The organism is Shewanella yunxiaonensis (assembly GCF_018223345.1).
GTDB classification, from domain to species: Bacteria; Pseudomonadota; Gammaproteobacteria; order Enterobacterales; family Shewanellaceae; genus Shewanella; species Shewanella yunxiaonensis.
Window position 1 is genome coordinate 2,399,531 of record NZ_CP073587.1, and the last position, 57,671, is coordinate 2,457,201.

Genomic DNA, 57,671 nt, shown 5'->3' on the forward strand with positions numbered 1-57,671 from the left:
TGTATCTGCTCTAATTTTCCGAGCTCGATATCGATGTTATCGATCGGGGCGGCCGACAGCCTACCGCCCCCCATGAGCAGTAAAAGACAGAAAACTAAACCTAATCGCGGTCTATAGTTTATTACCATGATTCACTAACAGAAACGGGATCGTATCATCACCGACTAAAGCCTTTAATGCTGAACTATCTTGATTCATCACTGCGTCCGCATAGATACCCTGGAGGCCACTTTGAGCCAACACCGCATTGGGGTTCGCATAATACGCTTGACGAAAACACGCGTCTTCACCCATCTTCGTTAAAAAACTCTGTAGCGCTTCCATAACACCTCCTTATGTGTGACTAACCTAAATCTTTCGGCGTTAACCCCAACTGCTTAAGAACCCGGAGATTATACTGCAATGCCCGCGATGGCGGGATAACCAGTGTGGTAATGGCATTGAGTGATGCTTCGGGCAAATCCTTTAAATCAATCCATTCGGCTCGGCAATTTCCAATCGGCAAGTTAGTCGCTTCATATAAACAAACTTGATGGTCATCGGGATACCATTGCCTTAACAAATCGACCAATACCTTAAGCCGCGCTTGGGTTGTCGCAAAACCGGTAAGTGTGTGTTCACCCGCTAGTGCGATTTGCCACAGTAAAACATAACCGGAATTGTCCAGATGATGTTCAAAAAACATAAGCTGACTTGCTTCAAGACTTTGACAGCCATAATTTCCTGGGTCAATGCCTAAATCTGCCCATAAACAATCTTCTGCAGATATACCCGGTTCCATTGAGGCACTATACCCCTCATTTTTTGCCCGACTGATGGCCATATGAGGAACACAAGCAAACACCCCCGGATGCCCATAAAATACTCCCACCACCCTTTCCCCGGCACGAACGGAAGACATTATCGCGTCTGTCATCTGTTCATAGGTGATACGGCGGTTTTTAATTTCACCCTTTTTGGCATAGAACTGCTGTAGATCTGTAATATTGGGGTTTAGACTTTCTAACCAGCGTTGCCCATAGGCATCGGGCATTAATGAAAACACCTGCTGAGCGCCTTCAATATAGCTTTTCCCAATAACGGTCACCTGCCCAGCCAATTGCAGACCAGTGCCCACGCAAACTAGACTTCCCTTTTTCATCAACGTTTTAACATTTCCTTGTCTTTCTGGCATTTTTACAAGATTTTCACCATTCTGGTGACTATTGCAGGCGTTTGCAATAATAGATAGGGATAGCCATAACACTTACAAAGATTTGTAAGAGAATCTTCATTCAACAAGTCACTGACTTGTAAAAAATGATCACAATAGAACTAATACAAAATCCATCTGTCCAACTTGCGACAGAACAACGATAATCCTTGTGTTTAATATTGGGGCTTGGTTATTATGGCCCGCAGTTTTTCAGGAAGCAGCAATCCAGATGTCGATTAAAAACCAAAGTCTTACCCTTTTAGGCGCGGTTGCGCTCTCATTATCACTCAACGCCTGCAGCGTAATGGACTGGTTAGTGTACAAGCCCGATATTCCACAGGGTAACTACATGGAACCACAACAGGTTGAAAAATTGCGTGTCGATATGACCAAAGCTCAGGTTGAGTATGTTCTTGGTCGTCCGGTATTGCGTGACAGCTTTGCTGATAACACTTGGTATTATGTCTACCATTACAAAAGCGGTCGCGACGCCAGCGTGGTACATAAAGAACTCATCGCCCATTTCAACGGTGACAAGCTGGCCTCAGTAACCGGCGATTACGAGATAAGTAAAGACTTCAATACACCTTTGGATGAAACAACGCTGCTCGAAAACCACAGCCCAGATATGCTGCCACAGGTCCCGGCTCAGCGACCAGAAGCGAAGCCATTAGTGGAAGAAAATAATCCTGCTAAAACTAATGAGACAAAAACCGAACAAAGTACGCCGAATAATCGGGAGTAATGTTTGAGTAAAAAAAAGCGCCATTAGGCGCTTTTTTTACACTTAGCTGATTTTCGCACCGGTGGTCTTGTTAATACGACCTTCTTCTTTGGCCTTTTCAGCTCTTTTGCGCCGGACATCTTTTGGATCTGCAATCAGTGGCCGATATATTTCCACTCGCTGCCCTGGCTGCAGCTCATCATCAGGCTTCATCTGATGACTAAAACATCCCAGTTTAATATTTGCCAAATCTATCTCAGGAAAAAACTCGCAAATGCGGCTTTTGTTAACCGCATCTAAAAAGGTTGTACCTGGAAGTACCGACACAGCAATGACTTTCTGCTGATCAGGCAATGCATAAATTACCTCAACGGTAAATGCAGCGTCATTTGCCACCATACACCTCCTTCGCTCTGGAAGTAAAAGCCGTCACCATCGATGCAACCAACTCTCTAAACACCCGGCCAAATGCCATGCCCACGATGCTGTTGGAAAACTCGAACTCCAACTCGAACTCCACTTTACAAGCATCTTCAGCCAGTGCTGTAAATTTCCAGCTACCATACAGGTGCTTAAAAGGGCCATTTTCCAAACGCAATTCAATGCTTTTACCGGCAACCACCTGGTTTCGAGTGGTAAATGTTTTACTGATCCCAGCCTTGCTGATATCCACTGAAGCCACCATAGTTTTGCCATCAAACTCCAGCACCTTACCACCGACACAGCCCGGCAAAAACTCCTTATATGACTCAACATCATTCACCAAATCATACATCTGCTGGGCGCTGTAACGTACCAGAATATTTCGAGAAACGTGCGACATCCGTTTTTTCAGTCTCCGCATAGGCGAGAAAATCAGCCCTGGATTTTAACACGCCAGAGATAAAACGCACCTTTACTAAAAATGATGTGGAGCTTGCCGCATAAAAAATACACATACAGCTAACGGAGTATTTGAATCGCTTTAAAATAATGCGTTTGGCCAATTCCAAATTAGCAGTGGCTGCGTATAATAGCGGGCCTATGGCTAAGAAGAACGCAAAAAGCAAAGGCGCACAGCCGGCGACCATCGCCCGCAACAAACGCGCCACCTTTGAATTCCGTTTCGACGAAAAGATCGAAGCGGGTCTTTCGCTTATGGGGTGGGAAGTAAAAGCAATCCGTGCCGGAAAAATCAATCTGTCAGAAAGCTTTGTGCAGATGAAAAATGGTGAAGCCTTCCTGCACAACTGTACGATCACCCCGCTGAATACTGCATCTACTCACGTTATCTGTGACCCAACACGCCCACGTAAGCTGTTACTTAATCGTCGAGAACTCGACAGACTGGCAGGGCAAGTAGAACGGCAAGGTTACGCTATCGTGCCCATCTCCATGTATTGGCGCAAAGGTGCCTGGGTAAAAGTGGAAATCGGTCTGGGTAAAGGTAAGAAAGCCCATGACAAACGCGAAGACATTAAACAGCGTGACTGGGCTATTGAAAAAGCCCGAATGATGAAAAAATAATGTATGGTTTATCCGTAAGTTGCTCGAATAACCAGCAAACAGTTGTAGCCTTATCCTTGAAAACTTGGTGAACAATCCCAATAAAGGTTACAATTGATAATATCTTGGGGGCGATTCTGGATTCGACGGGATTCGCGAAACTCCGGGAGCATGCCGAGGGGCGGTTGGCCTCGTTAAAAGCCGCAAAGTTATAGTTGCAAACGACGATAACTACGCTCTAGCCGCTTAATGCCGCTAGCCATCTACCACAGGTCTCGCACATGGGCAGTGGATTTGATGGTCACCTTACATCGTGCTAGCGAGGGAACCTTGTTTGGGGGTGAACCGCGAAACAGTACCAAACTCACCGTTTGAAATCCTGTCTTTCGGAGTTTAACCGGTTAAATAAAAGAGAGACTAAGCATGTAGGGCCCTGAATGTAGGTGTTCCGGACGCGGGTTCAAGTCCCGCCGCCTCCACCACTTGAAAGAACGAAGACGTCCACGGACGTCTTTTTTCTTGCCTAAAATAAGCTAAAATCAATAAGTTATACGACTTTACTCATTTTTTAACGTTCATTGTTATCCGAAAACATCCGCTTGCGATAGATACAATACAAGTTACACTGATCGAAATTCACTCAGATTGGTGTACCAAATATGGCAAGAAGTACTAAACAACTCAGTGATACGGAGATCCGAGCAGCAAAACCTAAAGACAAGGAATATAACTTGTTTGATGGGCTAGGTTTACGCTTGAGGATAAAGCCAAACGGCTCAAAGCTCTGGTTATTGAACTACACGCGACCCACCAATAAAAAGCGCGCTAACCTCAGTCTAGGTAGCTATCCCGCAATCTCTTTAGCCAAGGCTAGGGCTTTAGTACTTGATGCCCGTGCCTTATTGGCGGAAAACATAGACCCTAAGCTTCACAGAGAACAAGCCGCCGCCGCTGAAGCGGCTCTCAAAGTTAATACCTTTGAAAAGGTGGCCAGTGATTGGTTTGAAATAAAGCGCGACAGCATCACATCTGATCATGCTGCTAAAACCTGGAGTTCTCTCCAACTACACATACTCCCCTATCTAGGCAGCACACCTATTGGTCAAGTGACAGCCCCCATGGTGATCAGTATTTTCCGCCCTATTGAAGCTAAAGGCTCTCTTGAAACAGTTAAACGGCTATCGCAACGGATCAACGAAATTATGGTCTATGCAGTCAACACTGGTTTGATCCACGCGAACCCACTTTCTGGCATTAAAGCAGCCTTCAAGAAGCCCAAGAAGCAACACATGGCCGCTATGGTTCCATCGGAATTACCAGAGCTAATGCAATCACTTGCATATGCCAGCATTCGAAGAACCACCCGTTTTTTAATCGAATGGCAACTACACACAATGACCAGGCCAAATGAAGCCGCTGCAGCACGCTGGGATGAAATTAATTTTGATGACCGAATTTGGGTTATACCCGCAGAACGTATGAAGATGAAGAAGGAACACATCATCCCTCTTTCAAATGAAAGTCTATCGATTCTCAATAACTTAAAGCAAATCAGTGGTAATCGTGAATATCTATTCCCTGCTGACAGAGATCCTAAGAAGCATTGCAATGAACAAACTGCTAATGCAGCTCTTAAACGAATGGGATTACAAGATCGAACGACAGCCCATGGGTTACGTTCATTAGCCAGTACCACATTAAATGAACAGGGTTTTGATTTTGATGTCGTCGAAGCCGCGTTAGCACACACTGATCGGAATCAGGTGCGCAGTGCATATAACCGCGCGACATATCTCGAACGCCGACGAGAAATGATGAATTGGTGGAGCAAACATATTGTTCAAGCTTCGGTATCTAACGCCAGCTTGGCAACATCGTTGGAGATACTGTAATGAATAGACTATTGCTAAGGAAAACCAACATTCTCCCTGATGATCGACAAACATTGCATAAATACGGCTTTAGCGATCCCGAAATTGACAGACTACGTGCTTGGGTAATGTCTAATCCATGGGAAATAAACGAGGTTAATGAAGCCAGACAAAAAATCGACGAAATTAAAACACATATAGCTGAGATAAAGGAAAAATTGGCAGAGATCACAGCAACTACCCCTTCTCTCACGTTGGAATTGAATCATTTATGTAAACAATTCCACGAATCGCCACGCCCATCGATTACTGAAGGTTTTCCTTTCCTAGAAGCCGAACAGCAACCTAATGCAATAGACGCTCAACATCAGCTAGAGGATGAATTTGCCATGTTAGAGCAATGCATTGACAGTTATCTAACAAATTGTGACAGCGCAACGTTGTTATCATTTCATAACATCACTATGGAAATAAAAGAAACGACAGGGAAAGAACGCTTAATCACTGGCCTACGTAATATTTGGTCCCAAAAACATCCTGAAGACACTGCAATAACAGGAAATAAATTCCTCAATTTTTTAGCGATCTTATTCATGAGTTCTGACAACAAGCACGCTAAAGCAGCAAGTCCAGATGCCGTGAAACAATGGTGTATAAATCTAAGAAAATCAGATTTTAAGTCAGGGAAAAGACTATGTTTTCCTTTGAATATCTATATCGAGGAAGATGGCACAGAAACGTACTTAGACTCCCCGCCCACAATTCCAGAATAGCCGCAAGTATAAAACAGCAAATTTTAACTGTAGTTTTATACCTGACATAGTCTGAGCATTTGGCATGATGACTCCGAAGTAATTCAGAAGTGACTTTTAATGAGTTATTTCGTTTTAAAAAATTCAGTGGAGAATTATATCATGTTAGAAAATAGTATGCGTGTCGTCCGCAAACCTGAGGTTAAAAACTTGCTTGGTATAAGCCACAGCACTCTACACGAACGAATCAACGAAGGCTTATTGCCAAAGCCATTTCGTTTATCAGGCAGAGCTGTAGGCTGGTACGAGTATGAAATCCAATACATTCTGTCAGCACTAGCAGCAGAGGTGTCAGACAGTGCGTTAGCTGATGTTGTAAATACACTAATTAAAAAACGTAAGGAGGCTTGGGCTTCGTTAAGACAATAAAAAAGTATTTCGTCATACAGCAATCTTGGGGCAACAGGGAAACCCCAGGATGCTGTGAAATAAACGCCATCAAATCCTATCGAACATTTACGCACATTAACAACGATTTCAAACGGTTTTTTACCCACTATTTTGAAACTGCAATTAGTCGGAAAGCGGCAAGACGCCTATGGCTGGCAACAACACTAAATAAGATTTAGCGGGGGATATTAATAATATCTCCTTAAGAATAACCAACTCTTTATGGAGGAAGATGCATATGGAATATCAAGAATGGCTGTGTCAAACGCTGATTTCTACTGCTACGAAGGAAAAGAATGGAAGGTGAATAACCTACCATCCGGTTGTGATCTTGACATACTTGATGCGATGTTCAATCTGGTATTTGCCTACCAAAGCTATCATTACCGAATGCTGGCTATTCGCTATGATTTACACCAACCAAAGTACGTAGAAGATAATAAACGAATGACCGTTTTTTTTAGGCGACTGAATAAGCGTCTTAGCTCAAAATACAAAGGCATTGACATGAAATACCTATGGGTTAGAGAGCAAGCGAAAGTTGATGCCCCCCACTACCATATCTTGCTACTGCTCAATGGCCAAAAAGTTAACTACCCTGAAAATATTTCAAAAATTTGCAACGATATCTGGAGCGATATGGGCGGTATGCTCTATTACCCAGAAAACCTTTATTACGACATTAGCAGAGGAAATACTAATCAAGTGGGACGGTTGCTGTATCGAGTAAGCTATTTGGCCAAGGGAAAGGATAAAGATAAACGACCAGTTCAAACAGGGTAAGAGCATGAATGCTTAAATATCACCCAACGTCTTTAAACCTGCTGTTAGTACCTGCTCCAGATAATCAGTGCTACCGTGTGCACGCTTCTGTTTGCGTGGAATACTGATTTTTCGAGTTGTTTCCGCTTGGAGCATATTCAATGCTATCTTCCTTGCTCCGGACAATACCTCCGCCGCATTGCCTCTATATATTTGGCATTGGTCTTCCTTCATCGACGCGTCCAGCACCCAATGCAGGCTATTTTCAACCGCCCAGTGGCTGCGTACCGCATTGGCAAAACGGGCCTTGCTCAGTTTGGCTGAACTGATGTAATAACGGTACTCAAGGGATTCATTACCGCTTTTCGTTCGACGATAGCTCAGCGCAACACCGATACTTTTAAGCCCTTTCCATTCTGGGAAGGCGTCGGCTAAGCTGCCTGCGTCCATAACACAATAGGCTCTGGCTTCGTTACGTCCGTGCTGCTTCTCTAAGCAAAGCACTTCTTCGTTAATCTCGCTGGAAAGAACTTTACGAACGGCATCGTGCAGCGCTTTTTGATTACCTTTTACGGCAAGCAAATAATCACCACCGCGCTCAATAATTTGTTCAGCGATATCTGTCTGACATCCCATAGCATCTATCGATATCAGACAACCTTTAATATCCAACAGCGCCAGTAATGCGGGAATGGCGGTAATTTCATTGGACTTACTTTCGGTTTTAACTTGCCCAAGCACGACATTATTTTCTGTTGCGAAGGCATTTACCATGTGGATGGCTGACAGTCTATTCTGGCGATTATATGAACCACATAGCCGTTTACCATCTATCGCAATAAGCTGACCTTCAGATAACTCCACAACAGACTTCATCCAGTCGATAAAGCAATGCTGAAACTGATCGCTATCTATTCTCGATACGACTCGAGCAATAGTGTCATGAACAGGTAACCCATTCTTAAACAGGCCTTTTTCGATAAACCAGTTAAAGTGCAGATCGCCAAAATCTTCGATATCTTCCCAGCCTTGTGCTCCAGCTATTGAGGCACAAACCACGAGGAATAAAATATCAGTGAATAGGTGCTCGACTTTGGCTGACTGACGAGGGTCTTCTAAGGTACTAAAGAACTGTTGAAATGCACCGGAGTTCATAGGGCTCTCCACAAAAGAGAGTATAAGATCACAGCCAGTATGAACCGTCCAGCCCTTTGGGAGAATGTCAGTCTAATAGCTCAAATTATGTTCGTGATCTTGCCCTGCCAGTTCAAACTAAAAGATTTGGCTGTTCGCGATTAACACCCAAAGTCAAACAAGATGGCTAGCACATGTCAGCCATAGCTGACTATGCATATATAAAATTCAATCACTAAATTCGAAGGCTTTCCAAAAGGCTTTCCAAAAGGCTTTCAGCCCGATGCTAACAACAGAGTGATACAGTGAAATCAATGAACGTTAACTTCTGGAATTCCGCTATGATGAGGCTAAATCATACATGATTGTCTAACTATAATTTGCCCCTTAATGAGTTAACAGCTTAACTCTAGGCTAACTCTAGCATCGCAACGTTGAACAAATTTTAGCAATGACACAGAATGTCTACAGGGCTCAGACTTTGCCATTAAGGATATCATCTTTCCAACTCAACAAGTAGATTATGCGACAAAGGCCAAGGGATCCCGAATTGCTTACAAAGGGGGCGAACCTCTTTTTCAATCCGTTCTAAATTACGTTTTACTTCGGTTATTACCCTAGCGTTTTGATGAGATACTTCAATTAATTTTTCTTGCTCCATTTTTTCTTGTCTTAATTTTAATTTTTCTTCATCTAATCGTTGCTGTTCTTCTTTATAAATACTGATTTTTCCTTCATAGTTACCAAGTTCAGATTTGACCTTAGCAACCTGTTTCTCATACGCGTTTATCACATCTTTCAATGTGTCACGATTTTCTTCTAATAGGCTCAATTCATTTTCATGCTTACTTAATTCCTCTAGAAATATTTGCTTTCGATATTCTTCGTTGCCTAAGAACAGTTCATGTCTACACTCGGCAACTCTTTCATTTACGTAATGTTGGTTCTTTAGAAGAATTTCATCTTTTTCTATTTTTAAAGCTTGTATCTGGCTTGTCAGGTTGAGGATGTTCAGCTGAATCCTCTCGATTTCCTGATTTTTATAGCTGTACTCTCGTTCAAAATTTCTGAGGAATGTTTCCCTGCCAGCAATAGTTTCATTTATCTCTTTTAGAACAGATTTTTTGCGCTTTAATTCTTCGCCGGTTTCTCTGAGAACATTTTTTAATTGCTCGCGTTCGTGAGCATGATATTTCTCAGCGATTTCACCTGAAGGGCCAATTGATAACCACTCAAAAGGCATTGTCATCAAATGATTGGATATCAGTTCATCAGAGATGACGCTTTCTTCGCCTAAATAGCTGTGCACATCATCAAATCTGATTTCTATAGATGTAACGTTCATGCGACGATAGTCGTATCTTTTTTGAGCATCAACTTCATGTGTGACTCTGACTTCAAAAATGATTCGTTCACCGCTTTGAGTTATTCCAATAACGTCTGGTATGCGTTTGGTTTGCCTTAATGGTTCTTCCAACATAACTTCTTCAAAATACAGCTGTATTTCTTGAGGTTCGTGATACCCAATAGGTAGCTTTATGGCTTTTGTTTTAAAAAGATATTCTTTAACTCGAAAATGAAGTTCTGTTTCACCGGTCCAGCTACAATTTAGAGCATTTTGGTCATTTGGATGATGGGCAAAATGGTATGCTCGAACCCCATTAATCTTCTTTTTAGCAATGAGCTGACTACCGCAATCTAAACATATGCAATCACAAGCTTTGCCACTCGCAACAAAATCATCGTTAATCGATACGATCTTATTAGAGATGTGCCTAGCATATGTCATTTTGACTTGTGGCGATGTTTTCATTTGCACTCCGTTTGCATTTCAACAAAATCCTTAAAGTTGAGCCCCTTTTCCAAGGTGTATAAGACACATATACTCCTTCGCTGTCATAGACCTAATTCCTGGTCAAGTAGTTACAATTTTATCTAAACAAATAAATTGGATAGAAGTAACGTATGCTTATAAGAATGGTGATTCATCAATATCATGTTGGGTATTTACAAGATATACCGCAAAATTCATAAGTGAATCTAACAAAGTATTACCGAAAGTAGCACATTAATGCCCCATTCCTTGTTGCTGAGGCTTTCGCTGACAGCTTTCGAGTAATGATCCTTGACCAAATTTTTGTAATGCTACAGAGCAGCTACTCTGACGGTGACAATTCAACTATTTGAGTACATTTTCCATGCAAGCATAATCTTCTATAGAGCTACGATTAATTAGTATAAAGTTAAAATTTTCGTTAGATCGTCTTTCGTGATTAATATCTTTAAGTTGACGAGTATCGATTTTCCATTGCTCTACTAAATAGTAAAACAAGACTGCCTTAACGCTGATTGTAAGTTGTTCCGAATCTGTATCCATATCAAACTCATAAATTAAAGTCTCTTTCTGATTTTGTTCTAGTGACGGGTGCACTTTCAGCACAATAGGTATCGACAAGTGCCACTCTCTATCACTTTCGATTCTCTGTGTTTGAGATGCTATCTTATCGGCATTTTCATTTGCAGTTTTCAATCTAGAGAAATTGAAAGACTTAAATCCATCCTCATTGAATTTGCTTCCAGAGCTAAATGCTCTAAACATCCAAGATATACCATCATAGAAAATAGCTGTTGGAAACAGGCACCTTTTTATCTGAACACCTTTTGACTTAGAAAAGTACTCGCACTCAATAGCTGTTCTGTTACTGATTGCTCTTGTTACTTTAGAAACCATATCAACATCTAGTTTCTTCGGCAGTAGCGCCACCCTTTCGTAGGGTATAAATGTTTTGTTGTCCACTTTCCCTTTGTTAAATCCGTTAGCCAACATGCTCAATGCGCTTTCAGAACTGAACTTGAGCAACGGCCTAAACGTGCTGAGATTTATTACGTTTTTCCCTTCTTTATGTACATAAGAAACATTGTCTTTTCTATATTTCTTATATTCGGCTATCGCCGCAGAGGCTGAAGCTGATTTTATGCCGAAAAATTCTGTCAAATCACTTCGGTTCAGACTTCCCTTAAAGGTTAATAAAAAATCTATGTAAGCCAAGCGATCCGCTGTGGATGTACTCTCAGTTTGTTCTAATAGTTCTAAGTAACTGTATTGATTACCCATATCTGTCTCCGTCACGCATCTATACAGAATAGTTACTTCATATCTCAATCATGTACCAAAAAAAGATCATGCACAAGCACTTGATCAAAGTACCAGATCTAATTATTATACGTGCAAGCGGTCACAAAACAACCAAACGCAAGATATTGTGTTTTACCATTTGATTTATGTTGTATATGGTGTGTTGCGCGCGATTCGCTAAGTATCCCTTGCGTTTGTAAGGGGGACGCCGCCACTTATTTAGAGGTCGAATATGCCTAACGCACAAACTCACATAATGATAGGTTCTGCAATGAGTACTGTTATCACATTAGTTGATAAAGAGCAGTACTCCCTTGGTCATTCATTATTCATAGCTCCTGTTTTAGGGGGCGTTGTCAGTAAACTGCCAGATATCATTGAACCTGCTTTTCATCCCAATCATAGACAGTTTTTCCATAGCGTAACGATGCTTACATTGCTTTCTGCTGGATTGCTAAAAGCTTATCGGTGGTCGCCTGAAGAACCGTTAGAAAAATTTATTAGGGGGGCAATTTTGATATGTGGGGCGGCCTATCTTAGTCACTTGATATGTGATGCGTCTACACCAAAAGGTCTTCCCTTGGTCGGAAAATTTTGATTGAGGATAGAGGTAAACCATGACCACATTATTCAATAATGCACGTGCTCTAAGTGAAGACAAGAAATCCATGTTGGTGGATATTTTGGACTCAGTATTTGACAATCTCGATCTGACTAAAGGGCAGCGAGAGCGTATTGAGACAGCTTATCATGCTGTCGGTGACTATCTGGCGAATTGTGAGCATCCTTTGCTAGAAGATGCTCAAATATATCCTCAGGGTTCTATGCGTCTTCGAACAACAAATAAGCCACTTTTTCAGGAAGAGTTTGACGTAGATCTTGTTCTATTTTTGCCACATGCAAGCTATGCGACTCGAGAGGAAATTGTCGACGTTGTTAAACGGCATCTACTGGACAACGATGTATATAAGGATTTGGTAGAAGATCTGCCAAGAGGTTTTCGAATTAATTACAAGGGGGATTATCACCTAGATATCACACCAGCCAAGGCACACGACTTTCAGGAGTTGCAAGGCCATCCTTTGTGGGTTGTCGATAAACGCATAGGCTTTAAGGAATCTAACCCAGAAGGAATGGCTCAGGGTTTTGATAGAGCCTGTTCCATGATGCCTATAATTCGTAGAACGCAAGTAGCTCTAGAAGCTTTGACTAACAAATCTGTTACTGAATTACCTGATCAGTCAAAGAAAAAACTACTTAATCGGATCGTCCAAATTTTGAAACGTCATAGAGATGTTTGGTCCCAGCTGGATGGTAATTTACATGCTGATTTCAGACCAATTTCAGTGATAATAACAATGCTGGCCAGTCTAGCTTATGTTGAGATTGTAAGATCTGGGAAAAAATACGATAACGAGTTTGATTTGATCCTAGATGTTATTGAGCTTATGCCGCTGCACATTGAAGGAGATGTTGAAGAGGTTCTTGTCACAAATCCAACTATGAGAGCGGAAAACTACGCTGAGAAGTGGAATCGTGTCGAAAGACAAGAAGGGCAAAAATACCGAAATGCATTTAGAGCTTGGCACTTAGCAGCAGTAGACACGTTCGAATGTCTGGCCGATGCAAATAAACAAGGAATGGATAATGTTTTTGCTGCACTGTCTACTGCATTTGGCGAACGGCCGGTAAATGCCGCTAGAGCCCGAATTATAGAAGCAGTTAATACGCACAGAAGTAATGGAACTCTTGGCATTGCACTGGGGACGGGAGCAATAACAGCTGTCACTTCCGAAAGTGCACATTCGGCAACGCGGACAGTTAACTCGGTAGTACCAGTTATAAGGAATCAGTTCTATGGGGACTGATCCTTCTTTTTTAAGGCGATTGGAACTGCCAGAAATTAGCATAGGTGAACAATATCTAGCTTTGAAGCAGTTATGTCCAGGAACAACCGTAATTTCTGATAATGACAAAACTGTCCAGTGGGAGGGAACGCTCCAACCGACTCTATTTTCTAGGAAATACAGTGTAGTTATTAGGTATACCCTAAGTCATTCCCCAGTCTGTGTCGTTAAAGATCCTGATTTATCAACCTTGGCCCAGGGCCGAAAAATACCACATATCTATCAGAATCAAACTGGAATAATGGGGACTCAACTCTGTCTTTACTTACCTTCGGTCAAAAAAATAAACAAAGTCAGCGAATGGCAACCAACCATGTTCTTGGCAAACACGATTCTGCCGTGGGCTGCAATGTGGCTAATGTACTTTGAGTTTTGGTTATCCAGTGGTGAATGGGACGGCGGTGGTGTTGAACATGATGTGATTGAAGAGAGCGGAAGATGAACAAAGCTATCAGTTATTTTATTGAAAAAGCGGCAGATTGGTTGTTTAGAAAACGTTCACCAGCATTGATGGTTTTCAGGGCTGGGGTTTACTTTTTACCTCTGACATTGGCTGGGAGTTGGGCTGTATCGATCATGTACAAAGATGCAGAGAGCACCTTCTCATTGGGGTATCAATCTTCAAGTACTGCGCAGTTTATTGTAGTTAGCTGTTTAATAGTTGAAATCGGGTTGATTGTGTTTGGGGCTGTCTGGGAATACCAGCGTTACCGTGACGAAAAAAAGCGTAACGACAAAAAGAAAACCATAGTCATCGAGCAACGAGGCTTGGTCGATACATCGGATTCACCATTGAGTGAGTATATAAAAATCAAGTGCTCATGGCAGGTAGAATCAATAGTTAATGACATCCGGGAAAAAATTACTGACAACGTAATCACTAGACCTGATGTGGCGTTAGCCAGGGTTAATAACTTGAAAATGAGCCTTGATGAGAGAACCGCTCAGTCAGCGGCGTCTGATATTTCAATCGTCTATGGTGGAGTTTCGCCAGTTCCATTTACGTTTTATACCGGCTACCTGCTGGATGATGAGAGCCAAATCTATGTTTATGACTGGGATAGAGATGTAGGGGACTGGCGAGGACTGGATGGCGTTGACGACGGGGAACAGTTCAGCATTGAACCTTCATTGATCAAAGGTAATTCCGTTGTACTCGCAGTCTCGGTTTCTTACCCCGTTGATAGGCACGCAATTGCTTCGGTTTTCACTGGTTTGCCAGTTCACTACTTATCACTGCCGTTGCTTGACAGAAACAATCACTGGTCGAAAGAAAAGCAAGATCGGCTGAGTGGGGAATTCCTTGAATATTGCAAGAAGTTGCTAGGTCAAGGGGTGGAGCACATACACCTCGTCCTTGCATGCCAGAACAGTGTTGCCTTCAGATTTGGGCAAGCATATGACAAACGTAATCTTCCGAGCGTTTCAGTCTATCAATACGAACGTCAACAAAAGTTGAGATATCCATGGTGTTTAAAAATACCTCATGAAGAAGGTGAAATACCATTAATAGTGTAATCAGAATTCAAGCCTGTCACTTGATGTTTAACCATGAAAGATAGCGTCACTATTTTAGGGGAGGTTTACACGCAAACCTAATATGGATGTTTATTAATAGCCTTGGCTTCTAACACCAAATTGTCTCTGAATTGATCCACTTAGCATGACCACCCATTTGTTATAATTTCGGTGAATGGTTAATTCATCAGGATCATAGTCCAATCCTTCAGAGCGGATGTATTTTATGGAGTATGAGTTGCTGCTGAATGGAATACTTATCTCTGCAAAATGTTTGGATCGAACAAGGATTGAGGCTTTTATCGCATTCTGGCCATTAAGCACTGGTGTCCACCCTCTCGCTTTGCATCCTGTTAAAATAGCTCTTTGGACTTCCTCCAAAGTGAATTGAGTACCATCAACATTTACAGGTACAGCGACATCTATAAGATCTTTAATTGGCTGATCTGCGAACGCTGAGAATGTGGTGATTGATAAGCTTAGATAAGTGAGCAGGAGTAATTTTTTCATCTATAGAAGTTCCATTTCTATTATTAAGTAATTCGAAGTTAACTCGTTTTATACATGCGTAGCCGTAGCTTGTATGATAACACTTTATAGTTAATATGGCATGACCAAATAATGACCATTAACAACATTATCGGCGGTTTACAGTCAGAAACAAATCTGCCTCTTTGTTTCTTCGGCTTAATTTTGATGCATCTACATCCGCGCTATCGACTCACAGTTTTCTCATTGATAGTTCACTAAGTACTCAGTGATTCATCACTACATAAGTACTGTTCAGTGCCTGAGTGATCACTGATTTTCAAAACAAATACCTTCACACTTTTCAAACACTGCGCGCACTTGCGCGGATTAAACTCCCGATAGACTTCAATAGACCATTTGCCCTAACTCCTAATGTACAAATGCGCATAAACACTGCCATCAGTAATTGGTCTTGTTATACTTGCCATAATGGTAACGGCATCGAGGTACGGCTCTATGATGACGTTGTGATGCGTAGCACCCCGTCACGGTGCTGTGTCTCTTATCAATATGCCCTCTGTGCAGTTTATTGATGTAGTACAAGTCACTTGGTGTTATCTATAAAACACCCAATATATTCACAACAGAAGTACATTATACAGTTGAGTTATCACTGACTTTCTAAGCAAACACCCTCGCACCTTTCAAACTCTGCGCGCACAAGCGCGGATTCCGCGCCAGGTAGACTTGATTAGACCATTTTGCCTAACTTCTACAACAAGCGGGTACACGTATTTTCATAATCAAGTGATGAATTGCTCAGTTTTGTATCAGTTTTTATGTATATTAGATCCACACTGTTTCAATTTACCTCAGTGGCATGGAAGCAAAAATCGACAAGAGCAAGCTGTCAGAGACAGACATCATTAGCAAATTCATCCTTCCGGCAGTCAAAAAGGTCGGCTGGGATGATATGACGCAAATTCGCCAAGAGGTGAAACTGCGTGATGGCAAAGTGATTGTGCGCGGTAATGCTGCGGCTAGGCGCACAGTTAAATCTGCCGACATCGTGCTTTACCACAAACCCAGCATGCCCTTAGCTGTAATAGAAGCCAAAGCCAATAAACACGAAATAGGTAAAGGCATGCAGCAAGGGTTAGATTATGCCAACCTGCTCGATGTACCGTTTATCTTTGCCTCTAATGGTGACGGTTTTATCTTTCATGACAAAACCAATGCTACAACGTTAGAAACTGAAATTGCCCTTGCAGACTTCCCTACTCCACAACAACTTTGGGACAAATTCTGTAACTGGAAAGGCTATAAAACCGAAAACCTGCCCATCATCACCCAGGATTACTATGACGATGGCAGTGGTAAGTCACCCCGCTACTATCAACTACAAGCCATCAACAAAACCGTAGAAGCAGTCGCAGCAGGCCAAGACCGTGTATTACTGGTCATGGCGACCGGCACCGGTAAAACCTACACTGCCTTTCAAATTATTTGGCGCTTATGGAAGGCTAAAGCGAAGAAGCGCATCCTATTTTTAGCCGATCGCAACATTCTGGTAGACCAGACCAAAAACAACGATTTTCAACCGTTCGGTACAGCGATGACCAAAGTCACTGGCCGCACTGTTGACCCTGCCTTTGAAGTACACCTGGCACTCTATCAAGCCCTCACCGGTCCCGAAGAACAGCAAAAAGCTTACAAGCAGGTTGACCCAAACTTCTTTGATTTAATCGTCGTAGACGAATGCCACCGCGGTAGCGCAGCCGAAGATAGCGCATGGCGCGAAATTCTCGATTACTTCAGTTCCGCCACCCAAATTGGTCTTACGGCTACACCCAAAGAAACCGAAGAAGTATCTAATATCGAGTACTTTGGCGAGCCTATTTACACCTATTCACTCAAACAAGGGATTGAAGACGGCTTCCTCGCGCCTTACAAAGTCATTCGCGTGGATATTGATGTCGATGTCCAAGGTTGGCGCCCTACCAAAGACCAGGTCGATAAGCATGGTGAGTTGATTGAAGACCGCATCTACAACCAAAAAGATTTCGACCGTACTTTGGTAATTGATGAACGTACCGAGCTCGTCGCTAAGACCATTACCAGCTATTTGCAGAAAACCGATCCTATGGCCAAAACCATAGTTTTCTGTGACGATATTGATCACGCCGAACGTATGCGCCGCGCACTGGTTAATCTCAATCCCGAGCAAGTCGCCAAAAACGAAAAGTACGTGATGAAGATTACCGGCGATGATGAAATCGGCAAAGCCCAGTTAGACAACTTCATTAACCCCAAGAAAAAGTATCCGGTCATTACCACCACTTCAGAGCTAATGACTACTGGCGTTGATGCCAAAACTTGCAAACTGGTAGTGCTCGATCAATCCATTCAGTCGATGACCAAATTCAAGCAAATTGTCGGGCGCGGTACACGTATCGATGATAAATACGGCAAACTCTGGTTTACTATTCTCGACTTCAAAAAAGCTACCGAGCTATTCGCCGACGAACACTTTGACGGCATACCTGAGCGCGTCAAAGTCACAAAGCCAGAAGATTTCGACAACGAAGACGAGCTGACCGATATCATCGATGGAACGGGAGAGGATGAAACAGCAAATCCATTCGGCGATGAAGAAATGGACGACACTATTCAAGAGCCTGATGCGCCTTATGAACCAAACGCCAACTCCGCAGACAATGCCAACCTAGGCGGCGACGACTGGACTGAAGAATCCGACAAAGTCCGTAAATTTTATGTAAATGGTGTAGCAGTCAAAGCCCTGGCTGAACGTATTCAATACTACGACAGCGATGGCAAGCTCGTTACTGAGTCTTTCAAAGATTACACCCGCAAAACCATCATCAAAGAATTTGCTTCGCTCGATGAATTTGCCAAAAAGTGGCAAGCATCAGACCGTAAGCAAGCCATTATCGATGAATTGGCCGACATGGGCGTGATTTGGGAAGTGCTTGAACAAGAAGTCGGCAAAGAACTCGATCCATTCGATATGATCTGCCATGTCGTCTATGATATGCCGCCATTAACCCGTAAAGAACGTGCTGACCAGGTTAAAAAGCGCAACTACTTCACCAAGTACGGCGATGTTGCTCAACAAGTGCTACAAAGTTTGCTCGATAAATACGCCGATGCAGGTGTTAGCGAAGTCGAAAACATCACCGTCCTCAAAGTTGCCCCGTTCACCGAATTAGGCAGCATGACAGAAATTATCAAACAAGGTTTTGGTGGTAAGCCGCAGTACTTAGCGGCGATTCAAGAGCTAGAAGCGCAGCTTTACAGTATTGATTCCCAAACAGCGTAATAGCCATACACCAGTAACAGCATAAACAAAACAAACAACGAGAAACTAATGTCCATCAGTTCAGTAATTAAATCCCTTCAAGACATTATGCGTAAAGATGCCGGTGTCGATGGCGATGCGCAGCGTCTAGGCCAAATGTCTTGGTTACTATTCCTCAAAATTTTTGATGCCCGTGAAGAAGAACTCGAATTAGAACTGGATGACTACAAAACACCAATTCCAGAAAAATACCTGTGGCGCAATTGGGCGCAAAACCCTGAAGGGATCACCGGCGATGAACTGCTCGATTTCATCAATGACGAACTGTTTTTTGATTTAAAAACCCTGACGGCACCAAAAGACTTAAACCCACGCGGCCACGTGGTACGTGAAGCCTTTAGCGATGCTTTCAACTACATGAAGAACGGCACGCTACTGCGCCAAGTCATCAATAAACTCAATGAGATTGACTTCACCAACTCCAACGAGCGCCATCTGTTTGGTGATATCTACGAGCAAATATTAAAAGACTTACAAAGTGCCGGTAATGCAGGCGAATTCTACACGCCGCGCGCCGTCACTCAGTTTATTGTGAATCGTTTAGATCCTAAACTTGGCGAAAGCATCATGGATCCAGCCTGTGGTACGGGGGGCTTTCTAGCCTGTAGTTTTGACCATGTAAAAACCAACTACGTCAAAACCAGTGCCGACCATCAAACCTTGCAGCAACAAATTCACGGCGTTGAGAAAAAGCAACTCCCTCACCTGTTGTGTGTCACCAACATGATGCTGCACGGCGTTGAAGTACCTGTGCAAATCAAGCACGGCAACACACTCAACAAACCGCTGTCCAGTTGGGATAGTGATATCGATGTGATTGCGACTAACCCGCCATTCGGTGGCACCGAAGAAGACGGTATTGAGAAAAACTTCCCAGCAGAGATGCAAACCCGTGAAACGGCAGATTTGTTCCTGCAATTGATTATTGAAGTACTTGCCGAACCTACAGCCAATAAAGCCGGTGGCCGTGCAGGTGTGGTTCTGCCAGACGGCACTCTGTTTGGTGAAGGCGTTAAAACCAAGATTAAAAAGTTACTGACCGAAGAATGTAACTTGCACACCATCGTGCGTCTGCCAAATGGCGTGTTTAACCCTTACACCGGCATCAAAACCAACATCCTGTTTTTCAATAAAGGCCAACCAACCAAAGATGTGTGGTTCTATGAACATCCCTACCCTGACGGCGTAAAAAATTACAACAAAACCAAACCGATGAAGTTTGAAGAGTTCCAAACCGAGATTGATTGGTGGGGTTCAGAAGAAGATGGTTTTGCCAGCCGTGTTGAAACCAAGCAGGCGTGGAAAGTCTCAATCGATGACATTATCGAGCGCAACTTCAACTTGGATATCAAAAATCCATATCAAGAAGAAGTTGAAAGCTACGACCCTGAAGAACTGCTTGCCAGCTATGAACAGCAGCAGCAAGAGATCACCGCGCTGCGTAACCAGCTAAAAGACATTCTAGGTAATGCGTTGCAATCAACTGTGAATGGTGAGGCGTAAGCATGTCGGTAGAAAGCTTAATCACCCAACATATAGATATCTGGACCTCTGCGGTACAAACCAAATCAACCGCAGGTCGTGGTACCAGCAGCAAACTTGATTTATACGGCATTAAAAAACTGCGTGAGCTGATTTTAGAATTGGCAGTGCGTGGTAAGTTAGTGCCGCAAGATCCAAATGATGAGCCAGCGTCGGTGTTGCTTGAGAGAATTGCGGAAGAAAAAAAGCAACTGATTAAAGATAAGAAGATAAAAAAAACAAAAAAATTGCCAGATATTGTAACTGAAGAGCAGCTTTTTCAGTTACCTTTGGGATGGCAATATATTCGTTTGGGAGAATGTGTATCAATCATCAGAGGAATTACATTTCCTGCGAGCGCTAAAAACTTAGAGCCTTCCGATGGTTTAATTGCTTGCTTGCGCACAGCAAATGTACAACAAGAAATTGATTGGGATGATTTAATATATGTCGATTCGTCATATGTAAAAAGAAATGACCAATTTTTATCGATTGGTGACATAGTTATGTCTATGGCTAACAGTCGAGAGCTTGTTGGTAAAGTATCTTATACATATTCAATCCCCGCTGATAATGGCGCAACATTTGGTGGTTTTTTGAGTGTTATAAGACCATATAAACTCAATTCAGCATTTTTGATGTTAATTTTCCGAACTCCTCATGTTAGGGAACAACTAATTGGAAGTGCGAGTCAAACGACAAATATCGCAAATATTTCACTAGAAAAACTTAATCCTTTAGTGATATCAATACCTCCTCTTGAAGAACAACACCGCATCGTCGCCAAAGTCGATGAACTAATGAAGCTCTGCGACCAACTGGAACAGCAAACCGAAGCCAGTATTACAGCGCATCAGGTGTTGTTTGAAACCCTGTTGGCAACCTTAACCAACAGTGCCGATGCTGAAGAGTTAATTGAAAACTGGCAGCGCATCAGCGCCCATTTCGATACCCTATTCACCACCGAAGAGAGCATCGACCAGCTTAAACAAACTATTCTGCAATTGGCGGTAATGGGTAAACTGGTACCGCAAAATCCTGCCGATGAACCTGCATCAGAGCTGCTTAAGCGTATCGCCAAAGAAAAAGCCCAGTTGGTGAAAGACGGGAAAATCAAAAAACAAAAAGCGTTGCCGCCGATTAATGATGATGAAAAGCCGTTTGAACTGCCGAATGGGTGGGAGTGGTGTAGTCTCGGTCAACTGGTAAATATAAGGGGAGGAAAGCGACTACCAAAAGGGCAAGCTTTAACCACTACACCTACGCCGTTTGTTTATATTCGAGTTTCGGATATGAAGGATGGAACTATTAGTACAGCGGATTTACATTACCTATCTAAGGATACCCAAGAACAAATTAAAAACTACATCATTACTTCAGATGATATTTATATGACTATCGTGGGGGCAACCATCGGAAAGTGTGGCTTAGTTCCTGTAGAGTTAAGTGGGATGAATCTGACCGAAAATGCTGCGAGATTGTCGCCATTCCTAAACCTTGATAAAAGTTATTTATACCAGTTTCTGAGTAGTAAATTTGCACAAGAGCAGTTTATTGATAAAACTAAGCAGGTTGGTGTTCAGAAAATGGCATTGAATCGACTGTCTAGTACTAAAGTGCCTTTACCACCGCTCAACCAGCATAAATTAATAGTGGCAAAACTATCTGATTTATTGGCTTTTTGTGAGCAATTACAACAACGATTAATTGAATCTAAAAAAACTCAATTAAGCCTGACTGATGCAATCATCGAACAGGTTATATAACCGTGGCTATCCGTTCAAACCAAGTCCAAACCATTTCGGAACTGTTGGGACGCAAGCTCAAAATTCCGACCTACCAACGCCCCTATAAATGGTTACCCAAACACGTTAACCAACTGATTGACGATATTCTGAATCACCGTACCAAGTCGTGTTACCGCCTTGGTACGGTGGTGTTACATCAGGAAAAGGGTGACAACAGTCATTTCGATATAGTGGATGGTCAGCAGCGCTTGCTGACCTTAACCCTGATTTGCGCGGTGTTAGATCCAAATCGAAAGCGTATCTCACCAACCTTACTCGAACGTGAATTCACCTCTTCCATCAGTATTCAAAACCTCAAACACAATGCTCAGATCATTCATGAGCGTTTTGTGGGTTTATCGGAAAGCGATAAATCGTCACTGCTTGAGTTTGTCCTGAAAAAATGTGAACTCATTGAAGTGACACTGGATAACCTTAGTGAAGCCTTTCAGTTTTTTGATTCTCAAAATGCGCGTGGTAAAGCGTTGGCACCTTATGATTTGCTTAAAGCCTACCACCTGCGGGAAATGATGGATTCTTCGCAGCAGAGTGAGCGCCTGCATCATGTCAAGCTGTGGGAACAAGGCGTGAACCCTGATGACGAGTCAGTGAACTTGCATACAATTATGGGTGAGTTCTTATTCCGGATGCGCCGTTGGGTTGATGGTGATTATGGTATTCAATTTAGTCGTCACAACATTGACGTGTTTAAAGGCATTAACTTAGAGACGACGCATTACGCCTATGCTGAATCGATGCTAGCCCTTGATTATGCCGTAAATAGTTACAATGCAGATCCGGTCCGAAGATGGGATAAACAGCTTAAGAATTATCCTTTTCAAGTTGATCAAACCATGATTAACGGACAACGCTTTTTTGAGTACATTCAACACTATATCGTTATCCATAAGCGGTTGTTTAACGATCAAAATGGTCTGCTGCACAAGTTTATCGAAGATTATGCGGTTAATGAAATGACGTGGAGAAAAGGCGACCGATACGTTAGAAACCTATTTATGTGTGCAGTGATGTACTATTTCGATAAATTTGGTGCTATCGAACTCGATAGCGCAGCGAAAATCGGTTATCGCTGGGCGTATTATTTGCGCCTTAACTTGCAGCGCATAGGGATGGAATCTATCGACAATTATGCGCGAGGTTTTGAAGGTACCAGTCTATTTCGCGTGATCCGTAAAGCGATTCATCCTCAGCAGGTTCTATCATTCCAGCCACCCGTTGTTGAGCAAGTCCGATTCAATAACGCAAAGCATGTAGAGGACTCAATTCACTCAATGATTTATGGCAAACCCAATGAAAAATAACGATAAAGATCTTCAGTCATTGCCGATTAAAAAGCTCTTTGAGCCATTGAGTCGATATGTCATTCCTATTTATCAACGCAATTACGCATGGGGTGCGCCAGAAATCGAACAGCTTATTCGAGATATTTATGATGCGGCTGATAAGGATGTTACTGGTGAACAAGCGAAGGATTATTTTCTCGGTAGCCTAGTGGTTTATGAGCGTGAACGTCAGCCGAGTCTGCAAGTTCAAGTCTATGAAACCATTGATGGGCAGCAGCGTCATACCACGTTGTCAATTTTGTTGGCTTACCTAAAGAACCAGCAATGGTTAACTCAATCAGGTTTAGAGGGGCTGGAACTTAATTTAACCTTCGATAGTCGTCCGAAATCTGAGCGAGCATTGAATGATCTGTATGAGAACGCCGGTAACGGTGAATCGGAAGAGCCGAGTATTCATGCTGCCTACGATATTATTGACCGCTACTTTAAAACGAAAAAGTTAGACATTGCTGTATTCTGCCAATACCTACTTGAGCACGTGGTGATTTTGCGAGTATCTGTCCCCAAAGATACTGACCTAAATCATTACTTCGAAATCATGAATAATCGCGGTGAACAACTGGAAAAGCATGAAGTGCTTAAAGCGAATTTGATGTCGGTTTACGCTGATAATCAGCCCGCGCGAGATTGTTTTTCGGCTATATGGGACGCCTGCGCCAATATGAAGCGATATGTTCAATTAGGTTTTGAACCTTCTATCCGAACTGCGGTATTTGGTGATAAATGGCAAGCATTTCCGAGTGATTTTTCAGAGATTCAACAGCACTTCAGTGAAGCAAAGCAATCCGAACAAGATATTACGCTGTTAAATATTATTCGAGACAAAAAGCGTTTTGATAAAACGGATGATCTTGAAAATGAAAAAGAAGAACGCTTTGAATCGATTATCGATTTCTCTAATTTCTTACTGCATGTTCTTAAGATTACCGTCGATGACAACGTTTCTTTAGACGATAAAAAGCTGCTTGAAGCATTTTATGACGATGCTCATCAGCTTGAGGTCGAACCGAGTGAATTTGTGTTTAATTTGTTGAAATACAGGATCTTGTTCGACAGATATATCGTCAAACGAGACTTTGACGAGAAGTGGAGTTTGTTAACGCTTGAAAAATACTCGGAAAGCTTTAGCTATGTAAACTCATTTGGTAAGGATGAGAGTAACGAGGTCAACCAACAACTGGCGATGATACTGTCTATGTTCCATGTATCGAATCCAGCATTGATTTATAAGCGTTGGTTAAATGACGCACTGGCTATTTTAGGTCGATTGACAGGTAGAGATACCTTAGACGTGGGTGGTGAAGATTATCTGAGTGCGTTAGAGCGACTAAGTGATCGGTACTTTGAAGAAATTTGTTGTCCTGACGGAACATTCAATAAGTCGGTGCTTGATGCAGGAACCGGCGTTCAAAACTTTATTTTTAACCGTTTGGACTATTTACTTTGGAAGCGTTTAGTTAAAGGGGAAACCTTTGACGGCATTGGTCGAGCTGCGTTAGGGAAACAGCTTGATGATTTTCAATTCTCGTTCAGAACGTCTGTTGAACACTATTTCCCACAGAAAGATCCATCAGGGCATGAAGCTATGAGTGATGTCGATCGTTTTGGCAATCTTTGTTTAATTTCACCGAGCAACAATTCTAAATTGAGTAACTACTCTCCAGCGGATAAGAAGAAATTCTATCGAGAGAACAAGCGCGCCGAGAGTTTGAAGCAAGCCATCATGATGAGTTATGAAGATTGGGGACCTGACGGAGCGGGATATGACAATATCAAAAATCATGAAAAAGAGATGATAAACGTACTCCGTAGACAAGCGACAACGATTTGCGGTCGTGTGTAGCTTAAGCATCTTCGACACCAGCACGAATCGTACTAATGTTAGAAGATTTTTAGCTCTCAAAAGTCACAGCAACACTTTGTTTTATAATACACTTTTCATCTTTATGTAAAATTTAAAATTTTTCCGCCAACCGCCTAGCTGAAGAATTGAGGGCATCTTCATATCCTGCACTCACCCAATATCGGGTGAATAAATCTGAGGAAATGAACATGGCTAACTCTAACAGCAATTCAGGTGCCAAATCCGGCGGACGTGGTCCTTCAAGCCACCCTGGCAACGGTGGTAACTGGCCGAGTACAACAGGTAAGGTTTCTGGTGACGGTCGTGGTAACGCACCAGCGAAAGGCAAGTAACTCTAGCTCTTTAACCGGCTTCATACAGAAGCCGGTTCTTTGGCTGGAGGGCCACAATGAAGCGATACAGCAAAGATAAAAATATCAATCAAAAAGTATATGACCTGCTTAAACTAGGTTGGATTGTAAAAAAAGGCAGTAAGCATCCTTCGATAATATCACCAGAAGGAAGCAGACTAACGGTTCCTTCGACACCGAGTGACTACCGCGCTTGGAGGAATTTTTATCGGAACGTTCGACAACTAACGACAGGGAATGTTAGATGACCAATCAAGCTATCTATCCAAACTCATTCGAAATCATTCGTTTTGTACTGCGATGTTTTGACCTCAAGCAATCAAACAAACGCCTTGATGATTTAGCTAAGCAAAAAATCTATGACCCACGTGAAGTAGAGGTTTTTATTGATGACGTCTTTTCAGAGAACCTTAACAAATACATAGGGGAAAAAACATCGGCACTGATGACGGACGTCCTACGTTCATTTCTCAAACAGTACACGACTCAAATCACAGCAAACATAGCTGTTGATGGACTAAACCGACACTTTGTTCTCAATTTTTTATCAAAAACCATCGTTAAAGAATATGTTATACACATAGCGACAATACTTCACAGCCAAATTGGTGGACCACAAGCTGATTTTTGGTTTGCCAGTGAAGCGAGTTCAGTGGGTGGAATTTTTAACTGGATTGGAGAACATGATGCTGATTGGAACTCGTTCATAGCGAGCCTAGAAAAAGATCAGAAAGATATGCTTGGCTCATGGTCTAGAGGCAAGGAATTACCTTCAGCCACGTCCATAACTCTGATTGAAAAAAGCAGTTCTACTGTTAGTTTGGATTGGAAACGAATTAAACCACTCATTTTCTTTGCTAGAGCAATTGACTACATCAAAGCATTTGAACTTGGGAAAACACTGATTGAGGAAGCCCGCCTCACCATGTGGGGAGCAGAGCAACATTTGTCAATTCCAGATGAAGTTCGTTTGGCGCAGTGGGAATACCATAAAAACTCAACTCAAGAGCAACGACAACTAGTCGCTGAACTTCAAAATGGGCTTATGAGAACAAAGGAAAAATCAAATCCAACGTTTTTCAAAGAAACCATTGATAAGCTTAGAGCACAAATTATTAGTTCAGAACGGCTGAAATCAGCTCTATATTGGATAGACTGGCATGAAGCTCGTTGGCTAATCTTTTCTGGTAAGTTAGTTGATGCAAATTCTTTTTATAAATCCGCTGTTGAAAATTCCCTATTTATTGCAGGTGATGGGCAAAAACATATAATTGAGGAGGCGCTAGTTGTTGCTGCGAGCCAAAGTAATCCGGACCGAGTATTTCTAAAACAGCTAAAATGGGCACTAATCTTATTCGGTTACGATATACCATCTGTCACTACAGCAGCCCCTTCTCAAAAATTCTCTGACAATATTGAAGATTGGGAATTAAAAAACTGGAGAACGCATTTCGATCGAGTATTCCCTTCCAAAGGGCTATTTAAAGGCGTTAGTTATGAGCATATCAAAGGTGAATTTGGACCGTTGATATTTACAGATATCTCAAAAATCGTACCAGACTATAGAAATCCCAACAGGAACATTAAAGTGGGAGAAACATGGCAGCGAACAATGCCACAACTTGTTTGGTTTGCACTGTTAGAAAAACATGAAATTTGCCAAAGATTATTAGATGAGGGTGCTAATGTTAATGTATTCTCAGAAGTCGGAGACACGCCGTTATTGATGGCTTTAGAAGCACTAAATGTAACAGAGTTTCAACCAGAAGCTTTGATCACAAGAAGTCCATTATATCGCTCTTTAGATGAAACGACTTATAACATAATAAAAAGCAAGCCACATGATATAAAGACTATCAATACTAGAACACAAAAAAAGAGACTCTTACCAATTATTTCAGCTGTAGAATCAGGCAAATTACATATTGTTAATGAGATACTAAGCATGGGGGCAGACCCTAACGGTAGAGGGAAAACTGATGAACAAACAGCTTTAAATATCTGTTTAAAGCTCATCGAAACATTAAAAAATCCAATTAGAAGTAAAGAGCTTCTACTTTCTATGCCAATCACTCCTGAAGCATTAGATGCCATACGTAGACAAAGCCAAGGGATGACAGGGTTCACACTTCAAGATCAATACAGCTCTTATGAAAAAATGAAGAAAGATCCTCGTTTTAAATTTGTGAGGGAGTTAACGATTGATATCAGTTTCTCAAACATAAAAAACATATGAATATTATAGAGCTAAGAAAAATAGCTCGAACATTGATTAAGGCAGGTGCAGATGTCAATGCTGAGCACAAAAGCCCAATAAACGGCTATACGCCACTAATGCTTGCCGCAGAAAACGATGAAAAAGAGCTTTTTGAATCAATGCTCATAGCTGGAGGGGATCTGCGTAAAACGTATAAAAATACTGAGAACGGAAATGATGTTTCACTCTTTGAGATAGCAACATATTTCAAATCACAGGGCGTGCTACGAGTTCTACGAGATATAGCTCCTAATGCCGGTTTTTGTTAGTTCTTTCAGTTCCTTTCATTTTAACGTTAGCGATTGACAGCTTTTAGAACAATCGTTAACTTATGTTTGAACGTGATTCACCGGTGTGATACCAGAATTGGCATTTATGGAGAGTATAGGTTTCACCTGAAATCCAAGCTTGGCCGCTTTGCCATGGACTACCATCTAAGATGTAGTTGTGAATCCTAACTGAAAGTGTCTTTTAGATGCTTTTGTTACTCTATCAGCAGCCACTGAGCTGGTATGGGTATAAGTTTAGGGTTGAAACAACATGCCTATCAAACAAACTCCGACTAAACCTGAAACAGCTAAATTCTTTAAAAGTATCTCTTACGAAACGTTAGCAGCGTCCTGGTTCCAAATGGACGGTTGGGAAGTGTTCTTACCCATGACGGATCATGGAAGCAAGACAGACTTAGTTATTTCTGACGGGACTCACTTCTATCGTATTCAAGTAAAATCACTCGATACCCACGATGATAATATCGTCGTTGAATCCCAGTGGGAAGGCGTTGATATTGATTATGTTTTGTTCTTCTCAAGATTAGATAATTGGGGATACATCACGCCTCCATTTCGAGGCAAGACTAGGTTGAATAGTGATGGACACATTCGGTTCCATCAGCACCATAAGAACTTCAATATGATGTTTGCCCGTGTGTAGATTATTTTTTAATCAATCAAACATTTAGGTACATTAATAGGTACATCTTAAAATTATGAATTAAGTATTTTTTATATAAATCATATTGATATAACACAAATTCAGATGACGCCGCCCCACCACACACCTAAAGGACTGATTTCGTTAAGATTTCAGTCCTTTTTCTTTATCTGGAGCTGACACTTTTTTGCTACCTAAATGTGTTACATATTATTAGTTGTATTAGTTAATATCACTATTAGCCTTGGTAAACTTGTTCTCGATGATAATGCATATAGTCAAGATTGAATCCACTATTCCGCAATTTCATATCTGCCTTGATACCAAGCATCTCCGGTCTTTCTAACTGTGATGAAATGATGATTTCGCCACTATTTTCAAAGGTTATCAGCCCCTTGTCAAAAGCTTTATCCAAATTAGCCACAAGAAGCAAACCGTTAAAAGGATCTAGTCGTTCATTATTATTGGATGAACGCCAAGGTTTAATATGGCTAGCGACAAGTAGTGCAGGCATTCGGTAATTGGTAACTGCACATCCGTGCCAAAGATTAAATAAGCGCTCTCTAAACTTCCCTTGGCCCATTCTGGCGCTAACTAATGTCGTTTTTTCTGTAGGTTTCAATGTAGGGTCATGCCAAATCTGCTCAACGTCATCGGTGACGTCCACTTGACTTAAATCGGATAAAAAACTGGCATAGGATTTTAACGCATTGCTATACATAGCATTGCCTTTCTTATCTAACTGTTTAAATTCCGCAAGCTCTCTCAAAGGTGTCACAATGTGTTGGTATTGATATAGGGAAGAAATTTCAGTTAACGGTTGACTACTTAGTCCGGCATTATTAGCAATCTTTGAAAGTGTATTTTTAACTGCCCCCCAATAATTTTTTATGGTTTTCTGACTTTTACCAAGGGATTCAAACCACCGTGTATAAAGTTCATATAACTGCGTAAGATTTTGCGAAAGTGCCAAACGCAGATCGATGCAACTTACTGAAGATCTAAAATAGTCGAACAACTCTTCGTCCAATGTTGCATAAGCAATTTTATTTTTACTGTAACGGCTCAGATCGTCTAATTGGTAACCATCATGGGTTCGAAGATGCCAAAAGCCCTCAGTTCGTAAATGAAAGAATGGATTTTCAGGGCTATCAACATCACCGGTTATCTTCAATCGATCAAAATAAACACTGAAGCGCTTTTTAAGTAACTCATTAAGCTCAATTCTGTTTTCAGTAATGAGTTCTTCTTCAATTAACGACATTACTGCCAAAAGCATACATACCTTGTGCGGTTTGTTATGTCCGTTAATACGCATCGTATTTAGCTGTTGGAATTTATTAAGATAATATTCAAACGACATAGTCTCGCTATCCCTATTCCTTGGTAAGTACAATAGTCTGCCAAGTCACGTTACTACGACCAAGTTGATCTGTAACTAATTGTGATTTAGTAAGAAGTTTTAAGTGCTGCATCTCTGCATGTGCAATTAATTTCTCAACGTCAATGGGATAAGCAATACGACCGTCGCTAAATTCTCCCACACGCAATGTCATGACGAGTATTCCACCAATATTCAGCAGGTAGCTCAAATTATTTAATGCTTGCTGTTGTTCATGTTGATTCAAATGCATCAACACAGCAGAAAGTAAAATTAAATCATACCTTAAGTTCAATACTTTTATTAATGATAAGTTTGGTAATGTATCCGCAATCCAATCTATTGGAAGATAAGTCTGGCTTTTATATATCTCAGACAAATGTTCGGATTTTATTGCTAGCTCTCGCAAAGAATTCGCCGGTTCAACAGCAATGACTCTCCATCCTTTTGCAGCTAAGAATTTTGCATCTCGCCCTGAACCTGCACCAACATCCAAAGCAGTACCAATTGCGCGTTTATCAAGTTCTGGTAGCCAAAAGGCATGAACTTGCTCAGAAGTTACAGACTCATACTGCTTAAAAAATGAGTCTGCATTGTGCTGATAAATATCATTACTCATTTCAATCTCATTTTTTGAATTAGTGACCGCCAATTAATCTCACAATTACGTTCAGTTTAACGGTTACAAATAAATGCCAGTCTAACTTACTACAACGTTTTTAGGACGAGACGCCAACCAACGACGCCATTGCTGTTCAAGTGCCGCAAGCCCTCCTGGATAACTCGCGTTCAAGGTCTGCACCATATCAATTGGCTTACATCGAAAATGTACAACCGCAGAGAAAAGATCTTTTAGCGCATTTTTGCCTTCTGATTGCGACATCAAAAAATACATTAGTGCGTGACTGTACTGATAGAACAAGGTCTGATTTTGCGCCCAATCCCCATCTGTAGCATTAAACAAATTAATAAGTTGCATTGGTGAATGACGAACTAACGACCAGTCTCCTGGTTGAATTGTTACGTTAAAACCGTCTAAATCCATATTCTCAAAATATTCAGCCATTCCTTCATTAAACCAACGAGGCGTAATGCCAAATTGTGCGGCATTCATGACATGTACCGATTCATGAACTGCAGTGGCAAACCCTTGAGTATCGGTGCGATACCAAACGACTGCGAGGTTATCTCGATGGCTGTAAAAGCCTTGAGAATTAACGTTAAGCGTATAATAACGCATAAAAATGTCATCATAGACAGCCTTACTTTGTATAAGCGTAACGTCCACTCGTACCGGAAGTAGTTCTTCTGGAGGTAAAAGCGTTCGGTAAATGCCATCGACCTGACGTAAATACGCTGATAAACGGTCTTTGAAAAAAGGCTTTATACCGCTAGATAATGCATGAATGCTGAGATCAAAGTTATAGGTCGGTGATTGATAATTAGTCTGCGCCGCAGACATTGCATCACGACGATCGGAGAAATGTTCAGTACCGACATTATCGGTCCAATGATAAATATTTTGCTGCTTTGGTCGCTTGACCTTATTCGCATTGCCGGAACATATGCCGCTATGAAATTCAATGAGGCGATTTGACAGAGTATGACCTGATGACAACAAGGTTGAGCTATCCAAATCATACGGCTCAGCCTTCTTTAAAATTAATGAACAACTCGACCATTTCTGCCGGAAACACACATAGTGTAGTTCTACTTCTAGTCTTGTTATATAACCGGCCAACGAACGGTTAAGCCATCGGTTATCTATTTGAAAAACTAAAACGGTAATAGCGATACAAGCGACTATAAATAGTAACCAACGCGATATGCGACGTTCCATGCCCTATGTCCTTTTTTCATCCTTTTAAACGCGCCACTCTGACTATAGCGCGCGGGTTCTGCTTTCTCACTACAAAAAAGCCCGGCGAGTGGCCGGGCAATTACTGCTTTAGCTAACAAAGTTTAAGAGGATGGAATATCTAAGAGTTGCGTTTGTACTTGGGCAAGCGTACCGCTGATATTGATTGCCAACTTTAATTGGCCGATGGTGTCGCCAAGCTTTTCCAGACTGCCGGGGGTAAATATATATTCCCCTGGAGTTTCTAGCGCGGTAATGGTGCCGGAACAAGCATCTACACTAGCGTTACACTCAAAACGTACCGCCTTATGCCAAGGAAACGCAAACGCAGACACCTGCTCTCCCGGAATATTCAGGTACATCACCACATAGTTAGCACCCGCATCAGTCACTGGCTCTGCGGAATCAGTACTGAGAGAAAAAGTCACGGCTTTGGTAGCTGCATCAATACTCTCAACATTGATATTAAGGCTGGTCGCATCGTTCACTGACACGTAACTGGGTTCTGGTGTTGTCGGTGTTGTTGGTGTGGTAGCAGTGTTGTCATCAGAGCCACCACAACCACCAAATGTCAGGGCTGCAGAGATTAATAACAGGTTATGGTATTTCATCACCGCCTCCTAATGACAATCACTACAGGTATAATCTGCATGAGCACTGGTCAGCCCGGCGGAGACATCATGTTCGCTATGACAGCTCTGGCATTCCATTTGAGAGTTAACATCGGTGGCGAAATAAGTGTCTGGCTCTCTCTTGGTACTACTGTGACATGCGCCACAATCACTATTGCTATCGGCAACGGTAGCAACATCCAAGGTGCCATCTAATGCTTTATTGAGGTAATCCGCGGTGATATAGGCAACCTCAGCTGTTACCTGTGCACAACGTTCAAGTTTAGCCGCATGACTCGTACCAAATTTGCTTTGCTTTGACCATAAAGTGACTGATGTATGGCACAAAATGGATTTAGCTACTGATTGACCAATAAGCTCGGCAGTCAAAGGTTCGCCAGCGTTAGTTGTACGCGTGGGCGCGCCGATAGCGGTTAGAAATTCACTGTCGCCCCAAGGCATCGAAGTGCTTTCATAATAGTGGTAGACCGAGCGGATCACTTTAGTCCGGTCAACACCGGCAAGCATGTTTACCGCCATGGCTGCCGCGTTAACACACCCACACAGTGATCCCCAGCCACTGACACCACCACCGCCATAAACGGTAATATTGGTAGGTATTGCCGCAAATTTGCAGGCATCTTCATGACCTTGAGCGGCGAGCTCCTTCACTATGGCGTCAAAAACACCATACATGCAGCCGCCTTTGCCATAATCTTCGTACGCACGTTTTGCTACTGCGAGTGGATCAACCTTAACGTAGGTCAGTAAATTTGCAGCCAAATCGCTACTGCCATCACTACCTATGCCAATCGCGCTATCACCCGCACAAGTGTCTGCCGCCATAGCATTTGCCATGATCCCCCCACCCGCAGCGACACTGACCAAGCCAATAATCTGTCCCATTGCCTGACGTCGATTTATATTCATCGTTTCACCCCACATTTGTTATTTTGCAAATTGCACAAATGCAAATTGCAGATAATTAAAATTAATAAAATCAACTACTTAATGGCGTATGCCAGATTAGACAGATAATTGTTATGTGAATGTGATCAATGACTACTTATTGTCAATTTATGCAAATAATCTTTTTAAGATTATTTTCATATAACAATAAGTTATCCGTCAGCTGGCCACACAAAATATGTTCATGAACGGTTGGGCACTGTCGTCATATACTGAGATGATTGGAAACGCATTTTCTGTAATACTTCTATAATTGGCCCCAACAGGGTAATGGCTGCGTAAAGGGAAGTTACAAACCAAAAGACTGAATAAATGATGAAAAGATCCAGCTTAAGGTCGCAAATATTATTTGCTGCTGCTTTGGCATGTTTTGCCATTCTTTCTGCGCAGGTGACGATTCGCTATCTGTGGACAATTCCACAGTTCGCTGAACTCGCTCGCTATAACGATAAACTGGATTTGCTGCGACTTAAGGCCGCGATCAATGCACAACTGCGGAAATTACAGAATTTTGCTTATGACAACGGCGTCTGGGACGAGGTCTATCAAAAAGCCCAGTCAGGCGACCGACAATGGTTTCAGCAAAGCTTTATGATCCAAAGGTCTCTGCAAAAGTTATCTATCAATGGACTCTATTTTTACAACAATAGCGGCCAGCTATTAGCTGGAATGAGTATTGATAATGACGGGCAATTACTAGATGTAAAAATGTTAACCCAACCGTCGTTAATGGCTAAGAGCCTGCTCATCCACCCGAATGAAATAGTCGCAAATCAGTTAAAGCCCATTACAAAAACCAATTTTATTACCATCAATAACGCTCCGGCTGTCGTCATCAGCCAAAGTCTGGCACCTTCTAATGAGATAGGGCCTAATGCTGGAACGCTCGTACTTTGGCATTACATTGATCAACAGTTTATCAGCGAAATGTTACCGTCGGCCCATGACAATATATTCATTATTCCACCGGAAAAAGTTGGCAATATTGCGAACGATATTAGCGCTAACCTGCAAACAGATGATGTTCAGGTGAAACTACATGATAAGAGCCTCTATCTCGGAATTCTGGGCATAGACAATCAGTTGCTGTTAGCCATCAAAGTGCCGCAAAGTCCAAGGCTCTATGATGAAGAACTGTTCAATCCAGCACTTATTGCTGGCATAGTTGTTTCGATCTTTACCTTATTTCTGCTTTATTTATTCATCAGTCGCAAACTGGTAAATCCCATTCGTAACCTTTTAAAAACAATTAGCTACGTTAATTTCAGTAACGATTACACCGCCAGAACCAATCTGACAGGACACAACGAAATTCATAAGTTAGGCAGATTAATTGATCGGATGTTTGATCTGGTTGAAAGGCAACAACGCAAACTGACGCAAAAAAATCAGCAACTGCAAAATCTTAGTAATACCGATGCATTAACCGGACTGGCAAATCGCCGTTATCTGGATGAATATCTGACAGCACTGCACAGCGCTGGAGCCAATCGTAAACAACCACTCGCAATGCTGGTGGTTGATGTGGATTACTTCAAGCGATACAACGATTTTTACGGACACGCCTTAGGCGATAAAGTACTACAACAAGTGGCAACCACCTTTCAGGAGAGCACCCATAGAGCGACGGATCTGGTTTGCCGCTATGGCGGAGAAGAATTCGTATTAGTCTTGGAAAATACCAGTAAAGAAGAGGCGGTGACAGTGGCAAACCACCTCTGTCACGCCGTAGAAGCTTTAGGCATCCCCCATCAGACATCAGCCAATACAAACGTCATCACGATCTCAATTGGTATTGCTGCAAAACCTGCTGACGAAATTATTGAATGCGAAACCTTGTTTGCCTGGGCTGATGCCGCGTTGTATATCGCCAAAGAAAATGGTCGCAATCGTTATGAGATAGCCTGACGAAACTCAAGCCGCAAGGCTATCTCGTCTAGGAGGGTTGCAGCACTAAAATGATATTGGCGACACCAGCCTTTATTGCTTAGGGCCTCGCTTGCGGCGTCACATTTATTTCATTTATTCGAATGATTTATGCGAATTTTCGCCGTTGTTTTAAAAATTTTAGAACGTAACATGATCACAGAACAAGGAATTACAGGCAGTTGTGCAGTACTGGTGTTCCTGAATTTCTACTCGATAAACCCGGCTACCAAGCTGCCGGAATACTGTCTCAGAGAGGAAAGATATGCGTCTTTTGAAAAAAGTTACACTGGGAATTGCTTTTGCCAGCTTAACAGGCTTGAGTGCCGGTGCAATGGCCGAAACATTTCAACTCGATCCAACCCACACAAGTGTCATTGTGTCTTGGAACCACTTTGGCTTTTCTAACCCAACCGCCAGTTTCAATGATGTCACTGGTACCCTGAACTTCGACGACGCCGATGCGGCCAAGTCTAAAGTCAGTGTAAAAATCCCGGTTAAGACTGTGGACACTCGTGTACCTGCGTTGACTAAAGAATTTTTAGCCAAAGATTACTTCGATGCAGAAGGACATCCAGAAGCCACGTTTGACAGCACTAAAGTTGTGAAAACTGCCGCGAATGAATATGACGTTACCGGTAAGCTGACAATAAAAGGCATCACTAAAGAAGTGGTGTTGCACGCCAAATTGAATAAAGAAGGTGAGCATCCAATGAAGAAAAAACCTACTGTAGGTTTTGATGCGACTACCGTCATCAAACGTTCTGAATTCGGTATGGGCCAATACGTACCATATGTCAGCGATGAAGTGACCATTCACATCAGCACTGAAGCCAGCACTCTGTAATCCGGCACTAACAAGTTTTAAGAACGCCGCCCACCTCGTCCCTGTGGGCGGTGTTCTTTTGCTATTTTCAATATCCGCCTTTAAGCCGCTACCAAGCGCTGACCCAGCAAAACATTTACTTCCGCTATTCCGCCATTTTTCCAATAGCGCTATGCTGCTGCCATCAGAGATTCATCATGCAAAGGAATACCAATTTGCACAAATTACAGTTTCCGCCTGAGCCGTTCGGAACAGTGCTAGGTCACGCACCTGGAGGTGTGGCCATTTACTCCAGCGATTATGCCACCGCCGATCCAGAGCAGTTTCGCAATCATGCGGCATATCGCAGTTACATCGGCAACGAATATATGGGACATAAATGGCAATGTGTGGAATTTGCCCGACGCTGGTTGTATCTCAACCGCGGGTTGGTGTTTACCGATGTGCCGATGGCCTATGATATTTTTGCCTTAAGACACCTGCGCCGCGTAGAGGATGATGCACTGTTGCCGCTGCAGGCTTTTGCCAATGGCAGTAAGAGAATGCCAGAAGCTGGCGCGCTACTGATCTGGGCTGCGGGTGGTGAATTTGACGTCACCGGACATGTCGCGGTGATAACTGAGGTGTTATCCGATAAAGTGCGGATTGCCGAACAGAATCTGGAACATTGTAAATTGCCTGCGGGGCAACAATGGTGCCGCGAATTACAGTTGGCGACCACTGATGGCGGCTATCGCATCATTGAAGGTTTCTGCGACACTCGCATTCTTGGTTGGATGATCCAGACCGAAGAGACGACTTATGCAGAACCGGCACACTGGACCAACCCAAAATTATTCGATCTCAATAGCCGAAAAGTCACCGACAAAGGACAGTTCACGGGCCCTTGGCTAGATGAGCACGACCCACTGCAATTGGCGTTTGTGCATGCGATGGGCGGACACTTTCTCACTGATAAAACAGCTGAGCAATGCCGTTATTTCAGGATGTCGGAAACTGCAGAACGGGAGCTTATCCGCGCGACCAACGAGCTGCATCTGATGTATTTACACGCCACTGAGCGGGTGCTACGAGATGATGAACTGCTGTCCAACTTCAACATTCCCAAAGTACTGTGGCCGCGCTTGAGACGTTCCTGGCAAACACGGCGCCACCAGATGATTAATGGCCGTTTTGACTTCTGTATAACCCACAAGGGACTCAAGGTTTACGAATACAATGCCGATTCGGCTTCCTGTCACACTGAAGCGGGACTCATTCAGGGATTATGGGGAAAACAAGCCGGTGATGTTGACGGCTATGATGCGGCCGAAGATCTCTTGTCTGCCTTGGTTGAAGCCTGGCGTCACAGTGATGCCAGTGGCACAGTTCACATCTTGCAGGATGATGACAAAGAGGAAAACTATCATGCGCTGTTTATGCAGCGGGCGATGACCCAAGCGGGGATCAGCAGCAAGATTGTACGCGGCCTGCAGCAACTGCATTGGAACGACGCCGGAGAAGTGGTCGATAAAGATGGTGAAGCCATTAACTGTGTCTGGAAAACCTGGGCTTGGGAAACCGCCCTGGAGCAAATCCGCGCTGAGTGTGAAGACGATGACCGCGCCCCACCTATCCGTACCGGGACACCCAATACACCGGTTCGACTGGTCGATGTACTGCTACGCCCCACGGTACAAGTATTTGAGCCACTATGGACGCTGATCCCCAGTAACAAGGCAATCCTGCCAGTGTTGTGGAGCTTGTTTCCACATCATCGTTACCTGCTAGACAGTGCTTTTGAGCTGACTGATGAGCTTAAACAGCATGGGTACGTGATAAAACCGATTGCTGGTCGCTGTGGCGATAACATCAGTCTGGTAGACAAGCACGAGCAGCAACTGGGACAAACCGAAGGCCGCTTTGCCCACCAGCAACAGATTTATCAGGAGTTATGGCGCCTGCCAAAAATCGATGGCTACCGGGTACAGGTGTGTACCTTTGCGGTCGGAGGTAGTTATGGCGGTAGTTGCGTGAGAGTCGACGATTCGCTGATTATCACTACCGACAGTGACTTATTGCCACTGCGGGTAGTGCCTGATGATGAGTTGTAAACAACCAAACTTGTAATGAAATTGCCGGCTGATCGTCAGTGCTTTTTCTGACGGTCAGCAATCGCATCGGTGACCGCAAATAATACACCGGACACCACAAATGTCAGGTGAATGCCGACTTTCCAACCTAACACACTACTACTAAGATCTCCGGCGGCGACAAAAGCCTTGAGCAGTTCTACGGCAGAAATTGCGACAATTGCCCCGATCAGTTTTAACTTGAGATCGGAAAATCCCACTTTACCCATCCATGCCGGCCGGTCTTCATGATCATCCACCGACATTTTCGATACAAAATTTTCGTAACCGCTGAAGGCGATAATCAACAACAGGCTGGCCAACAACGCGCTGTCCACCAGTGTCAGGATGCTGACGATTGACTCTTCCGGTGTTGCACTGATAATACCGACTAATAAGTGGTACAACTCTTTAAAAAATTTCACCAACAGCGCCACTACCGCCAGCATCAACCCAAAAAAGAACGGTGCCAATAACCACCGTGACCGAAATAATAGATGCTCAAGTACGGTTTCGAGCTTAGACATTGAGGTAACACTCCCTGAAAATACAGCGCCAATAAACTGATAAGTAAAATCATTACCGATTTTAAGAATTTCAGCAACTCTCGGTTTTTGTTATGAAATTATAATGACTCTGATTGCTGAAATTCGCAGCGGATAAAATGGAAAAGGAGCCATCAAATGGCTCCTTTTTGCAATATTAACTTCTCGATGAATGGCTATAGCGCTTCATTGATACTTTGTTGAATTGTCGTCGTTGGGCGGCCAATTAAAGCGGACAATTGCTTGCTGTTATCAAATAATCCACCTATGGCAGCACCGGATTCTGAGTTTGCCAACATGACAGCAACGGGTGCGGGTAAACCGACCTGCTCCAATAAGGCGATGAACTCGGATTCTGATAGATTGTTATAGACCACCGTTTTACCACTGGCAGCACTGATGTAATCGGCAAATTGGCTCAGGGTGAACGCCTCGTCACCTGCGAGTTCATATACTTTACCGGCTTGCGCTGGTTGAGTTAGCACCTTGGCGGCCGCTGCAGCAAAATCTGCGCGACTGGCAGTGGCTAATTTGCCATCATTGGCACATCCAAAAACCGCCCCATGTTCTATAGCTGACGCCACACTAACGGTATAATTTTCGTTGTACCAGCCGTTACGTAAAATGACCGCCGGAATGCCACTCCGGTTAATGTATGCCTCGGTGAACAGATGTTCCTCAGCAAGCATCAATGGCGAAATGTCAGCGTGTAGCAGACTAGTGTAAGCCAATAAACTCACCCCCGCGGCTTTTGCCGCATCGATAGCGGCTTTATGCTGCGGTGCTCGTTTACCAATTTCGCTGGATGAGATCAGCAACAACTTATCAACGCCAGCGAACGCGCTGAGCAAGGTCTCCGGAGCATCATAGTCTGCATGGCGAACTTGGACACCTTTGGCTGCCAGATCAGCCGCCTTATTTACATTACGCACGGCGGCCACAATCTGCGCAGCTGGCACGACTTTTAACAACTCATCAATCACCAGACGCCCCAGTTGTCCGGTTGCTCCTGTTACTGCCAACATAATTTCGCTCCTTACAAAGGTTTTACCTAAAATCAGATGTCACTGGTGATGTAACACCGTTGCGAGCTATACTATCGCCTTAACAAACTTTTAGTAAGTACGCACAAAAAGGTAAGTATAGATGGCAAATTGTATGGCGGATAAATTTTTGGCAAAAAAGATGCTGCGAGGCGACCTGTTTTCAGATAAATGCCCGTCACGCGACGTGCTTAAACATGTTACCAGTCGCTGGGGCGTACTGGTGTTGCTGGCACTATTAGATGGCAAACAACATCGTTTCAGCGCCCTCAAACGCAAGATTCTGGGGGTGAGCGAAAAAATGCTGGCGCAGACGCTGCAACAACTGGAAGGTGATGGGTTTGTGGATCGTACGGTTTATCCGGTAGTCCCGCCACACGTGGAATACCAATTAACAGCCTCCGGAGTGCAGATAGCACAACAGGTAGTGGGTTTAGCTGACTGGATAGAAGAAAATCTGCTGCAAATCCTGCAAGCACAACAACAATATCAAAACCAACAAAATGATGGCCCACAACATTGGCAATCATGAGCTGACGAGTAGTGGATAAGCGCACAAAACTTACGCTAATCCACCGTAGGTAATTGCTTTGCCGTACATCGACCTTTATTGTCTGTACATCATGCCTGAATGATGATTAACAAGGACGCTTTCATGGCCATTACCTCCCTCAATACGCAACAGCTGTATCGTCGCGCTGACCTAAGTCGGCTGGGAGATACCCGCTCTACCCGCGCGCTGGAACCTCTGGACGATATTATCGGCCAAGAACGCGCACAAAGTGCTGTCGAATTTGCCATGTCGATTCGCGACAAGGGCTATAACATCTTTGCCTTAGGCCGCAGCGGCCTTGGTAAGCGCACCATGATGCTGCGCTATCTGAAGCGTCATAAGCAACAGGAACTCGAACTGAGTGACTGGTGTTATGTCGCCAATTTTGATGAACCCCGGACCCCCATGGTCTTACAGCTGCCTGCCGGCACGGGAGCACAGTTTAAAAAAGAAGTCGAAAAAACAGTGCAACGCTTGGTCAAAGCCTTGCCGTTAGCCTTTGATAATGAAGTCTATTATCGCCGAGCTGACAAACTAAAAACACAACTGACACAACGCCAGGAAGCCACATTGGCGGAACTTGCGGCGGAAGCCAAAGAGAAGCACGTCCGGTTAACGATCAGCACCGATGGCGATTATCAGTTGATGGCGCTTGATGGTGAAGAACCACACACCGATGAAAGTTATGCCGCACTCCCAGAAGCAGAACGCAATAAATTTGAAGAGAATATCCGCCATCTGGAATCCCGTCTGCGCGGCATCGTGCGCCAGCTGACCGAGTGGGAAGAAGAGTTCAGCACTAAACAGCAACATCACGATGAGCAAGTGGCACGTGAAGTGCTGAGCCATTTTTTTAAGCCGCTAAAAGATGATTACCGAGCCATACCGGAAATCCGCAATTATTTAACGGCGATGCAGAAGGATATGCTCAGCAATCTGGATATTTTTCTGGAGCAGAGTGAAGACCAGTTAGGCCTCGCCTACGCGTCGTTGGAAAAGAAAATGCCACGGCGATATCAAGTGAATCTGCTGGTGACGCAAGAGCAACCCAAGTTTCCTGTGGTGGTAGAGGAAAATCCTACCTATCACGGACTGTTCGGCTATGTCGAAAACGCCACCTACCGCGGTACTGTGTTTACTGATTTTTCACTGATCCGTCCCGGTAGCTTACATCGCGCCAATGGCGGCGTATTGCTGATGGATGCCATCAAAGTATTGGAGCGCCCTTATGTCTGGGACGGTCTCAAACGGGCATTACGTTCAAGGACATTGGATCTCAATTCGCTGGAACGTGAAGTCTCGCTCTCTGGCGCGGTATCGCTCGAACCTGAACCGATCCCATTAGACGTCAAAATTGTGTTGTTTGGTGACTATCAAACCTACCAGTTGCTGCAACACTATGATCCGGATTTTTGTGAACTATTCCGAGTCACCGCCGATTTTGAAGACACCATGCCCCGCAGTGCCAAGGTGGAAAGCCTGTACGCACGTTTTATCTCTTCGATTGTGCATGATAATCAGCTGCTACATTGCGATCTCTCGGCGATTGCTCGCATTATTGAATACAGCTCCCGCCAAGCGGAAGACCAAACCCAACTATCATTACATTCTGCGAATGTGGCTAATCTGCTGCGCGAAAGTCATTACTGTGCGCGTTCGGCCAATGCCAGAGCGATTCGTGCTATCCATGTAGAACAGGCGCTAGCACAGCAGGAGCAACGTGTCTCAAGACTGCGCGATCAGTTGATGCTGGGCTTTACTCAGGGCACCAACCTGATTGATGTCAAAGGCAAAGAGGTGGGACAGATCAATGCCTTATCCGTCATATCCACCAGTGACCATCAATTTGGTATGCCCAATCGCATTACCGCTAGTACCAGCTTCGGTAAGGGGGAGGTACTCGATATTGAACATAAAGCCCGTCTTGGCGGTAAAATTCATTCTAAAGGCGTATGGATTTTGTCGGCCTTCATCAACAGTCTTTTGGGCAAAGATAAAGCCATTCCGCTAACCACGTCCCTCACCTTTGAACAGTCCTACTCCGGGGTGGATGGTGACAGTGCTTCAATGGCGGAATGCTGTGCGATTCTGTCCGCCATCAGTGGTGTGCCACTGCGACAAGACATTGCCATTACCGGCTCCATGAATCAATTCGGTGAAGCACAGCCTATCGGCGGTGTTAATGAAAAAATTGAAGGCTTCTTCGATGTTTGTATGCTTAAAGGTCGCAAACAAACACAAGGCGTGATTATCCCCGTCAGTAACGTCAACAATCTAATGCTCAAAAAGGCCGTTGTAGATGCTGTCGCCAAAGGGAAATTTCATATTTGGAGCGTCAACCATGTCACTGAAGCACTGACGATTTTGTGTGATATGGATGCCGGGATCACGGATAAACCCCAGCAGTATCCGCCACACAGTGTTCTGGGGATGGCAACCGCTAATCTTGCCGCATTGCGGGATAACGACAAGGAACACTGATCAGTGAACACCCGCACAGCCATCATTCCGCTACTACTTACCGCGCTGCTGGCCTTTAGCGGTAAAGCCACGCCGACGGAAGCACCTGAAAGTGTCGTTACTGTGGCGAATGATGTGTGGCCGCCATTTGTTGAAAATGAGGGTAAAAGCGGTCTGGCGCTGGATATTGTATCGGCGGCAATGCTCACTCAGGGGATTCGCATAGAAGTCACAATAAAACCCTGGGCACGGGCGATGAAGGATGTGAATGACGGCAAGAATGATTTGTTGCTTGCAACCTGGTCATCGCCTGAACGACAAAAATCATTGCTGTTCTCAGAGCCCTATCTTAAAAATCGCTTGCGCTTTATCAAACGCGCCGGCGATCCCTTTGAATACACCGGGCTAAACTCATTACAGGGTAAACGCATTGGCATAGTAAATGACTATAGCTATACCGATGAGTTTGCTCGCAGTGATAAGTTTATTCGGGAACCACATCAGGATCTGCTGGCTAATCTGCGTATGCTGGCAGTAAAAAGACTGGATTTAACGGTTGAAGATGAAATTGTTGCCAGCTATCGTTTTTACCAGTTACATCTGGTGGACAGCTATCAATTTACCGGGCCACCGCTAACTGTAAAAGATCTCTGTGTCTCTTCCGGCCGCAACAATCCTAAAAGTCAGGCCCTGATCAAAGCGTTCAACCAAGGCCTGAAAGTCATTATGGATAATGGCGTGTATGAGCAGCTGTTAACTCATTACGGAGCTATGTTGCATTCCAAGGAGATGCCAGAGATTATCCGTCCGCTCAATCCGGCAGCGAATTATCCCGCAGCACCAGTCTCGCCCATGTACGCTAGTACAGTGTTGCCAGCATCTCGTCTGAATACGCGGTAGTCGGCTCGCCCTGCCTTACTTTGGCAACATAATCCGGGTTAGCGATAAACGGACGACCGATGGCAATTAAATCGAATTTACCTTCGGCAATGGCCTGACTTGCACTGTCAGCGCTGTAACCACCAACCCCCACCAGAGTCTGCTGATAATGATGACGCAAATATGCAGATGCCTGACCATCCAGGTAGTCAAATCGCAAGCTGTCATCAAAAATCCCCAAATGCACATAGGCTAACTGCCGTTGTTCCAGTTGAGGTAACAGGTAATCGAATACCTCACGGTCACGACTGTCAGTGCCCATATTGACATAAGCACCGGGAGACAACCGAATTCCGGTACGTTCACGCCCAATGGCGGCAATAATTGCATCGGTAACCTGCAATGGGAAGCGACTCATATTCTCAGGGCTAGCGCCATATTCGTCTTCTCGGCGGTTACTGTCATTATGCAGAAACTCATCAATCAGATACGCATTAGCACCGTGAATTTCCACACCGTCAAAACCTGCTTCTATGGCATTTTCAGCTGCTTTGGCGTAATCACTCACTAACTGTTGGATCTCATCCACTGTCAGTGCTTTAGGCGTTTCATACTTCAATTCACGCATTCTGGGAACTGTGCCATCAAGCGCCACGGCAGAGGGCGCAACGGTGTACTCCCCGCCAAAAAAGTAGGTGTGCGCGACGCGCCCGGTATGCCACAACTGAGCGAAGATCAGGCCACCTTTTGCATGTACAGCATCAGTTACTTTGCGCCAACCTTGGATCTGTTCAGCGGTATATAACCCGGGAGTGTTTGGGTATCCCTGCCCATCGGGACGAATGATTGTGGCTTCACTAACGATTAAGCCCGCATCAGCACGACGGGCATAATAAGCGGCCATATCCTCAGTAGGCACCAATCCAGGCCCGGCCATACAACGAGTGAGTGGCGCCATCAATATCCGGTTTTTCAGCGTAATTTTGTCATTCAGACGATAAGGTTCGAACAAAATGTCGTACATGAATACTTCCTCAAAGGGCAAAAACTAGCAGCCTCGACGCACGGTCAACAGCTGAGAATATTCTTGAATAGACATTCAAGATAAAGTTTCTGCCGCGTGGGCGCAAGTTATTTTTGAACACGCATTCAATAATGGGTAAACTTATTACATCTAGTTGGATGAGATGCCATGAGAAACGCTGAATTCGATCGAGAACAAGTGCTGCGTAACGCCATGTATGCCTTTATGGATAAAGGCTACAGCAAAACCAGTATGCAGGACCTGACCAAAGCCACTGGGCTCCATCCTGGTTCTATCTACTGTGCATTTGAAAATAAGCGCGGTTTGCTGTTAGCGGCTATTGATCAATATCATCAGGATCGCAGTGCACAGTTACAGCAGCTATTTGCCACCCAATGGCCATTTAAACAAAAACTGCAACGCTATTTGGATGAGATTGTCGCAGAGTGTCTCAGTTGTGATGCGTCACAGGCTTGTCTTTTAGTTAAAGTACTCACAGAGATAGGTGAGCAAGATAGCGACATTAATGCCAAAGCCTCTGAACACCTACAGCAATGGCAACAAACGCTGCAAAGCGCCTATGAACAGGCGATTAACGAGGGTGAACTGCCTCCACATCCTGGTGCAGAAGCATCAGCACAGTTTCTGATGATGGGGATATATGGTTTACGAACCTATGCCCATACGCATCCCGATGCACAGGATTTAAAACGGCTAGCGTCTATGCTTACCCAACAATTTTTCTGATTAATTAGCCCTAAATCCGATACGGAAACTGCGCCAATGTCGGCCATTGTCACAGATAAGTCGAGCACAGGCCCCAGTATCTCGATCCTAGGTCGGCAAAAATATCGTTGCAGTTGACGACTGGTTTTTCAGCAATACCCAAGTCAAAGATTTATTAAACTGATCGGAAGTAACTGTTGGATTAGGTAGCGAGCAAAACGAAGAAAGGCCGCTAAGCGGCCTTTCTACAGGAAATTACATCAGTTTTTATTTGGAGAGATCCATTTCCTGGATGATTTCATGCGCAATTGGCGGTGTAGTGCAGCTAGGCTTTTCATGTAAGTCTGCCTTTAACTGACCTTTTCTATGTTTAAGCGCAGTTTCCAATTTTTTCACAGCCACGGCAATAGCCGGATACATCACTTCATCATCACCAGAAGCGGCAACTGCGACACCTTCATAATTAGTGCGGATATCTACCTGATGCTGACCATGTTCCTTCGCAATAATCACATCAAATCCGATTAGTCCGGGGAAATGTTTGATAATTTTTGAAAACTTCTCTTCCACATGGGCACGTACCGACGGTGTTACATCTACATGGTGACCTGAAATCTGGATTTTCATAGGCTTTCCCTCTTTCCATTGACTCTTTTATAGAGCTTGGGACTTTTACAGGAAAACACAAGAGCCCACGGCGAATAAAATTGCTCGTGGGCTCTTAAAATGTGCCGTTCGGACAAATAATCAGCTATTTATCAGCTACGTTGCACGCTCTGCCGCCAAAACTGCTCAGATAGATGACGAGTTTTAACTGATAGCCGACTGACTTGCTCACTTCGGCCTACAGCATCTTGTGTTTGCGACGCAATCTCTCCGGCGAAATCGCTGATCATCACGATGGAACGGTTGATCTCTTCCGCAACCAAGGTCTGCTGCTGTACCGCTGCGGCATTGGCTTCGCTCATCTCGCCCAAACGGTTGATAGAATGCTTGAGCGCCTCAAATGCCTGATTGGCTTCTTCCGCTAAATCCACAGAGTGTTGTGCCTCACTCTGCCCCGCTTTGATCTGATTACCGGCAATCTGAGTGGTTTGCTGAAATTGCTTAATAATGTTTTCGATATGACTGGTAGACTCACTGGTGCGACTTGCCAGGTGGCGCACTTCATCAGCCACCACCGCAAAGCCGCGACCGGCCTCACCCGCTCTGGCAGCTTCAATCGCGGCATTGAGCGCCAACAGATTGGTTTGATCAGCAATGGAATGAATAACGTCCAGGACTTCACTGATTGCGGCGCTGTCTTTTTGAATCGATTCCACCAAAGAGGCGAACTCCCGCACGCGTTGATTGACCAGACCGATGGCGGCCACCACCTTCTGCAAACTGTCGTGGCCGGTCATGGTTGCCACTAAACTGGCATTCATCTCCGAGTTCGCATTTTGCACGTTACTGCCCACTTCATTAAAACTGGCGGTCATCTCAGACATTGCGGTACCGGCCTGACGCGTCTGTTCGCTCTGCCCGTCGGCACGGTCTGCATTAGCGCGCAGAGTTTGTTGCAAATTGATACTCTCTTCACTGATTGCTAAAGCTGAATCCGCCATGCGCCCGATGACGCCACCGGTTTCCGCCACTAGGTAAGTCATAGCCAACGACAACTGACCAAGTTCATCCTGACGGCCACAATAAACAGCTCTGGCTAAAGGGTCATCGATAATTTCTTTAGATTTATCAACTAATTTTAAGAATGGTGTCAATAACCACTGGCTCAACACCAACCAAACAGCAACCGCAGTAAACAATCCAACCCAAGGGGAAATCCACGCGGAGGCAAAACCGGCTAATAAGCTGATAAATCCCGAAAGCTGTAACCCGCGTGCAAAACCCAAGCTGGCAGGTCGCATTTCCGCAGGTTTTTTCCCAGCATTAATTTGCTCATAAATTTTTGTCGCGGAAGCGATTTGCTCTCGACTAGCGCTATGTCTGACTGATTGAAATTCATGAACTTTCCCATTTTCTAACACAGGTAAAACATAAGCGTTTACCCAGTAGTGACCACCGCTTTTAGTCCGATTTTTAACGATTCCCATCCATGGCTTACCAGATTTCACTCTGGTCCATAGACTTGCAAAAGCGGCTGGCGGCATATCGGGATGACGAACGATGTTATGAGGTTGTCCACGCAACTCTTCTGCAGAGAACTCGCTGATCTCCGCGAAGTCCTTATTCACATACTTAATGGTGCCTTTAAGGTCAGTAGTGGATAACAAAATACTGGTGTCGGAAAGTTGCTTTTCTTTTTGAGTAACGGGTTGATTTACACGCATCTGCTGATGTCTCCCGAAGCTGTTTTCATGCGCGGCAAGATGGCAAAAAGCCAACAGCTTTATTAGCCAACTTTGAAGTGCTCACACTACCAGTTATGTGAGTTAGAACAACTGCCATAGTGAAGAAATGCCGAGCACGTTGCAGATTTTTTGACGCATGACTGGCAGCGGCGTGGTGCCTATGGGAAAGGTGTCGCAACCCTCTGGGAAATAACCCGCTTCGTTTTGGTGGCGCTTGATTAAAAAGTGACGGGGTTCATTCTAGGGTAAAAAAACGCCACAAGCTTGTGGCGTTTTTTGACGACAACCGCTACTGACAGTTTTTACCTTTACAGGTTTTTCCACCGCCCGAGTTGCCACCCCCACTGTTGCTGCTACCGGCACACCCATAGGTCGCGATGTAATCATAGGCAGCTTTCGCCTGCACTAAACCAAACCCGGTATAATTGTCACGGCCGGCGGTACCTAAATCCTCGGCGGTCACCTGTAATACAGTGCGCAGCTCTTTATTGGTACATTGTGGGAAGTTGCTCCAAACCAGGGCAGCCACACCAGCGACATGCGGGGTGGCCATGGAGGTACCGTCATAGTAGGCATAATCTCCGTAACTAATGGTAACGTTGGCGCTGTCGCCAACATTCGCTAACATGGCAGCACCAGCATCGGCGGTAACGCCAACCGATGGGATTGAGGTCACCGTGTCGCTGAGCGTACCATTCAACATCCCTGTGGTATTGTTGTATATGATAGCCCCCACGCCACCGCCAGCCTCACAGGCCAACACTTTCTCAGCAAAGGTGATATTACCGCGTTGGATCAGACAGATTTTACCTGCAGCGTCACACTGACTTTCACCAGTACCACAATCCATGAGCAATCCCGACGCATTGCCGGTTGGTGAACCGTCCATACCCAAGGCAGCATAATCATGACCCGCGACTGTTGCAGAAGCGACTAAGGCTGTCCCGGTTGGTACAGTAGACAATACACTGACACCGGGTGCAGCCAGCTCAACCGCGCTGTTATATTGGGAAAAATCCGCATGCTGCTTGTCTTTATCAACCGCTGCCACGGAAATCACTGAACTGTAGGATGCAGGATAAGAGTTGCGATTGTTACCATCATTACCGGCAGCCGCAACACTCAAAATCCCAGAGGCTTCGGCGGCCGCAAAAGCACTATCTTCGAAACGGCTCTTAAAACTTCCACCGAGGCTCATATTGATGACTTTGGCACCGACAGCCTCGCAGTCATCCAAGGCAGCTACCAGTCCCGAGGAGTAAAATACGCCATCGCCATTAAACACTTTCACAATGTAGAGGTTGAGGTTTTTATTAGGATTGATGCCTATTACCCCACGATCATTGTTCACTGCGGCAATGGTGCCCGCGACATGGGTGCCATGATGCAGTTCGTCAGTACGCCAATCGCCAGTTTCAGAGCTACCAATACCATCGACCATATTGTCACTGAGGTCCTCATGGTAATAGTCATACCCGGAATCGATAATACATACCTTCATGTTGCCAGCCTGGCTATCACTGACTTGATCCGCTTGAACCATAGGTATTCCATAAGGCACCGTTTGAGACATCGGATAACGCTTAACATCTGGTTCGACATATTCAACGTTAGGATTATGAGATAAACCTGCGAGCGCTTGTGCGGGCAAGGTAAATGCCGCCGCATTGTGTTTTGCCAAATCCAGTTCCAGCTTAGCGCCCTGAGATTTGAGCATCGCGGCTACCGCGGGGCCTTTACCCTCTTTAAATTTTACGATGTAACGTCCATTGTCCGCCGCGAAAACACCAGAACACAGGGGTAATGCGATGACAGTAGCCAATAATTGATATAAGGCTCGCATCTCGTTCTCCTTCAGTACTTGTCGAAGATGTTAATTAACCGTTAATTATATGTGCATATTGTTCTTTTGGTGTTATAACCGCCAATCACGAAACGCGCAAGCAATGCCGCCTAACATAGTTCCAATAGAAAAGTAAATCGCCATCCAACAGAGGAAAATTCAATTAAAATAAATTTAAAAAACTCTTTAAAATCAATAGAAAATAATCAAACAAGACAAATATGCCGCTTCTGAGCTATAGTGCACCAACATTTATGAGTACATTTGGGAGTCAACTATGAGCTTTCATGTCACTGTGTCATGGGAGACCAGCCCAGCCCCGGAAGGGGAATTCGTTCGTGATCATCAGATTCAATACGGTAGTGGTCAACGTATCGAAGCCTCAGCAGCTGCCGAATACAAAGGCAATGAAACTAAAGTCAATCCAGAAGAAAGTCTGCTCGCAGCCATCTCTTCTTGTCATATGCTGACGTTTTTGACAATCGCGCATCTCAAGCGGTTACCGGTACTGACTTATTGCGATAAGCCTGTGGCAGAACTTGGCAAAAAGGAATCGGGCAAAATTGCCATCACCCATATTTTTCTGCGCCCGCAAGTCACCTTTGCTGAGGGTGCTGATGTGGATCGCGAAACACTGGAAAAAATCCACGAAAAAGCTCACGCCAACTGCTTTATTGCCAATTCATTGGCCAGCGATACCAAAGTAGAAATTGAATTTTGAGCTAAACGATAAGACAACTGTTTATTTCACAGATAACAACAAACATTGAAATCGATATACCATTAGCCCCGCTATTTAGCGGGGCTTTTTATCCCTATTCAGGCCGAACCGGAAATGCTTCTCCTTGAGGAGGCATCACGCCTTTCAACGGCGGGACAGGCGCAGTCTTGAGTTTATCCTGCAGATATTCAATAGCACGTTGCAACTGGGCATCTTTGCCCTCAAAGGTTGCCCACGGCAAATTATCTACCTCAATATCCGGACTGATACCTCGGCCCTCAACAATCCACCGACCATCCATCGCATACTGCGGGTACTCAGCCACCCGGGAAATGCCACCATCAGTCAGTCGATTACGACCGGATAACCAGACACCTGCACCTGCGGTGCGTTTACCAATTAACGGAGCAATTCCCAGGGCTTTAATGCCAGCAGAGAATGTCTCACCATCGGAATATGTCAGTTGATCGGTCAGCACCACCAGATGCCCCCGGAAACTCTGCTGCATATTCGGATTTGCGGTGCCATGCGTTGGTTGCCAAAACGCCCAGGCTTTACGCAACAACTTCTCGATGATCCAACTGTCGATATTGCCACCGCGATTGCGCCGCACATCAATAATCAACCCAGCTTTGTCATAGTTCGCATAAAACTCTCTGGCAAAGTTACTGATATCAGATGCGCCCATTGCGTACAAATGCAGGTAGCCAATGTTACCGTTGCTGGCAGTCGTGACTTTTGCCGCATTGTGATAGACCCAATCTAAATAACGCAATTGATTATCGGCAGGTAAACTCACCGGCTTAACCACCGTTTTGTGACTGTTCTGACCACGCCGAATTTCAAGCAGGACCTGCTTGTCAGCCTGGTTACGCAGCAGTGCGGTAAGGTCCGCGATAGAGTTTACTTTGCGGCCGTTAAAATGGGTGATGATGTCGCCATCTGCGACATCGACACCCGGTTGCGCCAACGGCGCCGCCTGCGCTGGAAGTTCTGGATCATTACGATAGATATGACTGACCTCAACACCGTTCGCGGTTTGCATCAAGCGGGCACCTAATGCCGCCGGGTTGGGAGCATTAGGGTCATGGGCAAAATCACCACCGCGCACCTGAGAATGCAGGGCGTCCAATTCGCCCATCATCTGGGTGAAAATATCGGCTAATTCATAACGATCGGTCACGCGTTCGAGCAGTGGTTGATACTTGGCTTTAGTTGCCTGCCAATCCACTCCACGCATATTTTTGTCAAAAAATGACTCACGATGCATCAACCAGGCATCATCAAACATCTGTCGCCATTCTAACTGAGGGTTGATAGCCAACTGCCAGCCAGCGACCTGCACTTTGGCGTGATCTAAATCCTGACTGAGTTTTTCCCCCGCATCAACAATCAACATCTGACCGTCGGCGGTACCTTTAAACAGAAACAGTTTTTTACCATCTTCGGACAACTGATAGCCGCGCACATCACTGGCGAAAGTGTCGACTTTAGGTGATAGCGCATCATATTTGATAAATGCCACATTCTGCTGTTTACCATCAATACTGGATTGCTTCAGGTACAGTCCGCGATTGCTGATCTGCAATTGAGTGTAGTTACCGGAGGGTACCGGTACCTGCCACAACCGCTGAGCTAGCCCCTGCCAATCCACGTTAACCTTCACATCTGCATCTGACTTGTCATCAGCCACCTTGGCCGTGGTCAATTCATTTGGTTGCCGAAATGGGAATTGGGCATTCTTGTCGAGAGCCAGAGCAAAGATGTCTGCGCGCTTGTCAAATACTGGCCCCATATTACGGTCGCCCCAAGGTGAATTGGGAGTACTAGTAAACTCGCGGTTGGAGAGGAAATATAGCCACTGACCATCACGGCTAAACGCAGGAGAAAATGACTCATATTTGTCACTGGTCAGGATCGCAGATTTTTCATTATCCAGCTGATACAGCATCACTTGGGGTCTTGGCGTTCCAACTTCGCTGCGGGTAATGGCTAAATAACGACTGTCAGGTGACCAGACAATATCCTGATATGGCCCCAGACCTTCATTATTGGTCACGATCATCCGGTTTTGACTGTTCTTAAGATCCAACAGCCATAAATTTCCCTGATAATCATCATTGGCAAGGTAACGACCATCAGGCGACAGTACCAGACTCATGCGCATGTTGTTACCGTCTTTGGTCAGCTGTTTAGCACCTTCACTGCCGTCAGCCGGATAACGCCATAGCTCCTGTTCACCGCTGGCATCGGAAATCGCATAGATCCATTTGCCATCTTTGCTCATCACCGCATTACGCAAACGGTAGCTACCATCATTTGCAAGTTGCACCAGCCGCGAGCCATCAGTCCCCGCAATCGCCACATGACTACGGGCAGTCAACACCAGTTTGTTCCCCGAGGGGGCTAGATTAAAATCTGCCACGTATTTCAGTGGATTATTCACCCAATGTTCGCGGCGTTCTGGAAAATCAGAGGCCAGATGAATGGTTAAGGTTTTATCGCTGGCAGTGGCAATGTCGAGCAGGTGGATATCGGCCCCCAACTGAAACACTATTCTGCCGTTATTCAGCGATGGGGATCGCACTTCAAAGTCTTGGTAATGTGTGAGCTGTTGCAGATCACTGCCATCACTAGCCATCGACCAGATATTGGCGTCGCCACTGGCATCTGACACAAAATACACCCGATTCTGCCAGAACATGGGGGAGCGAATAGACCCTTGGTGTTCTGCAGCCAGCCGCTGTGCTTCCTGCTTTTGGCCGAGAGAGTAACGCCATAAGGTTCCGGCAGCACCGCCACGATAGACCTTGGCGTTATCCCCGGTGACCTGCAAGCCAAAACGCACAAAATAAACATACTTGCCTTGCGGATCCACCACCCCCTGCACCGCATCGGCCAATGGAATATCGTGAGTCTTCAATGTTTCAGGCTCGACCGTTCGCAACACCCAGAAATTAGAGGGGCCTTCGGCATTATCAGTGGCATACAGAACTTCGCCAGTTTGCGTCCAACCTTGCAGTCGTACTCGGCTGTTTTCAAACGTTATCCGTTTGGCAATACCGCCTGTCATGGGGATAACGTAAACTTCCTGCGTACCATCATAATTGGCGGTAAATGCCAGCATTTTTCCATCTGGGGAGATTTTGCCGTTAAATTCTTCAGCGGGAAGACTGGTAAGGCGATTAGCCTGAGCTGCACCTAATTGTTGAGTCCAGATATCCCCTTCGGCGGTGAATACCAATGTATTGCCATGAAGATCGGGCGCGCGGTAATAACCCAGTTCAGACGTTTCTGCCGCGATTGCGCTGCCAGTTATCGCGCCAAGCGCCAGCAAACAACAGGCAACGGATTGACGAAGTTTCATGAAGGCCTCTTATCCTTGGATGCAAAATAATGTAAATCAGTCACCAACTTAACAAAGGGCGAAGAGACATTCAGCCGCTTAACTGTGAATAAGTATTAGCAAATGTGTCGGCTCGCCTGCAGATTTACCAACGCGGGCAAGCGCCGATAAGACTATAGTGCAATAGCTCTGTGCATAAAGTTTATATGTGATAGTTATCACATCAGGTGCCTTAGGTGGTCCCTAGAATATGCCGCTCATTTTTTGAGATATTGCCAGCAGGAGTCTGCACAGTGCCCAATTCGACCAACTTTCGAACCCAACTATTTTCATTGCATCTGGGCTATGCGATGCGCGAAATACTCACCCGTGAAGGCTACAATGGTCGTCATTTTTTGCAGGACCTGATGGCTGGCGTTACGGTAGGGATCATCGCCATTCCCCTGGCTATGGCACTGGCAATCGCTAGCGGGGTTCCGCCACAATATGGTCTGTATACCTCAATTGTTGGTGGTTTTATCATCGCCTTATGCGGTGGTTCTCGCTACTCCATCTCTGGACCAACGGCAGCCTTTGTAGTGCTGCTATACCCGATTGCACAGCAATACGGTTTGGCCGGTTTGTTAATGGCAACCGCGATGTCAGGCATCATTTTAATTGTTATGGCACTGTTGCGTCTTGGCAGACTGATTCAATACATTCCGCAATCAGTGACCTTAGGTTTTACCGGCGGGATCGGGATTGTTATTGCCATACTACAAATCAAAGACTTCTTGGGCTTACACATTGAAGAGATGCCGGAACACATCGGTGGCAAATTACAGGCGCTGGCATTAGCGTTACCGCAGACCCATCTGCCAAGCCTGAGCATTGCGCTGGTAACTCTGTTTGTCATGTTAGCCTGGCCCAAACTCAAACTGCCAATACCTGCGCATCTGCCCGCTATCATCGTCGGTAGCCTATTGGCGCTATTGTTTAGCCATTTTGGTTGGCAAGTTGAGACGATTGGCAGCCGCTTCCATTACCTGTTAGCCGATGGCGGTCAAGGTAATGGTATTCCACCATTCTTACCTGGTTTTGAATGGCCGTGGCAACGTCCCGGACCCGATGGCACCCCATTGGGATTGAGCTGGGAAAGTATCCGCACGCTGGCACCGTCCGCCTTTGCGATTGCCATGCTCGGTGCCATTGAGTCGCTACTGTGCGCTGTCGTGTTAGACGGCATGACGGGCAAACGCCACAGTGCTAACAGCGAGCTGTTAGGCCAAGGCATCGGCAATATCATCGCCCCGCTATTTGGCGGTATTACGGCAACAGCCGCTATCGCCCGCAGCGCAGCCAACGTTCGTGCCGGTGCCTATAGTCCAGTATCGGCAATGATCCACGCCATCGTGGTGTTGCTGGGACTGGTAGTTTTAGCTGGCATTCTCTCTTATCTACCAATGGCGGCGATGGCTGCGCTGTTAATGGTCGTGGCGTGGAATATGAGCGAAGCGCCCAAAGCGGTTCATCTGATAAAAACCGCACCACGTAGCGATATTCTGGTTTTTGTCAGTTGTTTACTGCTGACCGTATTGTTCGACATGGTGGTCGCTATCTCCTTCGGCATTATGTTAGCCGCCTTGTTATTCATGAAGGAGATTGCCGAAATGACCCGCCTGTACGACATTGCCGGCAACAAGCGTTACCTGGAACGCGCCGTACCGGATGACTGGGCCGTACTTAAGATCAATGGACCGTTGTTTTTTGCCGCCGCAGAGCGAATTTTTGCCGAGCTTGCCACAATGGCCCGGGATAAAAAGGTGATTGCCTTAAACCTGGAAGGGGTTTCCATGTTGGATGCCGGCGGCCTGGCGGCACTGAATAAATTGGTGCACAAATGTCAGTACGAAGGCACGCGCTTATTGATCAGCGATTTGCAATTTCAGCCAATTCGTACCCTGGCAAAAGCTAAAGTTCAACCGATCCCAGGGACACTCAAGTTCTATCCATCAATGACCGAGTTACTTGATGGTGAACTGCCCGCGATACCGTAACTGCGAAACATCTCGGAAAAGGCCGCTCATGCGGTCTTTTTTTCAATCTGGTGAAGCAACTGTGCGCGATGAACTGGTGGCACTGGTTGCGTTATCAGAACGGAATTTTCTGTGAGCAAAGCAGCGAATTAAACCCCATCATGCTATTATGCCGCCACATTTACCCGGCGCTTTCGCTGCGACCGGGTCTGTTTTACCCTACATCTGTCAGCAGACCGATAAATTAGAGCAAAATTTGCTGTTTTAAGGAGTTATGATGCAAGCCCTCGTTGCCGTCGTTATGGGTTCAAAAAGCGATTGGCCCACCATGGAAGCAGCCGCTGAAATCATGGATGCCCTCAAAGTGCCATATCATGTTGAAGTGGTTAGTGCTCATCGCACCCCAGACAAACTGATTTCATTCGCAGCCAGTGCTGCAGACAAAGGTTTTAAAGTCATCATTGGTGGTGCTGGTGGTGCAGCCCATTTGCCGGGGATGTTGGCGTCGAAAACTCGCTTGCCAGTACTTGGGGTCCCAGTCCAGAGTAAAGCGTTAAACGGCATGGACAGTCTGTTGTCCATCGTACAGATGCCCAAAGGTATCGCCGTAGGCACACTTGCCATCGGTACCGCTGGGGCCTTCAATGCGGGATTGTTAGCGTGTCAGATCCTGGCAACCCATGATGATGCACTGGCAACACGCCTCGAAGCCTTCCGTGAAGCTCAAACACAAGCAGTTCTGGAACACCCAGATCCGCGGGAGGAATAATGAGCACCAAAGTTTGGGTACTGGGTAATGGTCAGCTCGGTGCCATGCTGGCACACGCAGGCAAGCCTCTGGCACTAGATGTCAGACCAATTGATATCATGGTGCCGACCGATGAGAAGTTACCGTTGGCGGCGGATGACATCATTACAGCGGAACGCGAACAATGGCCAGAGTCAGCCCTCAGCCTGCAGCTTTCCACTCATGCTAATTTTATCAACGGCCCGGTATTTGGTCGTTTGGCGGATCGTTTCACACAGAAAAGCCTGCTGGATGAATTAAAAGTTGCCACTGCTCCATGGGAGCCAGTGGACGATAAAAGTGATGAAACGACACTGCACAGCCGTTACGGTGACCGCGTATTGCTTAAACGCCGCACCGGCGGTTATGACGGACGGGGACAACACTGGCTGAAACAGGCTGAAGACAGCAAAATCCCTGCTGACTGGCGCAATCTCGCAATTGCAGAACAGGCAATCAACTTCGATGAAGAAGTGTCTTTAGTCGGGGCGCGTGGCCAGGATGGAAAATGCTATTTTTATCCGTTAACGCTGAATCTGCATCAGGATGGTATTCTGATGGCATCTATTGCACCGCTATCAAGATTAGCGCCGCTGCAAACACAAGCAGAAGAGATGCTCAGCACTATCATGCATGGTCTGAACTACGTGGGCGTGATGGCGATGGAGTGTTTCCGACTCGGTGATAAGTTGCTGGTCAATGAACTGGCGCCGCGAGTACACAACTCCGGACACTGGACTCAGGCTGGCTGCCATATTGATCAATTCCAGCTGCATTTGCGTGCGCTGTGTAATTTGCCGTTACATCGGCCACAGGTCAATTTTCAATGTGTTATG

General features: G+C 44.7%; 51 protein-coding genes and 1 other RNA gene (2 of these 52 running past the window's edge). 31 read left to right on the plus strand and 21 right to left on the minus strand.

What is annotated here, in order from left to right:
• The 3 genes in view from KDN34_RS10955 to KDN34_RS10965 are tightly spaced (at most 37 nt apart) and all read right to left on the minus strand, a layout consistent with a single transcriptional unit that may run on beyond the window.
• Positions 1-74 carry the 5' portion of a GGDEF domain-containing protein gene (locus KDN34_RS10955; RefSeq protein ID WP_212593822.1) on the minus strand. 1,669 nt of this gene lie to the left of the window's left edge, so 74 of the gene's 1,743 nt are visible here — the first part of the coding sequence; the start codon lies at positions 72-74; the stop codon falls past the left edge of the window.
• Positions 75-111: 37 nt separating this feature from the next.
• Positions 112-324, minus strand: coding sequence for a hypothetical protein (locus tag KDN34_RS10960; RefSeq protein WP_212593823.1), 213 nt, complete (start codon positions 322-324; stop codon positions 112-114).
• 19 nt (positions 325-343) lie between these two features.
• The gene (locus KDN34_RS10965; RefSeq protein WP_228730317.1) at positions 344-1,141 is read right to left on the minus strand and encodes an SAM-dependent methyltransferase; all 798 of its coding nucleotides are present in this window, start codon (positions 1,139-1,141) and stop codon (positions 344-346) included.
• 283 nt (positions 1,142-1,424) lie between these two features.
• Here KDN34_RS10965 and KDN34_RS10970 point away from each other — a divergent pair, with 283 nt between their 5' ends.
• Entirely contained in the window at positions 1,425-1,940 is a 516-nt protein-coding gene (locus KDN34_RS10970) for an outer membrane protein assembly factor BamE (RefSeq protein ID WP_212593825.1), read from the plus strand.
• Positions 1,941-1,982: 42 nt separating this feature from the next.
• On the opposite strand, the gene KDN34_RS10975 is transcribed toward KDN34_RS10970, so the two are convergent.
• Positions 1,983-2,315 (minus strand): RnfH family protein, encoded by a 333-nt coding sequence (locus KDN34_RS10975; protein WP_212596621.1) that lies wholly within the window; start codon positions 2,313-2,315, stop codon positions 1,983-1,985.
• Positions 2,305-2,742 (minus strand): SRPBCC family protein, encoded by a 438-nt coding sequence (locus tag KDN34_RS10980; protein ID WP_212593826.1) that lies wholly within the window; start codon positions 2,740-2,742, stop codon positions 2,305-2,307. Before KDN34_RS10980 ends, KDN34_RS10975 begins: the two co-directional genes overlap by 11 nt.
• Positions 2,743-2,942: 200 nt before the next feature.
• On the opposite strand from KDN34_RS10980, the gene smpB reads away from it, so the two are divergent.
• The 6 genes from smpB to KDN34_RS11010 all read left to right on the plus strand — a co-directional run bounded on the left by smpB (position 2,943) and on the right by KDN34_RS11010 (position 7,260).
• Positions 2,943-3,425 (plus strand): SsrA-binding protein SmpB, encoded by a 483-nt coding sequence (gene smpB / locus KDN34_RS10985; RefSeq protein ID WP_212593827.1) that lies wholly within the window; start codon positions 2,943-2,945, stop codon positions 3,423-3,425.
• Positions 3,426-3,531: 106 nt separating this feature from the next.
• Positions 3,532-3,886, plus strand: a transfer-messenger RNA (tmRNA) gene (ssrA, locus tag KDN34_RS10990).
• A 177-nt stretch (positions 3,887-4,063) separates the two neighbouring features.
• The gene (locus tag KDN34_RS10995) at positions 4,064-5,296 is read left to right on the plus strand and encodes an integrase domain-containing protein (RefSeq protein WP_212593828.1); all 1,233 of its coding nucleotides are present in this window, start codon (positions 4,064-4,066) and stop codon (positions 5,294-5,296) included.
• The gene (locus KDN34_RS11000; protein WP_212593829.1) at positions 5,296-6,048 is read left to right on the plus strand and encodes a hypothetical protein; all 753 of its coding nucleotides are present in this window, start codon (positions 5,296-5,298) and stop codon (positions 6,046-6,048) included. The genes KDN34_RS10995 and KDN34_RS11000 overlap by 1 nt, the downstream gene beginning before the upstream one ends.
• Before the next feature lie 99 nt (positions 6,049-6,147).
• The gene (locus KDN34_RS11005; protein ID WP_212593830.1) at positions 6,148-6,456 is read left to right on the plus strand and encodes a helix-turn-helix transcriptional regulator; all 309 of its coding nucleotides are present in this window, start codon (positions 6,148-6,150) and stop codon (positions 6,454-6,456) included.
• 243 nt (positions 6,457-6,699) lie between these two features.
• Positions 6,700-7,260 (plus strand): YagK/YfjJ domain-containing protein, encoded by a 561-nt coding sequence (locus KDN34_RS11010; protein WP_212593831.1) that lies wholly within the window; start codon positions 6,700-6,702, stop codon positions 7,258-7,260.
• Between the two features lie 12 nt (positions 7,261-7,272).
• On the opposite strand, the gene KDN34_RS11015 is transcribed toward KDN34_RS11010, so the two are convergent.
• From KDN34_RS11015 to KDN34_RS11025, 3 genes are all read right to left on the minus strand, one after another.
• Entirely contained in the window at positions 7,273-8,394 is a 1,122-nt protein-coding gene (locus KDN34_RS11015; protein ID WP_212593832.1) for an ISAs1 family transposase, read from the minus strand.
• A gap of 475 nt (positions 8,395-8,869) precedes the next feature.
• Positions 8,870-10,186, minus strand: coding sequence for a coiled-coil domain-containing protein (locus KDN34_RS11020; RefSeq protein WP_212593833.1), 1,317 nt, complete (start codon positions 10,184-10,186; stop codon positions 8,870-8,872).
• A gap of 366 nt (positions 10,187-10,552) precedes the next feature.
• Positions 10,553-11,488: a WYL domain-containing protein gene (locus KDN34_RS11025; protein ID WP_212593834.1), complete on the minus strand. Its 936-nt coding sequence runs from the start codon at positions 11,486-11,488 to the stop codon at positions 10,553-10,555.
• 253 nt (positions 11,489-11,741) lie between these two features.
• Here KDN34_RS11025 and KDN34_RS11030 point away from each other — a divergent pair, with 253 nt between their 5' ends.
• Genes KDN34_RS11030 through KDN34_RS11045 form a run of 4 tightly spaced genes read left to right on the plus strand, consistent with a single transcriptional unit; the run spans position 11,742 to position 14,934 of the window.
• Positions 11,742-12,107: a metal-dependent hydrolase gene (locus tag KDN34_RS11030; protein WP_228730318.1), complete on the plus strand. Its 366-nt coding sequence runs from the start codon at positions 11,742-11,744 to the stop codon at positions 12,105-12,107.
• Positions 12,108-12,126: 19 nt separating this feature from the next.
• Positions 12,127-13,377: a nucleotidyltransferase domain-containing protein gene (locus tag KDN34_RS11035; RefSeq protein ID WP_212593836.1), complete on the plus strand. Its 1,251-nt coding sequence runs from the start codon at positions 12,127-12,129 to the stop codon at positions 13,375-13,377.
• Positions 13,367-13,858, plus strand: coding sequence for a hypothetical protein (locus KDN34_RS11040; RefSeq protein WP_212593837.1), 492 nt, complete (start codon positions 13,367-13,369; stop codon positions 13,856-13,858). The genes KDN34_RS11035 and KDN34_RS11040 overlap by 11 nt, the downstream gene beginning before the upstream one ends.
• Positions 13,855-14,934, plus strand: coding sequence for an SAVED domain-containing protein (locus tag KDN34_RS11045; RefSeq protein WP_212593838.1), 1,080 nt, complete (start codon positions 13,855-13,857; stop codon positions 14,932-14,934). Before KDN34_RS11040 ends, KDN34_RS11045 begins: the two co-directional genes overlap by 4 nt.
• Before the next feature lie 93 nt (positions 14,935-15,027).
• Here the strand turns inward: KDN34_RS11045 and KDN34_RS11050 are convergent, their stop codons facing one another.
• The gene (locus KDN34_RS11050; protein ID WP_212593839.1) at positions 15,028-15,444 is read right to left on the minus strand and encodes a hypothetical protein; all 417 of its coding nucleotides are present in this window, start codon (positions 15,442-15,444) and stop codon (positions 15,028-15,030) included.
• 841 nt (positions 15,445-16,285) lie between these two features.
• Between KDN34_RS11050 and hsdR the strand changes: the two genes are divergently transcribed.
• The 9 genes from hsdR (at position 16,286) to KDN34_RS11095 (ending at position 28,860) form a co-directional block, all read left to right on the plus strand.
• Positions 16,286-18,745, plus strand: a complete 2,460-nt coding sequence (gene hsdR / locus KDN34_RS11055; protein WP_212593840.1) for an EcoAI/FtnUII family type I restriction enzme subunit R — start codon at positions 16,286-16,288, stop codon at positions 18,743-18,745.
• A 48-nt stretch (positions 18,746-18,793) separates the two neighbouring features.
• Entirely contained in the window at positions 18,794-20,287 is a 1,494-nt protein-coding gene (locus tag KDN34_RS11060) for an N-6 DNA methylase (RefSeq protein WP_212593841.1), read from the plus strand.
• A gap of 2 nt (positions 20,288-20,289) precedes the next feature.
• A complete protein-coding gene (locus tag KDN34_RS11065) occupies positions 20,290-22,071 on the plus strand; it encodes a restriction endonuclease subunit S (RefSeq protein WP_212593842.1) in 1,782 nt (593 codons plus the stop codon).
• 2 nt (positions 22,072-22,073) lie between these two features.
• The gene (locus KDN34_RS11070; protein ID WP_212593843.1) at positions 22,074-23,414 is read left to right on the plus strand and encodes a DUF262 domain-containing protein; all 1,341 of its coding nucleotides are present in this window, start codon (positions 22,074-22,076) and stop codon (positions 23,412-23,414) included.
• Positions 23,404-25,299, plus strand: a complete 1,896-nt coding sequence (locus KDN34_RS11075) for a DUF262 domain-containing protein (protein ID WP_212593844.1) — start codon at positions 23,404-23,406, stop codon at positions 25,297-25,299. The genes KDN34_RS11070 and KDN34_RS11075 overlap by 11 nt, the downstream gene beginning before the upstream one ends.
• Positions 25,300-25,508: 209 nt before the next feature.
• The gene (locus tag KDN34_RS11080; protein ID WP_212593845.1) at positions 25,509-25,652 is read left to right on the plus strand and encodes a hypothetical protein; all 144 of its coding nucleotides are present in this window, start codon (positions 25,509-25,511) and stop codon (positions 25,650-25,652) included.
• A 262-nt stretch (positions 25,653-25,914) separates the two neighbouring features.
• The gene (locus tag KDN34_RS11085) at positions 25,915-27,906 is read left to right on the plus strand and encodes an ankyrin repeat domain-containing protein (protein WP_212593846.1); all 1,992 of its coding nucleotides are present in this window, start codon (positions 25,915-25,917) and stop codon (positions 27,904-27,906) included.
• A complete protein-coding gene (locus tag KDN34_RS11090) occupies positions 27,903-28,196 on the plus strand; it encodes an ankyrin repeat domain-containing protein (RefSeq protein ID WP_212593847.1) in 294 nt (97 codons plus the stop codon). Before KDN34_RS11085 ends, KDN34_RS11090 begins: the two co-directional genes overlap by 4 nt.
• A gap of 271 nt (positions 28,197-28,467) precedes the next feature.
• Entirely contained in the window at positions 28,468-28,860 is a 393-nt protein-coding gene (locus KDN34_RS11095; protein ID WP_212593848.1) for a group I intron-associated PD-(D/E)XK endonuclease, read from the plus strand.
• A 238-nt stretch (positions 28,861-29,098) separates the two neighbouring features.
• On the opposite strand, the gene KDN34_RS11100 is transcribed toward KDN34_RS11095, so the two are convergent.
• The 5 genes from KDN34_RS11100 to KDN34_RS11120 form a co-directional block, all read right to left on the minus strand.
• Positions 29,099-30,223, minus strand: a complete 1,125-nt coding sequence (locus KDN34_RS11100) for an HNH endonuclease (RefSeq protein WP_212593849.1) — start codon at positions 30,221-30,223, stop codon at positions 29,099-29,101.
• Positions 30,224-30,236: 13 nt separating this feature from the next.
• The gene (locus KDN34_RS11105) at positions 30,237-30,860 is read right to left on the minus strand and encodes a class I SAM-dependent methyltransferase (RefSeq protein ID WP_212593850.1); all 624 of its coding nucleotides are present in this window, start codon (positions 30,858-30,860) and stop codon (positions 30,237-30,239) included.
• A gap of 81 nt (positions 30,861-30,941) precedes the next feature.
• Positions 30,942-32,081, minus strand: a complete 1,140-nt coding sequence (locus KDN34_RS11110; protein ID WP_212593851.1) for a hypothetical protein — start codon at positions 32,079-32,081, stop codon at positions 30,942-30,944.
• A 122-nt stretch (positions 32,082-32,203) separates the two neighbouring features.
• Entirely contained in the window at positions 32,204-32,710 is a 507-nt protein-coding gene (locus KDN34_RS11115; protein WP_212593852.1) for a hypothetical protein, read from the minus strand.
• A gap of 9 nt (positions 32,711-32,719) precedes the next feature.
• Positions 32,720-33,640: a C-GCAxxG-C-C family (seleno)protein gene (locus KDN34_RS11120; RefSeq protein ID WP_212593853.1), complete on the minus strand. Its 921-nt coding sequence runs from the start codon at positions 33,638-33,640 to the stop codon at positions 32,720-32,722.
• 351 nt (positions 33,641-33,991) lie between these two features.
• Here KDN34_RS11120 and KDN34_RS11125 point away from each other — a divergent pair, with 351 nt between their 5' ends.
• From KDN34_RS11125 to gss, 3 genes are all read left to right on the plus strand, one after another.
• Positions 33,992-35,587, plus strand: a complete 1,596-nt coding sequence (locus tag KDN34_RS11125; RefSeq protein ID WP_212593854.1) for a sensor domain-containing diguanylate cyclase — start codon at positions 33,992-33,994, stop codon at positions 35,585-35,587.
• A 283-nt stretch (positions 35,588-35,870) separates the two neighbouring features.
• Positions 35,871-36,452, plus strand: coding sequence for a YceI family protein (locus tag KDN34_RS11130; protein ID WP_228730319.1), 582 nt, complete (start codon positions 35,871-35,873; stop codon positions 36,450-36,452).
• A gap of 194 nt (positions 36,453-36,646) precedes the next feature.
• Positions 36,647-38,524: a bifunctional glutathionylspermidine amidase/synthase gene (gene gss, locus KDN34_RS11135; protein ID WP_228730320.1), complete on the plus strand. Its 1,878-nt coding sequence runs from the start codon at positions 36,647-36,649 to the stop codon at positions 38,522-38,524.
• 35 nt (positions 38,525-38,559) lie between these two features.
• On the opposite strand, the gene KDN34_RS11140 is transcribed toward gss, so the two are convergent.
• Positions 38,560-39,069: a TIGR00645 family protein gene (locus KDN34_RS11140; protein ID WP_228730321.1), complete on the minus strand. Its 510-nt coding sequence runs from the start codon at positions 39,067-39,069 to the stop codon at positions 38,560-38,562.
• 194 nt (positions 39,070-39,263) lie between these two features.
• On the minus strand, positions 39,264-40,112 hold the full coding sequence (locus KDN34_RS11145) for an SDR family oxidoreductase (protein ID WP_212593856.1): 849 nt from the start codon (positions 40,110-40,112) through the stop codon (positions 39,264-39,266).
• A 133-nt stretch (positions 40,113-40,245) separates the two neighbouring features.
• Here KDN34_RS11145 and KDN34_RS11150 point away from each other — a divergent pair, with 133 nt between their 5' ends.
• From KDN34_RS11150 to KDN34_RS11160, 3 genes are all read left to right on the plus strand, one after another.
• The gene (locus KDN34_RS11150) at positions 40,246-40,662 is read left to right on the plus strand and encodes a winged helix-turn-helix transcriptional regulator (protein ID WP_212593857.1); all 417 of its coding nucleotides are present in this window, start codon (positions 40,246-40,248) and stop codon (positions 40,660-40,662) included.
• Between the two features lie 123 nt (positions 40,663-40,785).
• A complete protein-coding gene (locus KDN34_RS11155) occupies positions 40,786-43,164 on the plus strand; it encodes a Lon protease family protein (RefSeq protein WP_212593858.1) in 2,379 nt (792 codons plus the stop codon).
• A gap of 3 nt (positions 43,165-43,167) precedes the next feature.
• Positions 43,168-44,043 (plus strand): transporter substrate-binding domain-containing protein, encoded by an 876-nt coding sequence (locus tag KDN34_RS11160; protein ID WP_212593859.1) that lies wholly within the window; start codon positions 43,168-43,170, stop codon positions 44,041-44,043.
• Here the strand turns inward: KDN34_RS11160 and KDN34_RS11165 are convergent.
• Positions 44,003-45,046, minus strand: a complete 1,044-nt coding sequence (locus tag KDN34_RS11165; RefSeq protein WP_212593860.1) for an alkene reductase — start codon at positions 45,044-45,046, stop codon at positions 44,003-44,005. The genes KDN34_RS11160 and KDN34_RS11165 overlap by 41 nt on opposite strands.
• A 168-nt stretch (positions 45,047-45,214) precedes the next feature.
• Here KDN34_RS11165 and KDN34_RS11170 point away from each other — a divergent pair, with 168 nt between their 5' ends.
• Positions 45,215-45,793, plus strand: coding sequence for a TetR/AcrR family transcriptional regulator (locus tag KDN34_RS11170; RefSeq protein ID WP_212593861.1), 579 nt, complete (start codon positions 45,215-45,217; stop codon positions 45,791-45,793).
• A gap of 246 nt (positions 45,794-46,039) precedes the next feature.
• On the opposite strand, the gene hpf is transcribed toward KDN34_RS11170, so the two are convergent.
• The 3 genes from hpf to KDN34_RS11185 all read right to left on the minus strand — a co-directional run bounded on the left by hpf (position 46,040) and on the right by KDN34_RS11185 (position 49,966).
• Positions 46,040-46,399: a ribosome hibernation-promoting factor, HPF/YfiA family gene (gene hpf, locus KDN34_RS11175; RefSeq protein WP_212593862.1), complete on the minus strand. Its 360-nt coding sequence runs from the start codon at positions 46,397-46,399 to the stop codon at positions 46,040-46,042.
• A gap of 131 nt (positions 46,400-46,530) precedes the next feature.
• Positions 46,531-48,102 carry a methyl-accepting chemotaxis protein gene (locus KDN34_RS11180; protein ID WP_212593863.1) on the minus strand — a complete coding sequence of 524 codons (1,572 nt, stop codon included), beginning with the start codon at positions 48,100-48,102 and terminating at the stop codon, positions 46,531-46,533.
• Positions 48,103-48,412: 310 nt separating this feature from the next.
• On the minus strand, positions 48,413-49,966 hold the full coding sequence (locus KDN34_RS11185) for a S8 family serine peptidase (protein ID WP_212593864.1): 1,554 nt from the start codon (positions 49,964-49,966) through the stop codon (positions 48,413-48,415).
• Positions 49,967-50,243: 277 nt separating this feature from the next.
• On the opposite strand from KDN34_RS11185, the gene KDN34_RS11190 reads away from it, so the two are divergent.
• Positions 50,244-50,687, plus strand: coding sequence for an OsmC family protein (locus KDN34_RS11190; protein ID WP_212593865.1), 444 nt, complete (start codon positions 50,244-50,246; stop codon positions 50,685-50,687).
• A gap of 94 nt (positions 50,688-50,781) precedes the next feature.
• On the opposite strand, the gene KDN34_RS11195 is transcribed toward KDN34_RS11190, so the two are convergent.
• Positions 50,782-54,054: a S41 family peptidase gene (locus tag KDN34_RS11195; RefSeq protein ID WP_212593866.1), complete on the minus strand. Its 3,273-nt coding sequence runs from the start codon at positions 54,052-54,054 to the stop codon at positions 50,782-50,784.
• A 272-nt stretch (positions 54,055-54,326) separates the two neighbouring features.
• On the opposite strand from KDN34_RS11195, the gene dauA reads away from it, so the two are divergent.
• The 3 genes from dauA to purK form a co-directional block, all read left to right on the plus strand.
• Complete coding sequence (gene dauA, locus KDN34_RS11200; RefSeq protein WP_212593867.1) at positions 54,327-56,069, plus strand: C4-dicarboxylic acid transporter DauA; 1,743 nt, start codon at positions 54,327-54,329, stop codon at positions 56,067-56,069.
• Positions 56,070-56,325: 256 nt separating this feature from the next.
• Positions 56,326-56,817 (plus strand): 5-(carboxyamino)imidazole ribonucleotide mutase, encoded by a 492-nt coding sequence (gene purE / locus KDN34_RS11205; protein ID WP_212596624.1) that lies wholly within the window; start codon positions 56,326-56,328, stop codon positions 56,815-56,817.
• Positions 56,817-57,671, plus strand: partial view of a 5-(carboxyamino)imidazole ribonucleotide synthase gene (purK, locus tag KDN34_RS11210; RefSeq protein WP_212593868.1) — the 5' portion only. The gene runs 228 nt beyond the window's last position; the window shows 855 of its 1,083 coding nt (coding positions 1-855); its start codon is at positions 56,817-56,819; its stop codon lies beyond the right edge, outside the window. The genes purE and purK overlap by 1 nt, the downstream gene beginning before the upstream one ends.

Bases quoted from the DNA above. Each gene is read 5' to 3' on its own strand.
- KDN34_RS10960 (WP_212593823.1), bottom strand. From the start codon at position 324: ATGGAAGCGCTACAGAGTTTTTTAACGAAGATGGGTGAAGACGCGTGT.
- KDN34_RS10965 (WP_228730317.1), bottom strand. From the start codon at position 1,141: ATGAAAAAGGGAAGTCTAGTTTGCGTGGGCACTGGTCTGCAATTGGCT.
- KDN34_RS10970 (WP_212593825.1), top strand. From the start codon at position 1,425: ATGTCGATTAAAAACCAAAGTCTTACCCTTTTAGGCGCGGTTGCGCTC.
- KDN34_RS10980 (WP_212593826.1), bottom strand. From the start codon at position 2,742: ATGTCGCACGTTTCTCGAAATATTCTGGTACGTTACAGCGCCCAGCAG.
- smpB (WP_212593827.1), top strand. From the start codon at position 2,943: ATGGCTAAGAAGAACGCAAAAAGCAAAGGCGCACAGCCGGCGACCATC.
- KDN34_RS10995 (WP_212593828.1), top strand. From the start codon at position 4,064: ATGGCAAGAAGTACTAAACAACTCAGTGATACGGAGATCCGAGCAGCA.
- KDN34_RS11000 (WP_212593829.1), top strand. From the start codon at position 5,296: ATGAATAGACTATTGCTAAGGAAAACCAACATTCTCCCTGATGATCGA.
- KDN34_RS11005 (WP_212593830.1), top strand. From the start codon at position 6,148: ATGAGTTATTTCGTTTTAAAAAATTCAGTGGAGAATTATATCATGTTA.
- KDN34_RS11010 (WP_212593831.1), top strand. From the start codon at position 6,700: ATGGAGGAAGATGCATATGGAATATCAAGAATGGCTGTGTCAAACGCT.
- KDN34_RS11015 (WP_212593832.1), bottom strand. From the start codon at position 8,394: ATGAACTCCGGTGCATTTCAACAGTTCTTTAGTACCTTAGAAGACCCT.
- KDN34_RS11020 (WP_212593833.1), bottom strand. From the start codon at position 10,186: ATGAAAACATCGCCACAAGTCAAAATGACATATGCTAGGCACATCTCT.
- KDN34_RS11025 (WP_212593834.1), bottom strand. From the start codon at position 11,488: ATGGGTAATCAATACAGTTACTTAGAACTATTAGAACAAACTGAGAGT.
- KDN34_RS11030 (WP_228730318.1), top strand. From the start codon at position 11,742: ATGCCTAACGCACAAACTCACATAATGATAGGTTCTGCAATGAGTACT.
- KDN34_RS11035 (WP_212593836.1), top strand. From the start codon at position 12,127: ATGACCACATTATTCAATAATGCACGTGCTCTAAGTGAAGACAAGAAA.
- KDN34_RS11040 (WP_212593837.1), top strand. From the start codon at position 13,367: ATGGGGACTGATCCTTCTTTTTTAAGGCGATTGGAACTGCCAGAAATT.
- KDN34_RS11045 (WP_212593838.1), top strand. From the start codon at position 13,855: ATGAACAAAGCTATCAGTTATTTTATTGAAAAAGCGGCAGATTGGTTG.
- KDN34_RS11050 (WP_212593839.1), bottom strand. From the start codon at position 15,444: ATGAAAAAATTACTCCTGCTCACTTATCTAAGCTTATCAATCACCACA.
- hsdR (WP_212593840.1), top strand. From the start codon at position 16,286: ATGGAAGCAAAAATCGACAAGAGCAAGCTGTCAGAGACAGACATCATT.
- KDN34_RS11060 (WP_212593841.1), top strand. From the start codon at position 18,794: ATGTCCATCAGTTCAGTAATTAAATCCCTTCAAGACATTATGCGTAAA.
- KDN34_RS11065 (WP_212593842.1), top strand. From the start codon at position 20,290: ATGTCGGTAGAAAGCTTAATCACCCAACATATAGATATCTGGACCTCT.
- KDN34_RS11075 (WP_212593844.1), top strand. From the start codon at position 23,404: ATGAAAAATAACGATAAAGATCTTCAGTCATTGCCGATTAAAAAGCTC.
- KDN34_RS11080 (WP_212593845.1), top strand. From the start codon at position 25,509: ATGGCTAACTCTAACAGCAATTCAGGTGCCAAATCCGGCGGACGTGGT.
- KDN34_RS11085 (WP_212593846.1), top strand. From the start codon at position 25,915: ATGACCAATCAAGCTATCTATCCAAACTCATTCGAAATCATTCGTTTT.
- KDN34_RS11090 (WP_212593847.1), top strand. From the start codon at position 27,903: ATGAATATTATAGAGCTAAGAAAAATAGCTCGAACATTGATTAAGGCA.
- KDN34_RS11095 (WP_212593848.1), top strand. From the start codon at position 28,468: ATGCCTATCAAACAAACTCCGACTAAACCTGAAACAGCTAAATTCTTT.
- KDN34_RS11100 (WP_212593849.1), bottom strand. From the start codon at position 30,223: ATGTCGTTTGAATATTATCTTAATAAATTCCAACAGCTAAATACGATG.
- KDN34_RS11105 (WP_212593850.1), bottom strand. From the start codon at position 30,860: ATGAGTAATGATATTTATCAGCACAATGCAGACTCATTTTTTAAGCAG.
- KDN34_RS11110 (WP_212593851.1), bottom strand. From the start codon at position 32,081: ATGGAACGTCGCATATCGCGTTGGTTACTATTTATAGTCGCTTGTATC.
- KDN34_RS11115 (WP_212593852.1), bottom strand. From the start codon at position 32,710: ATGAAATACCATAACCTGTTATTAATCTCTGCAGCCCTGACATTTGGT.
- KDN34_RS11120 (WP_212593853.1), bottom strand. From the start codon at position 33,640: ATGAATATAAATCGACGTCAGGCAATGGGACAGATTATTGGCTTGGTC.
- KDN34_RS11125 (WP_212593854.1), top strand. From the start codon at position 33,992: ATGATGAAAAGATCCAGCTTAAGGTCGCAAATATTATTTGCTGCTGCT.
- KDN34_RS11130 (WP_228730319.1), top strand. From the start codon at position 35,871: ATGCGTCTTTTGAAAAAAGTTACACTGGGAATTGCTTTTGCCAGCTTA.
- KDN34_RS11140 (WP_228730321.1), bottom strand. From the start codon at position 39,069: ATGTCTAAGCTCGAAACCGTACTTGAGCATCTATTATTTCGGTCACGG.
- KDN34_RS11145 (WP_212593856.1), bottom strand. From the start codon at position 40,112: ATGTTGGCAGTAACAGGAGCAACCGGACAACTGGGGCGTCTGGTGATT.
- KDN34_RS11150 (WP_212593857.1), top strand. From the start codon at position 40,246: ATGGCGGATAAATTTTTGGCAAAAAAGATGCTGCGAGGCGACCTGTTT.
- KDN34_RS11155 (WP_212593858.1), top strand. From the start codon at position 40,786: ATGGCCATTACCTCCCTCAATACGCAACAGCTGTATCGTCGCGCTGAC.
- KDN34_RS11165 (WP_212593860.1), bottom strand. From the start codon at position 45,046: ATGTACGACATTTTGTTCGAACCTTATCGTCTGAATGACAAAATTACG.
- KDN34_RS11170 (WP_212593861.1), top strand. From the start codon at position 45,215: ATGAGAAACGCTGAATTCGATCGAGAACAAGTGCTGCGTAACGCCATG.
- hpf (WP_212593862.1), bottom strand. From the start codon at position 46,399: ATGAAAATCCAGATTTCAGGTCACCATGTAGATGTAACACCGTCGGTA.
- KDN34_RS11180 (WP_212593863.1), bottom strand. From the start codon at position 48,102: ATGCGTGTAAATCAACCCGTTACTCAAAAAGAAAAGCAACTTTCCGAC.
- KDN34_RS11185 (WP_212593864.1), bottom strand. From the start codon at position 49,966: ATGCGAGCCTTATATCAATTATTGGCTACTGTCATCGCATTACCCCTG.
- KDN34_RS11190 (WP_212593865.1), top strand. From the start codon at position 50,244: ATGAGCTTTCATGTCACTGTGTCATGGGAGACCAGCCCAGCCCCGGAA.
- KDN34_RS11195 (WP_212593866.1), bottom strand. From the start codon at position 54,054: ATGAAACTTCGTCAATCCGTTGCCTGTTGTTTGCTGGCGCTTGGCGCG.
- purE (WP_212596624.1), top strand. From the start codon at position 56,326: ATGCAAGCCCTCGTTGCCGTCGTTATGGGTTCAAAAAGCGATTGGCCC.